The organism is Mycobacterium sp. ZZG, assembly GCF_054786995.1.
Genome location: NZ_JBTBFV010000015.1, coordinates 1 through 55636, shown reverse-complemented (window position 1 = coordinate 55636; position 55636 = coordinate 1). Strand labels below are relative to the sequence as shown.

At 69.1% G+C, this 55636-nt stretch carries 60 protein-coding genes (1 of these 60 cut by a window edge); 20 read left to right on the top strand and 40 right to left on the bottom strand.

The annotated features are described in order from the left end of the window. The 9 genes in view from ACXMYJ_RS11400 to thiO are tightly spaced (at most 34 nt apart) and all read right to left on the bottom strand, a layout consistent with a single transcriptional unit that may run on beyond the window. Window positions 1-343: the 5' end (the start) of a M20/M25/M40 family metallo-hydrolase gene (locus ACXMYJ_RS11400; protein ID WP_460356193.1), read on the bottom strand. The gene continues 1115 nt to the left of window position 1, outside the view; only the first 343 of its 1458 coding nucleotides appear in the window; the start codon lies at window positions 341-343; the stop codon falls past the left edge of the window. Further along, window positions 340-1815, bottom strand: a complete 1476-nt coding sequence (locus ACXMYJ_RS11395) for a M28 family metallopeptidase (protein WP_460356263.1) — start codon at window positions 1813-1815, stop codon at window positions 340-342. The genes ACXMYJ_RS11400 and ACXMYJ_RS11395 overlap by 4 nt, the downstream gene beginning before the upstream one ends. 34 nt (window positions 1816-1849) lie before the next feature. Next, window positions 1850-2761, bottom strand: a complete 912-nt coding sequence (locus tag ACXMYJ_RS11390) for an alpha/beta fold hydrolase (protein WP_460356191.1) — start codon at window positions 2759-2761, stop codon at window positions 1850-1852. A 10-nt stretch (window positions 2762-2771) separates the two neighbouring features. Next, entirely contained in the window at window positions 2772-3527 is a 756-nt protein-coding gene (locus ACXMYJ_RS11385) for an ABC transporter permease (RefSeq protein WP_460356188.1), read from the bottom strand. Beyond that, window positions 3524-4429 (bottom strand): ATP-binding cassette domain-containing protein, encoded by a 906-nt coding sequence (locus ACXMYJ_RS11380; protein ID WP_460356186.1) that lies wholly within the window; start codon window positions 4427-4429, stop codon window positions 3524-3526. The genes ACXMYJ_RS11385 and ACXMYJ_RS11380 overlap by 4 nt, the downstream gene beginning before the upstream one ends. Then, a complete protein-coding gene (locus tag ACXMYJ_RS11375; RefSeq protein WP_460356184.1) occupies window positions 4426-5190 on the bottom strand; it encodes an SGNH/GDSL hydrolase family protein in 765 nt (254 codons plus the stop codon). Before ACXMYJ_RS11375 ends, ACXMYJ_RS11380 begins: the two co-directional genes overlap by 4 nt. Then, entirely contained in the window at window positions 5187-5957 is a 771-nt protein-coding gene (gene thiG / locus ACXMYJ_RS11370) for a thiazole synthase (protein ID WP_443188590.1), read from the bottom strand. Before thiG ends, ACXMYJ_RS11375 begins: the two co-directional genes overlap by 4 nt. A gap of 1 nt (window position 5958) precedes the next feature. After that, complete coding sequence (gene thiS, locus ACXMYJ_RS11365) at window positions 5959-6156, bottom strand: sulfur carrier protein ThiS (RefSeq protein ID WP_260756722.1); 198 nt, start codon at window positions 6154-6156, stop codon at window positions 5959-5961. Further along, the gene (gene thiO / locus ACXMYJ_RS11360; protein ID WP_460356180.1) at window positions 6153-7169 is read right to left on the bottom strand and encodes a glycine oxidase ThiO; all 1017 of its coding nucleotides are present in this window, start codon (window positions 7167-7169) and stop codon (window positions 6153-6155) included. The genes thiS and thiO overlap by 4 nt, the downstream gene beginning before the upstream one ends. Window positions 7170-7305: 136 nt before the next feature. Between thiO and thiE the strand changes: the two genes are divergently transcribed. Further along, window positions 7306-7968 carry a thiamine phosphate synthase gene (gene thiE / locus ACXMYJ_RS11355; RefSeq protein ID WP_460356177.1) on the top strand — a complete coding sequence of 221 codons (663 nt, stop codon included), beginning with the start codon at window positions 7306-7308 and terminating at the stop codon, window positions 7966-7968. On the opposite strand, the gene ACXMYJ_RS11350 is transcribed toward thiE, so the two are convergent. Continuing rightward, window positions 7952-8443, bottom strand: coding sequence for an NUDIX hydrolase (locus ACXMYJ_RS11350; protein ID WP_260756719.1), 492 nt, complete (start codon window positions 8441-8443; stop codon window positions 7952-7954). The two genes, thiE and ACXMYJ_RS11350, sit on opposite strands and share 17 nt — an antisense overlap. 157 nt (window positions 8444-8600) lie before the next feature. Between ACXMYJ_RS11350 and glnX the strand changes: the two genes are divergently transcribed. From glnX to ACXMYJ_RS11330, 4 genes are all read left to right on the top strand, one after another. Then, window positions 8601-9920: a protein kinase G-activating protein GlnX gene (gene glnX / locus ACXMYJ_RS11345; protein ID WP_260756718.1), complete on the top strand. Its 1320-nt coding sequence runs from the start codon at window positions 8601-8603 to the stop codon at window positions 9918-9920. Between the two features lie 32 nt (window positions 9921-9952). Continuing rightward, window positions 9953-10951, top strand: coding sequence for a glutamate ABC transporter substrate-binding protein (locus tag ACXMYJ_RS11340; protein WP_443188592.1), 999 nt, complete (start codon window positions 9953-9955; stop codon window positions 10949-10951). Then, a complete protein-coding gene (locus tag ACXMYJ_RS11335; protein ID WP_460356172.1) occupies window positions 10951-13239 on the top strand; it encodes a serine/threonine-protein kinase PknG in 2289 nt (762 codons plus the stop codon). Before ACXMYJ_RS11340 ends, ACXMYJ_RS11335 begins: the two co-directional genes overlap by 1 nt. Window positions 13240-13504: 265 nt before the next feature. After that, window positions 13505-13963 (top strand): STAS domain-containing protein, encoded by a 459-nt coding sequence (locus ACXMYJ_RS11330; protein WP_260756715.1) that lies wholly within the window; start codon window positions 13505-13507, stop codon window positions 13961-13963. Here the strand turns inward: ACXMYJ_RS11330 and ACXMYJ_RS11325 are convergent. The 4 genes from ACXMYJ_RS11325 to fgd are packed head-to-tail and all read right to left on the bottom strand — an operon-like array spanning window position 13883 to window position 19125. After that, complete coding sequence (locus ACXMYJ_RS11325; RefSeq protein ID WP_260756714.1) at window positions 13883-15025, bottom strand: acetate kinase; 1143 nt, start codon at window positions 15023-15025, stop codon at window positions 13883-13885. The genes ACXMYJ_RS11330 and ACXMYJ_RS11325 overlap by 81 nt on opposite strands. A gap of 6 nt (window positions 15026-15031) precedes the next feature. Further along, window positions 15032-17110, bottom strand: coding sequence for a phosphate acetyltransferase (gene pta, locus ACXMYJ_RS11320; RefSeq protein ID WP_260756713.1), 2079 nt, complete (start codon window positions 17108-17110; stop codon window positions 15032-15034). Window positions 17111-17127: 17 nt separating this feature from the next. Further along, window positions 17128-18099 (bottom strand): endonuclease/exonuclease/phosphatase family protein, encoded by a 972-nt coding sequence (locus ACXMYJ_RS11315; RefSeq protein ID WP_260756712.1) that lies wholly within the window; start codon window positions 18097-18099, stop codon window positions 17128-17130. Between the two features lie 15 nt (window positions 18100-18114). Beyond that, window positions 18115-19125 (bottom strand): glucose-6-phosphate dehydrogenase (coenzyme-F420), encoded by a 1011-nt coding sequence (fgd, locus tag ACXMYJ_RS11310; protein ID WP_260756711.1) that lies wholly within the window; start codon window positions 19123-19125, stop codon window positions 18115-18117. Window positions 19126-19148: 23 nt separating this feature from the next. On the opposite strand from fgd, the gene ACXMYJ_RS11305 reads away from it, so the two are divergent. Then, window positions 19149-19901 carry an MBL fold metallo-hydrolase gene (locus ACXMYJ_RS11305; protein WP_460356166.1) on the top strand — a complete coding sequence of 251 codons (753 nt, stop codon included), beginning with the start codon at window positions 19149-19151 and terminating at the stop codon, window positions 19899-19901. 61 nt (window positions 19902-19962) lie between these two features. On the opposite strand, the gene ACXMYJ_RS11300 is transcribed toward ACXMYJ_RS11305, so the two are convergent. The 5 genes from ACXMYJ_RS11300 to ACXMYJ_RS11280 form a co-directional block, all read right to left on the bottom strand. Continuing rightward, a complete protein-coding gene (locus tag ACXMYJ_RS11300) occupies window positions 19963-21567 on the bottom strand; it encodes an alpha/beta hydrolase fold domain-containing protein (RefSeq protein ID WP_260756708.1) in 1605 nt (534 codons plus the stop codon). A gap of 124 nt (window positions 21568-21691) precedes the next feature. Continuing rightward, the gene (locus ACXMYJ_RS11295) at window positions 21692-21955 is read right to left on the bottom strand and encodes a hypothetical protein (protein ID WP_260757910.1); all 264 of its coding nucleotides are present in this window, start codon (window positions 21953-21955) and stop codon (window positions 21692-21694) included. Window positions 21956-21992: 37 nt separating this feature from the next. Continuing rightward, window positions 21993-22484, bottom strand: coding sequence for a GNAT family N-acetyltransferase (locus ACXMYJ_RS11290; protein ID WP_460356164.1), 492 nt, complete (start codon window positions 22482-22484; stop codon window positions 21993-21995). Beyond that, entirely contained in the window at window positions 22477-22914 is a 438-nt protein-coding gene (locus ACXMYJ_RS11285; protein ID WP_460356162.1) for an SRPBCC family protein, read from the bottom strand. Before ACXMYJ_RS11285 ends, ACXMYJ_RS11290 begins: the two co-directional genes overlap by 8 nt. Further along, window positions 22911-23243, bottom strand: coding sequence for an ArsR/SmtB family transcription factor (locus tag ACXMYJ_RS11280; RefSeq protein WP_260756704.1), 333 nt, complete (start codon window positions 23241-23243; stop codon window positions 22911-22913). Before ACXMYJ_RS11280 ends, ACXMYJ_RS11285 begins: the two co-directional genes overlap by 4 nt. An 87-nt stretch (window positions 23244-23330) precedes the next feature. Here ACXMYJ_RS11280 and ACXMYJ_RS11275 point away from each other — a divergent pair, with 87 nt between their 5' ends. Both ACXMYJ_RS11275 and ACXMYJ_RS11270 read left to right on the top strand, forming a co-directional pair. Further along, window positions 23331-24059 (top strand): DUF899 domain-containing protein, encoded by a 729-nt coding sequence (locus tag ACXMYJ_RS11275; RefSeq protein WP_460356158.1) that lies wholly within the window; start codon window positions 23331-23333, stop codon window positions 24057-24059. A gap of 20 nt (window positions 24060-24079) precedes the next feature. Next, window positions 24080-24928, top strand: coding sequence for an SDR family oxidoreductase (locus ACXMYJ_RS11270; protein ID WP_460356155.1), 849 nt, complete (start codon window positions 24080-24082; stop codon window positions 24926-24928). 49 nt (window positions 24929-24977) lie between these two features. Here the strand turns inward: ACXMYJ_RS11270 and ACXMYJ_RS11265 are convergent, their stop codons facing one another. From ACXMYJ_RS11265 to ACXMYJ_RS11240, 6 genes are read right to left on the bottom strand one after another with little or no spacing between them, the layout of a single operon-like run. Next, complete coding sequence (locus ACXMYJ_RS11265) at window positions 24978-25382, bottom strand: hypothetical protein (protein ID WP_260756701.1); 405 nt, start codon at window positions 25380-25382, stop codon at window positions 24978-24980. After that, window positions 25383-26594: an O-succinylhomoserine sulfhydrylase gene (locus tag ACXMYJ_RS11260; RefSeq protein ID WP_443188027.1), complete on the bottom strand. Its 1212-nt coding sequence runs from the start codon at window positions 26592-26594 to the stop codon at window positions 25383-25385. Beyond that, entirely contained in the window at window positions 26591-27004 is a 414-nt protein-coding gene (locus ACXMYJ_RS11255) for a rhodanese-like domain-containing protein (RefSeq protein WP_443188028.1), read from the bottom strand. The genes ACXMYJ_RS11260 and ACXMYJ_RS11255 overlap by 4 nt, the downstream gene beginning before the upstream one ends. Window positions 27005-27023: 19 nt before the next feature. Further along, window positions 27024-27479: an Rv0361 family membrane protein gene (locus ACXMYJ_RS11250; RefSeq protein WP_443188029.1), complete on the bottom strand. Its 456-nt coding sequence runs from the start codon at window positions 27477-27479 to the stop codon at window positions 27024-27026. After that, entirely contained in the window at window positions 27476-28603 is a 1128-nt protein-coding gene (gene purT, locus ACXMYJ_RS11245; RefSeq protein WP_260756696.1) for a formate-dependent phosphoribosylglycinamide formyltransferase, read from the bottom strand. The genes ACXMYJ_RS11250 and purT overlap by 4 nt, the downstream gene beginning before the upstream one ends. Next, complete coding sequence (locus tag ACXMYJ_RS11240) at window positions 28600-29115, bottom strand: MarR family winged helix-turn-helix transcriptional regulator (protein WP_260756695.1); 516 nt, start codon at window positions 29113-29115, stop codon at window positions 28600-28602. The genes purT and ACXMYJ_RS11240 overlap by 4 nt, the downstream gene beginning before the upstream one ends. A gap of 62 nt (window positions 29116-29177) precedes the next feature. On the opposite strand from ACXMYJ_RS11240, the gene ACXMYJ_RS11235 reads away from it, so the two are divergent. The 3 genes from ACXMYJ_RS11235 to ACXMYJ_RS11225 are packed head-to-tail and all read left to right on the top strand — an operon-like array spanning window position 29178 to window position 32676. Next, window positions 29178-31214, top strand: a complete 2037-nt coding sequence (locus ACXMYJ_RS11235) for an MMPL family transporter (RefSeq protein ID WP_260756694.1) — start codon at window positions 29178-29180, stop codon at window positions 31212-31214. Between the two features lie 9 nt (window positions 31215-31223). Beyond that, window positions 31224-32465 carry a cytochrome P450 gene (locus ACXMYJ_RS11230; RefSeq protein WP_460356150.1) on the top strand — a complete coding sequence of 414 codons (1242 nt, stop codon included), beginning with the start codon at window positions 31224-31226 and terminating at the stop codon, window positions 32463-32465. Window positions 32466-32472: 7 nt separating this feature from the next. Further along, a complete protein-coding gene (locus ACXMYJ_RS11225; protein ID WP_460356147.1) occupies window positions 32473-32676 on the top strand; it encodes a ferredoxin in 204 nt (67 codons plus the stop codon). On the opposite strand, the gene ACXMYJ_RS11220 is transcribed toward ACXMYJ_RS11225, so the two are convergent. Genes ACXMYJ_RS11220 through ACXMYJ_RS11200 form a run of 5 tightly spaced genes read right to left on the bottom strand, consistent with a single transcriptional unit; the run spans window position 32633 to window position 36351 of the window. Next, window positions 32633-33286, bottom strand: coding sequence for a hypothetical protein (locus tag ACXMYJ_RS11220; RefSeq protein WP_460356144.1), 654 nt, complete (start codon window positions 33284-33286; stop codon window positions 32633-32635). The two genes, ACXMYJ_RS11225 and ACXMYJ_RS11220, sit on opposite strands and share 44 nt — an antisense overlap. Before the next feature lie 4 nt (window positions 33287-33290). Continuing rightward, window positions 33291-34139, bottom strand: a complete 849-nt coding sequence (locus ACXMYJ_RS11215) for a GGDEF domain-containing protein (protein ID WP_460356142.1) — start codon at window positions 34137-34139, stop codon at window positions 33291-33293. Then, complete coding sequence (locus ACXMYJ_RS11210) at window positions 34061-34381, bottom strand: hypothetical protein (RefSeq protein WP_460356140.1); 321 nt, start codon at window positions 34379-34381, stop codon at window positions 34061-34063. Before ACXMYJ_RS11210 ends, ACXMYJ_RS11215 begins: the two co-directional genes overlap by 79 nt. A 27-nt stretch (window positions 34382-34408) precedes the next feature. After that, a complete protein-coding gene (locus ACXMYJ_RS11205) occupies window positions 34409-35056 on the bottom strand; it encodes a PaaI family thioesterase (protein WP_460356137.1) in 648 nt (215 codons plus the stop codon). Then, complete coding sequence (locus tag ACXMYJ_RS11200; protein WP_260756688.1) at window positions 35056-36351, bottom strand: adenylosuccinate synthase; 1296 nt, start codon at window positions 36349-36351, stop codon at window positions 35056-35058. Before ACXMYJ_RS11200 ends, ACXMYJ_RS11205 begins: the two co-directional genes overlap by 1 nt. Before the next feature lie 92 nt (window positions 36352-36443). Here ACXMYJ_RS11200 and ACXMYJ_RS11195 point away from each other — a divergent pair, with 92 nt between their 5' ends. From ACXMYJ_RS11195 to ACXMYJ_RS11185, 3 genes are read left to right on the top strand one after another with little or no spacing between them, the layout of a single operon-like run. After that, the gene (locus ACXMYJ_RS11195; RefSeq protein WP_460356134.1) at window positions 36444-37043 is read left to right on the top strand and encodes a peptidase M50; all 600 of its coding nucleotides are present in this window, start codon (window positions 36444-36446) and stop codon (window positions 37041-37043) included. Window positions 37044-37053: 10 nt separating this feature from the next. Further along, on the top strand, window positions 37054-37806 hold the full coding sequence (locus ACXMYJ_RS11190) for a site-2 protease family protein (protein ID WP_460356132.1): 753 nt from the start codon (window positions 37054-37056) through the stop codon (window positions 37804-37806). A gap of 40 nt (window positions 37807-37846) precedes the next feature. Then, window positions 37847-38746, top strand: a complete 900-nt coding sequence (locus tag ACXMYJ_RS11185; protein ID WP_260756683.1) for a cation diffusion facilitator family transporter — start codon at window positions 37847-37849, stop codon at window positions 38744-38746. Here the strand turns inward: ACXMYJ_RS11185 and ACXMYJ_RS11180 are convergent. Next, entirely contained in the window at window positions 38743-39159 is a 417-nt protein-coding gene (locus ACXMYJ_RS11180; RefSeq protein WP_260756682.1) for a DUF3151 domain-containing protein, read from the bottom strand. The two genes, ACXMYJ_RS11185 and ACXMYJ_RS11180, sit on opposite strands and share 4 nt — an antisense overlap. A gap of 61 nt (window positions 39160-39220) precedes the next feature. On the opposite strand from ACXMYJ_RS11180, the gene ACXMYJ_RS11175 reads away from it, so the two are divergent. Next, entirely contained in the window at window positions 39221-39931 is a 711-nt protein-coding gene (locus tag ACXMYJ_RS11175) for an Rv0361 family membrane protein (protein WP_260756681.1), read from the top strand. A 15-nt stretch (window positions 39932-39946) separates the two neighbouring features. On the opposite strand, the gene fbaA is transcribed toward ACXMYJ_RS11175, so the two are convergent. Continuing rightward, window positions 39947-40984, bottom strand: coding sequence for a class II fructose-bisphosphate aldolase (gene fbaA / locus ACXMYJ_RS11170; protein ID WP_460356129.1), 1038 nt, complete (start codon window positions 40982-40984; stop codon window positions 39947-39949). A gap of 74 nt (window positions 40985-41058) precedes the next feature. Then, the gene (locus tag ACXMYJ_RS11165) at window positions 41059-42072 is read right to left on the bottom strand and encodes an alcohol dehydrogenase catalytic domain-containing protein (protein WP_460356126.1); all 1014 of its coding nucleotides are present in this window, start codon (window positions 42070-42072) and stop codon (window positions 41059-41061) included. A gap of 88 nt (window positions 42073-42160) precedes the next feature. On the opposite strand from ACXMYJ_RS11165, the gene ACXMYJ_RS11160 reads away from it, so the two are divergent. Then, window positions 42161-42811 carry a VTT domain-containing protein gene (locus ACXMYJ_RS11160; RefSeq protein WP_260757909.1) on the top strand — a complete coding sequence of 217 codons (651 nt, stop codon included), beginning with the start codon at window positions 42161-42163 and terminating at the stop codon, window positions 42809-42811. Here ACXMYJ_RS11160 and nhaA read toward each other — a convergent pair. Both nhaA and ACXMYJ_RS11150 read right to left on the bottom strand, forming a co-directional pair. Continuing rightward, window positions 42808-44670 (bottom strand): Na+/H+ antiporter NhaA, encoded by a 1863-nt coding sequence (gene nhaA, locus ACXMYJ_RS11155; protein WP_460356124.1) that lies wholly within the window; start codon window positions 44668-44670, stop codon window positions 42808-42810. The genes ACXMYJ_RS11160 and nhaA overlap by 4 nt on opposite strands. Then, window positions 44657-45790 carry a glycoside hydrolase family 76 protein gene (locus ACXMYJ_RS11150; protein WP_460356122.1) on the bottom strand — a complete coding sequence of 378 codons (1134 nt, stop codon included), beginning with the start codon at window positions 45788-45790 and terminating at the stop codon, window positions 44657-44659. The genes nhaA and ACXMYJ_RS11150 overlap by 14 nt, the downstream gene beginning before the upstream one ends. Window positions 45791-45863: 73 nt before the next feature. Here ACXMYJ_RS11150 and ACXMYJ_RS11145 point away from each other — a divergent pair, with 73 nt between their 5' ends. Both ACXMYJ_RS11145 and ACXMYJ_RS11140 read left to right on the top strand, forming a co-directional pair. Further along, window positions 45864-46403: a TetR/AcrR family transcriptional regulator gene (locus tag ACXMYJ_RS11145; protein ID WP_460356119.1), complete on the top strand. Its 540-nt coding sequence runs from the start codon at window positions 45864-45866 to the stop codon at window positions 46401-46403. Continuing rightward, on the top strand, window positions 46400-48010 hold the full coding sequence (locus ACXMYJ_RS11140; RefSeq protein ID WP_460356117.1) for an MFS transporter: 1611 nt from the start codon (window positions 46400-46402) through the stop codon (window positions 48008-48010). The genes ACXMYJ_RS11145 and ACXMYJ_RS11140 overlap by 4 nt, the downstream gene beginning before the upstream one ends. Here ACXMYJ_RS11140 and ACXMYJ_RS11135 read toward each other — a convergent pair. The 5 genes from ACXMYJ_RS11135 to clpB form a co-directional block, all read right to left on the bottom strand. Continuing rightward, window positions 47903-48547: a TrmH family RNA methyltransferase gene (locus ACXMYJ_RS11135; RefSeq protein WP_460356114.1), complete on the bottom strand. Its 645-nt coding sequence runs from the start codon at window positions 48545-48547 to the stop codon at window positions 47903-47905. The two genes, ACXMYJ_RS11140 and ACXMYJ_RS11135, sit on opposite strands and share 108 nt — an antisense overlap. Beyond that, window positions 48540-49433: a hypothetical protein gene (locus tag ACXMYJ_RS11130; RefSeq protein ID WP_460356112.1), complete on the bottom strand. Its 894-nt coding sequence runs from the start codon at window positions 49431-49433 to the stop codon at window positions 48540-48542. The genes ACXMYJ_RS11135 and ACXMYJ_RS11130 overlap by 8 nt, the downstream gene beginning before the upstream one ends. Window positions 49434-49439: 6 nt before the next feature. Continuing rightward, window positions 49440-50216: an SDR family NAD(P)-dependent oxidoreductase gene (locus ACXMYJ_RS11125; protein ID WP_460356109.1), complete on the bottom strand. Its 777-nt coding sequence runs from the start codon at window positions 50214-50216 to the stop codon at window positions 49440-49442. Between the two features lie 14 nt (window positions 50217-50230). Then, the gene (gene ttfA, locus ACXMYJ_RS11120; RefSeq protein ID WP_260756668.1) at window positions 50231-51013 is read right to left on the bottom strand and encodes a trehalose monomycolate transport factor TtfA; all 783 of its coding nucleotides are present in this window, start codon (window positions 51011-51013) and stop codon (window positions 50231-50233) included. Between the two features lie 136 nt (window positions 51014-51149). Next, window positions 51150-53696: an ATP-dependent chaperone ClpB gene (clpB, locus tag ACXMYJ_RS11115; protein ID WP_460356106.1), complete on the bottom strand. Its 2547-nt coding sequence runs from the start codon at window positions 53694-53696 to the stop codon at window positions 51150-51152. Between the two features lie 184 nt (window positions 53697-53880). Here clpB and ACXMYJ_RS11110 point away from each other — a divergent pair, with 184 nt between their 5' ends. Beyond that, on the top strand, window positions 53881-54504 hold the full coding sequence (locus tag ACXMYJ_RS11110; RefSeq protein WP_260756665.1) for a CYTH domain-containing protein: 624 nt from the start codon (window positions 53881-53883) through the stop codon (window positions 54502-54504). Between the two features lie 214 nt (window positions 54505-54718). Then, the coding region (locus ACXMYJ_RS11105) for a sodium:solute symporter family transporter (protein WP_460356102.1) at window positions 54719-55636 on the top strand (918 nt) is incomplete at its 3' end.

The following is a 55636-nucleotide window of genomic DNA, read 5'->3' as shown; positions in this document are numbered from 1 at the left end:
CCTGGTCCACTCGGAAGTCGCGGCCGGCCACCGTCAGGGCGGGACTCCCGCCCTTCGAGCCGGACAGCCGCTCGAACTCCGGGGTCTGCACGTCGAAGCCGTTGTCGCGCAGGAGTTGGGCGACGTAGTCGACACTGGCCTGATAGCCGGGTGTGCCGTCGGCCCGGTTGCCGTCGTGTGCGTCTGCGATGTTCTGAAACTCGACCAGGTGCCGGTAGACCCCGTCGATCGTGACCTTGTCGGCGAGTTCGGGTCCCAGCTGCGGCGCGGGCGGCGGGCTGCCCGGCGCGCACGCCGCGACCAGCGCGCCCACCACGACCACGGCCGCCCACCGGCCGGTCATGGTGTGGTCAGCTTGTGCCGGACGCGGTCCTCGCGCACCGGAATCCCGTTGCGCCCGCGCTGGTCCTGGGCATACAGCCCGACCGCGAAGGCCACGCCGCCGCCGTGGATCTGCAACGCGGTCCTGTCGATGTTTCCGATCGTGTCGGTGGCCTTGTGGTAGTTCGGGTCGAACGGCTGGTCGGCCTCACCGCCCCACAGCTCGGCCTGTTCGGCGGACTTCTTGTCTTCGGCCCCCGAGAACAGGCCTCCCACAGGCACTCCCGCTCTGGTGAAGCCGTCGTAATCGGATCGGCCGTCGAAGGAGGTGTCCTGTCCCGGTTTACCGGCCCGGTCCAGGTAGGCGGTCAGCGTGCGCTCGATGCCGGCCGACCCCTCGGGCACCCGGGGCACGCCCTCACCCGGTCCGGGCCTGGTGGACTGGTTGCCGTCCAGGGTGAAGTAACCCGGGTTCGGGGAACCGATCATATCGAAGTTGAGGTACAGCGCGATGTCCTTGAGCGCCTCGTCGTCCAGCGACGCCACATAGTCGGTGGAGCCCAGCAGACCTTGCTCCTCGGCGCCCCAGAACCCGAACCGCACCGCGTTGGCCACATCCGGCGAAGTGCCCAGCTGCAGCGCGGTTTCCAGTACCGCGGCCACCCCGGAACCGTTGTCGTTGATCCCGGGCCCCTCCTCGACGCTGTCGAGGTGGGCACCGACCATCACGACGTCGGCGGTCGAGCCGGTCGTGGTCTGGGCGATCACGTTGCGGGTCCGCTCCTGGCGAACCCCGGCGTTCAGGTTGATCACCGTGGTCGCCCCCTGCTGCCCGCGCAGCTGCTCACCGACCTCCTTGCTGACTGAGATGACCGGGATCTTGACGTCGGTGGTTTCGCCGAGGGTGCCGGCACCCAGGTCGGGACCGCTCTCGTTGTTGGCGACGATCAGCGCCACCGCACCGCGCTCGGCGGCCACGGCCTGTTTCCCGCCGAACGGGCAGGCGCCGCGGTCGACGAGCACGACCGCGCCCCGGACCGGCAGCCCGTCGTAGTCCTCGGCGGTGCAGCCCGGGGTGTCCTCGGCACGCGCCGCGACCAGCGGACCGGAGACCCCTTCGGGCCCGGTGCCGATCGTGAACTGCAGCGGCCGCGCCTCGGCCTTGCTGCCCGCCACCGTCAGCGACGGCTCCTCGGCCCACGGTATCCGCACCTCGAACTCCGGCGTTTCAACCTGGAAGCCTTTGTCCCGCAGAGCTTTCGCGATGAAGTCGACGCTCGCGTCGTATCCGGGTCTGCCCAGGGCGCGGTTGCCGCCGTGTTCGTCGGCGATCTCCTGCAGCCTGTCAAGGTGCGCCATCAGCGCGTCGGCGGTGATCTTGCGCGACAGCGCGTCGGCGAACTCGGTGGCCGCGCCGGTGTCCCGGACCGGCTGGGGCGCCGGGGCGGCGTCGCGTCCGCAGCCCGCGAGGGCCAGCACGGGGACGGCCGCCATGGCCACGAGTTTCGTCCGGATCACGACCCCCACGTTAGCGCGGACCGGTGCGGTCACCGAGAAAGCCCAGAACCGCCGACGCGGTGTCCTCGGGTCGCTCGATCTGGACGAAGTGCCCGGCCCCGGGGATCATGACGACCCTGCTGCCCGGGGGCAGCGCCGCACCGATCGGTTCGACGTACTCGGCCCGCATCGCGCCGTCCTGCTCGCCATGGACGTGCAGGACCGGCACCCGCGGCATCCCAAAGCAGTGGTGGTGCAGCTCGGCATACTTCTGCCCCGGCCGCGACGGCCGCACCAGCGCGCGGTAGTAGCCCACCGCCGCGCGGCGGTGGACCGGGCTGGGCAGCGCGGCCAGCGCGTCGTCCAACTCGGAGCCGGTGTCATGGCCGGCGGGTCCCCAGTCCTGCCACAGCCTCGGAATGACGCGCGACAGAACGCGTTCGGGCAGCTGCGGAAGTTGGAAGAACAGGATGTACCAGCTGTTACGCAGCTGACGCGGCATCATCCGCAGTTGCCGGCCGAGCGAACCGCGCATGCGGCTGACCGCGCCGATCGGCGGGACGGCGATCGTAATGTGCTCGGCGAACGGCGATTCCGGGTACGCCGCGAGGGCGCCTGCGGTGAACCCACCCCAGTCGTGGCCGATCAGCACCGCGTCCTCGGGCGCACCGAGCCCGCGGTGCACCGCCAGCGCGTCGTACATCAGCGCACCGATGTGATAGTCGCCGTCGGGCGCGGGTCCGGTCGGTGCGTACCCGCGCGAGAACGGCGCGACCACCCGCATACCGCGTTCGGCCAGCAGCGGAGCCAGCTTTCGCCACCCCCACGCGCTGTCGGGGAACCCGTGCAGACACAAGGCGAGCCGACCGTCTGGCGGACCCCAGGCCAGCGCGGTCACCTTCAGGTGCGGCAGATCGAGTTCGAGCGTCTGCGGTGCGGTCACCTGCGCCATGCTAGGCGTCGCGCCGATTGACGGTGATGACCGCCGCGACGAACACGGCGCCGGCCAGGACCGCAAAGTACACCAGCGAGCCCGCCGGGCCCCACCGCATCACGAACCCCGGGTACAGCCACTGCACGTCGAGGAATCGCAGCGCGTTGCCGAACGGCAGGTAGGGGCCGAGCTGCCAGCCGCGGCCGGGCAGGTTGGCCAGCAGCGGTTCCACCAGCAGAGGCCACAGCAGCAGCACGGTCACCGCACCGGCGGTGTGCCGGAGCAACACCGCGACCCCGACTCCGAGCACGGCTGCCGACGCCGCGTACAACGCCACCTTCGCGGCGAAGCCAAGCGTGGCCGGCACCGTCAGCGCGGCCGCGACGCCGGGATCGGCGGTCAGCCGCGCGGCCGACACCGCGCCCAGCACCATGACCGCCGCCCAGGCCGCTGAGAAGACGGCGCTGACAACAGCTTTGGCGCATATCACCAGTGTGCGGCCAGGCGTGGCCAGGAAGGTGAGCGCGATCAGCCCGCTGCGGTACTCCCCCGTCACCGTCATCGCCGCGACGATCATCAACACCGGAATGCCGAACACCGCGACTCCGAGCGCCGCCTCGGGCACGGTCAGCCGGGCGTAGCCGGAGGCGACCGAGGTCTGCAGCGCGGCGAGCCCAACGCTCAGCGCGGTGGCCGCCAGGGCCGCCCACAGCGGTGAGCGCAGCGTGGTCAGCTTGATCCGTTCGGCGTCGAGGACGGCGGCGGCGCGCCTCATCGGGACCCTGCCCGGAACTCGGTGGCGTCGTCGGTGGAAGCCAGGTAGGCCTGCTCGAGCGAGACGTGGTGTGCGCTCAGTTCGTGCAGCGCGATCGACTGCGCCGCGGCGACCTCACCGACGGCGTCGGTGGTGGCGTCCCGCACGGTCAGGGCGTCTGGTTCGGCCGCAACGGCGAACCCGGCCGCGGTGAGCGCGGCGTGCAGCTCCGGCAGCCGCGGACTGCGCACGCGTACCGTCGCGGCACCGGAGCGCCCGACGAACTCCGACACCGTGGTCGACGCGATCAGCCGGCCCTTGCCGATCACCACCAGCCGGTCGGCGGTGTTGGCCATCTCCGAGAGCAGGTGGCTGGACACCAGCACAGTGCGGCCTTCTGCGGCCAGCGTGCGCATCAGGGTGCGGACCCAGTGGATGCCCTCGGGATCGAGGCCGTTGACCGGTTCGTCGAACAGCAGCACCGGCGGATCGCCCAGCAGCGCCGTGGCGATGCCCAGGCGCTGACTCATCCCGAGCGAGAGCGTGCCGGCACGGGAGCCGGCCACCGAGGACAGCCCCACCGTCTCGAGCACCTCGTCGGGACGGCGTCTGCCGAGCCCGTTGCTGGCGGCGATCCAGCGCAGATGGTTGCGCACCGTGCGGTTCGGATGGATCTGCCGGGCGTCGAGCAGCGCACCAACGGTGCGCAGCGGGTCACGCAGCCGGCGGTAGGCGCGGCCGTCGATGGTGGCGGTGCCCGAGGTCGGGTGGTCGAGGCCGAGGATGATCCGCATCGTGGTGGTCTTGCCCGCGCCGTTGGGGCCGAGGAACCCGGTCACGACGCCGGGTTCGATCGTGCACGTCAGCCCGTCGACGGCCCGCGTCGAGCCGTATGTCTTGCTCAGCGCGGTCAGTTCGATCACGCGGCGGCCACCACAAGGTCGGCGACCGCGCGCATGCCCGCGGCGTTGGGATGCAGCGGCGCCGGCCGGCCCGGCACGGGCAGCCCGAATCTGGCAGGCAGGGTGGTCCAGGGCTGCGCTGACCAGGCGTGGTGGTCGCGGCTCGCTTCGGCCGCGCGCACCAGGCCGCACCCGGTGGCCCGGGCGGCGTCGGCCGTGAGCTGTTCCAGCGTGTCCGCGATGTGCCTGCCCAGCGTCAGCTCCGCGGCGCGCAGCGGCGGCGCGTCGCCCGTGGCCGGCAGCAGCGTCAGATAGTCCACGAACAGCACGGTGGCCCGCGGCGCCCGCCGCCGGATCTCGTGTCCGACCTCGATCAGGGCACTGCCGGCTTCCCGGAGCGCCAGGTAGCGCGCCGCCGGGTCCAGCAGGTCGCGCAACCGGCTGCCGAGCAGCGGCACCGACCGCAGTGCCCGCGGCAGCCCAGCCGCGAAAAGCATCGGGACGTAACCGGCGTCGTTGCCGCCGATCGTCACCGTCACCAGCGACTCGGTGCCGTCGAGCGCGCGGATCTGCGGTGGTGCGCCGTGCTGGGTCTCGCGCAGCACGTGCGCCGTCGTCGCCCCGGAGAAGGTGACGTCGGTCAGGTCCAGACCCAGCGCGTCGGCGACCAGGTGCGGATAGTTGCGCGCCGATCGGCCCGCCGCGCGCGGGGAGCCCGGCGCCCGCGGCCCGATGCCCGGCCCGGCGGCCATCGAACTGCCCAGGGCCACATATCTGTTCACAGGGCCGGGCTGCTCGCCTGCGCCCAGAACCTCTTCGGGATGCGGCCGGCCCGGCGGGCCAGATACCCGGCCCGCACGGCGGCGGCCATCGCCGCGGCCATCGCGGGCGGATCGGCGGCGCGGGTGACGGCGCTGGCCAGCAGCACCGCGTCACAGCCCAATTCCATCGCCAGCGCCGCGTCGCTGGCCGTGCCGATGCCGGCGTCGAGGATCACCGGGACCTCGGCCTGGTCGACGATCATCTCGATGTGGTGCGGGTTCGCGATGCCCAGGCCGGTGCCGATCGGGGAACCGAGCGGCATCACCGCCGCGCAGCCGGTGTCCTCCAGCCGTTTTGCCAGTACCGGGTCGTCGTTGGTGTAGGGCAGCACCACGAACCCATCGTCGACCAGTTGCTCTGCGGCCCTGACCAATTCGAGCGCGTCGGGCAGCAGGGTGCGTTCGTCGGCGATCACCTCGAGTTTGACCCAGTTGGTGTGCAGCGCCTCGCGGGCCAGTTGCGCCGTCATCACCGCCTCGGCGGCTCCGCGGCAACCGGCGGTGTTGGGCAGCGGTGTGATGCCCAACCGGGTCAGCAGATCCAGCACGCCGGTGCCGCCGTCGGCGTCGACGCGGCGCATCGCCACCGTGGTCAGCTCGGTCTCCGAGGCCACCAGCGCCGACTCGAGCACCGCGAGGTTCGCGGCGCCGCCGGTGCCGAGGATCAGCCGGGAGCCGAACTCGCGGCCGGCGATGCTCAGCTTGCCCGCCGAGAAAGAGGTGCACACGTCAGCCACCCTGCACCGCCGTCACCACCTCGACCTTGGCGCCGTCGGAAAGCGCGGTGTCCCACTGCGAGCGCGGGATCACCGACCAGTCCACCGCGACCGCGATCCCCTTCTCGGGGAAGCCGAGGCCGTCCAGCAACGAGGCGATCGTCGTGCTCTCGTCGACTTCCACCGTTTCGTCGTTGACCGTGACCTTCATCGAACCAGTGCTCCTTCCAGCTCGGCGGCGATCGTCTGCGCCGTCCACGGCGCCAACAGGAAACCCGACCGACCGTGCCCCGCGGCGACAAGTGTGCGCTCGTCGAGCCTGCCGACAAGCGGCAGGTTGTCGGGTGTCATAGGCCGCAGACCGGCGCCGACCTCGGCGAGCTCGTACTCGCCGAGAGCGGGCATCACCGCGCAGGCGTCGTCGAGCAGATCCCGCACGCCGCTCACCGTGGGCGCGGTGTCGCGGCCGTGTTCGTACTGCGTCGCGCCGACCACGACGCCGTCTGCACGCGGCACCACGTAGACCTGACGGCCGTGCACCCGGGCGCGCACCACCTGTTTCGGCACCGGCAGACACCCGCGACGCCAGCGCAACCGCAGCACCTCCCCCTTGACGGGGCGCACCGGCAGCCCGGGCCACAGCGTCGGGGCGTCGATGCCGTTGGCGATCACGACGCTGTCGGCGGCACCGGTCTCGGCCAGCGAAGGCACCGGCGGGGCCCACTGCACGCCGAGCCGTTCGCACTCGGCGGCGAGGCCGGCGACGACGGCGCGGTTGTCGACGGCGAGTTCGGTGTCGGCCACAAAGCCGTGCCGGATACCTTGGGCGAGAAGGGGTTCGATATCGCGCGCCGACGTGGTCGGCGTCACCGGGTGACCCTGTTCGGACAACCACCCCGCAACGGTCCTGAGGTCGGCGGCGTCCGCGCGGTCGACGGCGACGACCAGCGACCGGCGGGCGGTGACGACCTCAGGCGGCAGCCCGTCGAGGAAGCCGTCATGCCACAGCTGAAGGGATTCCAGGCCGATCCGCAGCAGTTGTTCCTCGCCGGGCCAGCCCTCGCTGTGCGGGGCGAGCATGCCGCCGGCGACCCAGGACGCGCCGGCCTGCTCGGCACGGTGCACGCGGACCGCCCAGCCGTCCTGCAGCGCCCGCCGTGCCACGGCGAGCCCGATGACACCGCCCCCGACGACGGCAAGCGTCCCGCGGGTCTGGGTGGGCATTCACTGGCTCCCTTCGCCGGCATGACCCGGATCAGGTGTGACGGTAAGAGTCGGCGGACTCACTCTCAGTCCCCGTACCCGGGACTCCCGTGTGGTCGGCTACCAGCCTACGTCGCGCCGGCGCTAGCGTTCGAGTGTGCGTGAACCCCGACTAGCGAGCGCTTCGCTGTACCTGTGCACCGACGCCCGCCGTGATCGCGGCGACCTCGCCGAGTTCGCCGACGCGGCGCTGGCCGGCGGCGTGGACATCATCCAGCTCCGCGACAAGGGGTCGCCGGGCGAGCAGCGGTTCGGGCCGCTGGAGCCGCGCCAGGAGCTCGACGCGCTGCAGGTGCTCGCCGACGCGGCCCGCAGGCACGGGGCGTTGCTCGCGGTCAACGACCGCGCCGACATCGCGCGCGCGGCCGGCGCCGACGTGTTGCACCTCGGTCAGGACGACCTGCCGCTCAGTGTGGCGCGGGAGATCATCGGCGACCGCGTGGTCGGGCGCTCGACGCACGACCTGGACCAGGTGCGGGCCGCGGCGGCCGAAGACGTCGACTACTTCTGCGTCGGGCCGTGCTGGCCGACGCCGACGAAACCGGGCCGACCCGCCCCGGGGCTGGACCTGGTGCGGGCGACCGCCGCGCTGGGCACCGACAAACCGTGGTTCGCGATCGGGGGCATCGACGCCGACCGGCTGCCGGAAGTGCTGGCGGCCGGGGCGCGGCGGGTGGTGGTGGTGCGGGCGATCACCGCGGCCGACGACCCGAAGGCGGCGGCCGAAACGCTGGCCGGACTGCTCAGCGCTGCGGGTTGACCAGCAGCGGGATCGCGGCCGTGACCTCGCGCAGACGCTGCCAGCTCGCGGCGAAGCCGGGATGCAGGGGAAGGTCGGCGACCTCGTCCTCGGCGACCCAGCGCAGCTCCGCGCTCTCCCGGTTGGGGATGGTGTCGAGTTCTTCGGAGGTGTCGGCGATCACCGTGGTGTAGGTCCATCCGGACACCTCGGCGGTGACCACCGTGGTCCGCACGGTCAGTTGCTCCGGAGGCAGCCCGGCCTCTTCGTGCGCCTCCCGCACCGCCGCCTGTTCCGGGGTCTCGTGACTGTCACGGGCACCGCCCGGCAACCCCCACGTGCCGCCCTGGTGGCTCCACGGCGCGCGGTGCTGGAGCAGTACGGCGGCCGACCCGTCCGGGCGGGGCGCCCGCAGGAGCAGCCCGGCGGCGCCGTGCCGGCCCCAGTAGGCATTGCCGGTCGCCGACACCACCCAGCCGTCCCCGTCTCCACGCACGCGTTCAGGATAGGGAACGCGTCCGGATTCTTGACACGTGAATCCCCGCACGCCGACCGATGAGCTCTTAGAATTCCCTCATAGAATTCGCGGTAGCTAGAGTTTGTGGCCGAACGACCACCGGAGAGATCGAGACCAGGATGAGGTCCGCGCAGACGTGACTGTGGAGTTGGCGCACCCCTCGACCGAGCCTCTTGCGTCGCGGTCGCCGACAGCTGCGTCTCATCCGCGGTGGTGGTTCCTGTGGACCACGCCCGGACGCATCCTGACCATCGGGCTGGTGCTCGCCGCGCTGGTCGTCGCGAGCGCGTTCGCGACCTCGACCACGATCAACGACCGCCAGCAGGCCCTGACGACGGTGCTCAACCACACCGAGCCGCTGTCGTTCGCGGCCGGACAGCTCTACACCACGCTGTCGGTCGCCGACGCCGCGGCGGCCACCGCGTTCATCGCCGGCGCCGAGCCGCGGGCGGTGCGGCAACGCTACGAGCAGGCCATCACCGACGCGTCGGTCGCGGTGACACGGGCGTCCAGCGGCCTCACCGAGGAGTCCCTGGTCCAGTTGCTGGGCCGGATCAACGCACGGCTGGCCGTGTACACCGGGCTGGTCGAGACGGCCAGGACCAACAACCGTGCCGGAAATCCCGTCGGCTCGTCCTACCTGTCGGAGGCGTCGGCGCTGATGCAGGAGAAGATCCTGCCCGACGCGCAGCGGCTCTACGAGGAGACCTCGGCGCGGGTGGACGCCGAGACCACCGCGTCGACCCGCATCCCGACGCCGGTGATTCTGGTGGTGGTCGCGACGCTGCTGTTCGGGGTGTTCGCCAACCGGTGGCTGGCCAAGCGGACCCGCCGCCGCGTCAACATCGGTTTCGTCGCCGGCGGGCTGGCGGTGCTGATCATGTTGATGTGGGTCGGCACGGCGCTGGTGATCTCGACCGCCGACAGCCGCAGCGCCAAGGAGACCGCGGCCGAATCGCTGAAGACGGTCACCACGCTCGCGATCACCGCGCAGCAGGCGCGAGCGGACGAGACCCTGTCGCTGATCCGCCGCGGTGACGAGGACCTGCGCAAGCAGTCCTACTACCAGCGCATCGAGGACATGAAGGAGCAGCTGGCGAGGTATCTGGCACGCGACGACTCGATCGACAAGACCGACCTCGCCGATGCCGCCACACTGCTGGACCGGTGGCGTGCGGCCGACGACCGGATCTCGGCCTACATCGCGGTCGGCAACTACCAGGCCGCGACGCAGGTGGCGCTGGGCACCGGCGAGGACGACTCCACGCCGGCGTTCAACAAGCTCGACGAGGCGCTGAGCAAGGGCATCGAGCAGAGCCGCACCCAGCTGCGCAACGAGATCGTCAACGCCCGTCGGGTGCTGTCCGGCGCGACCGTGGGCGCCGCCGCGCTGTCGGTCGTGGCGGCCGTGGCGGTGGCGCTGGGGATCTGGCCGAGATTGAGCGAGTACCGGTGATGAGCGCTTGCGCGAAGAACAGACAGCAGGTGATGAGCGCTTGCGCGAAGAACAGACAGCAGGTGATGAGCGCGAAAGTCCTGGGCGCGGCGCTGGCGGCGGTGCTGCTGCTGGCCGGGTGCGCGCAGACGTCGCCGGTGGTGCCCACGCCGACCGTGATCCTCGCGCCGCCCACCCCGGCCGGTTTCGAGGAGATGCCGCCGGAGCCGGCGAAGCCGCCGGCCCGGGCCGACGACGACTGCGATCCGAGGGAGAGCCTGCGCCCGTTCGACAACGAGAAGGACGCCGAGAAGGCGGTCGCGAACATCAAGGCGCGCGGACGCCTGATCGTCGGTCTGGACATCGGCAGCAACCTGTTCAGCTTCCGCGACCCGATCACCGGTGAGATCACCGGCTTCGACGTCGACATCGCCGGCGAGATCGCCCGCGACATCTTCGGCACGCCGTCGCAGGTGGAGTACCGCATCCTGGCCTCGGCCGACCGCATCGCCGCGCTGCAGAACAACGAGGTGGACGTCGTGGTCAAAACCATGACGATCACGTGCGAGCGCAAGAAGCTGGTGAACTTCTCCACCGGGTACCTGACCGCCAACCAGCGCATTTTGGCGCCGCGGGATTCGAACATCCGCCAGTCGTCGGACCTGTCCGGCAAGCGGGTCTGCGTGGCCAAGGGCACCACGTCGCTGGAACGGATTCAGCAGATCACGCCGCCGCCGATCATCGTCGGGGTGGTGACCTGGGCCGACTGCCTGGTGGCGCTGCAGCAGCGGCAGGTCGACGCGGTCAGCACCGACGATTCGATCCTGGCCGGGCTGGTGTCCCAGGATCCGTACCTGCACATCGTGGGGCCGTCGCTGAACGAGGAGGTCTACGGCATCGGGATCAATCTGGAGAACACCGCACTGGTGCGTTACGTCAACGGCACGCTGCAGCGCATCCGGAGCGACGGCACCTGGAACACGTTGTACCGCAAGTGGTTGACCGTGCTGGGACCCGCTCCCGGGCCCCCTGTCGCGAGGTACACGGACTGATGGCCGAACACGACGACACCACCTTCGACGGCGATCCGGGTACCCAGCCCGCGAACTTCTCGGACCTGGCCGACGACACGATGTCGACGGCGCGGCCGATGGCCACCCAGGCGGTGTTCCGGCCCAACTTCTTCGACGACGACGATGACGACGACGACGCGCAGTTCCACACCGGAGACACCGAGCCGCAGCTGAACACCACGACGGTGACCCGCTACATGTCGCCGACCCGCAGACTGGGCGGCGGGCTGGTCGAGATCCCGCGGGTCCGGGCCCGGGATCCGTTGGCCGCGTTGATGACCGATCCCGTGGTGGCCGAGTCGAAACGTTTCTGCTGGAACTGCGGCCGGCCCGTGGGCCGGTCAACCAAGGATGGCAAGGCCCCTTCCGAAGGCTGGTGCCCGCACTGCGGCAGCGCTTATTCCTTTCTGCCGCAGCTGAATGTCGGCGACATCGTCGCCGACCAGTACGAGATCAAGGGCTGCATCGCCCACGGCGGGCTGGGCTGGGTGTATCTGGCCTTCGACAAGAACGTCAACGACCGCCCGGTGGTGCTCAAGGGACTCGTGCACTCCGGTGACGCCGAGGCGCAGGCGATCGCGATGGCCGAGCGGCAGTTCCTGGCCGAGGTGACCCATCCCGGGATCGTGAAGATCTACAACTTCGTCGAGCACGACGACAAGCACGGCAACCCGGTCGGCTACATCGTTATGGAGTACGTGGGCGGGACGTCGCTCAAACAGGCCACCCACCACCGCAAGACCGAACGGACGCTGCTGCCCGTCGCCGAGGCGATCGGCTTCATGCTCGAAATCCTGCCCGCCCTGGGCTATCTGCACTCGCTGGGCCTGGTGTACAACGACCTCAAACCCGAGAACATCATGGTGACCGAGGACCAGCTCAAGCTGATCGACCTCGGCGCGGTGTCTCGGATCAACTCCTTCGGATACCTGTACGGCACACCGGGTTACCAGGCGCCGGAGATCGTCCGGACCGGCCCGACGGTGGCCACGGACATCTACACGGTGGGTCGCACGCTGGCTGCGCTGACACTGAAGCTGCGCACCCGCAAAGGCCGTTACGTCGACGGACTGCCCGAGGACGATCCGGTGCTGCGCGAGTACGACTCGTTCGGCCGGCTGCTGCGGCGCGCGATCGACCCCGATCCGCGGCGGCGGTTCCAGAGCGCCGAGGAGATGTCCAGCCAGCTGATGGGTGTGCTGCGCGAGGTGGTGGCCAAGGACACCGGGGTGCCCCGGCCCGGTCTGTCGACCACCTTCAGCCCGTCACGCTCGACGTTCGGGGTCGATCTGCTGGTCGCCCACACCGATGTGTACCTCGACGGTCAGGTGCACTCGGAGAAGCTGACCGCCCAGGAGATCGTCCGGGCTCTCCAGGTGCCGCTGGTCGACCCCACCGATGTCGGGGCCACCGTGCTGTCGGCGACGCTGCTGAGCCAACCGGTGCAGACGCTGGACTCGTTGCGCGCCGCCCGACACGGCGCGCTGGACTCCGACGGCATCGACCTGAGCGAGTCGGTGGAGTTGCCGCTCATGGAGGTCCGCGCGCTGTTGGATCTCGGTGACGTCGCCAAGGCCACCCGCAAGCTCGACGAACTCGCCGAGCGGATCGGATGGCGCTGGCGGCTGGTCTGGTTCCGGGCCGTGTCGGAGCTGCTGACCGCCGATTATGACTCCGCCACAAAGCACTTCACCGAAGTGCTGGACACCCTGCCCGGCGAGCTGGCCCCGAAGCTGGCGCTGGCCGCCACCGCCGAACTGGCCGGCACCGCGGACGAGCGCAAGTTCTATGACACCGTGTGGTCCACCGACCACGGGGTGATCTCCGCCGGTTTCGGATTGGCCCGTGCGCAGTCGGCTGCTGGAGACCGGGACGCCGCGGTCCGCACACTCGACGAAGTACCGGCCACCTCAAGACATTTCACCACCGCCCGGTTGACCAGCGCGGTCACGCTGCTGTCCGGTCGGTCCAGCGGTGAGATCACCGAACAGCACATCCGTGACGCCGCGCGCCGGGTGGAGGCGCTGCCCGACACCGAACCCAGGGTGCTGCAGATCCGCGCGCTGGTGCTGGGCACGGCGATGGACTGGCTGGCGGACAACACCGCCAGCACCAACCACATTCTGGGCTTCCCGTTCACCGAGCACGGGTTGCAGCTCGGGGTCGAGGCCTCGTTGCGGAGCCTGGCCCGCGTGGCGCCCACCCAGGCCCACCGGTACGCGTTGGTCGACCTGGCCAACAGCGTGCGCCCGATGTCGACGTTCTGATCCGGCACCGCCCGGCACCGCTCCGGCAACTACGGAATCCGTTGCTGGAGGTCCAGATATTGACGCCTTCGCCGGTTGCCGCGACTCGCCAGGACTGACATATGGCCAAACGTGCTGGTTAACGCACATACATGTGATTCACAACGGCATATGGTCAGCCCACTGATTCCGTAGTATCGTGGCGCCACTACCAGGTGACTTCATCGGCGCAGCTTTGAGACCCAGGGCCTGCCACCTGACTTCGACTTCGTCCAGGGGAGTCCACATGTCCGCACCAGATCCACTGCCGGCCCCCAGCACACAGCGGTTCTTCCGGCCGGATCCCACCTCGTTCGAACTGCGCGAGGAACACCACCGGGCCACGTTCTCCGCCTGCGAACTGCCACCGTCGAGCGTCCTGGTGACGATCCACGGGGAGATCGACGCCGTCAACAGCATGGCGCTCGCGTGCTACGTGGAGAAGCGTCTGGCGGGGGCCCGCAAGCTGATCCTGGACCTGCAGACCGTCGAGTTCTTCGCGGCCTCCGGCTTCGCCGCACTGTCGAACATCAACGTGGTCTGTGCCCGAAGCGGCGTTCGCTGGAGACTGCTCGCGGGAACTCACGTCCGCCGCCTGCTCCGGATCTGCGATCCGCAACGTGAGCTACCCGTCGCCGAGCCCAGCGCCAAGTACTCCCGCACACGCCCGAGCAATCGCCAACTCCTCGTTGGTGGGTATAACTAGCACCGCCGTCGGCGCCCCCTCCGGGCAAATTCGCCTGGCCGTCCGGGCCGGGCTCTCGTTGAGGTGCTCGTCGAGTTCGATGCCGAACGCCGTCAGACCGGAGAGCGCGTCGCGCCGGACCGCCGCGTCGTTCTCGCCGACGCCGGCGGTGAACGTGATGACATCGGCTGAACCCAGTACCGCCAGGTAGGCGCCGATGTACTTGCGCAGCCGGTGGATGTACACCTCGTAGGCCAGTTGCGCTGCGGGGTCACCGGACTCGATCTTGCGGTGCAGTTCCCTGAAGTCGACCTCACCGCCGAGACCGCGCACCCCGGAATGCCTGTTCAGCATCGTCTCGATGTCCTCGACCTTCATCCCGGCCGTGCGCCACAGGTAGAAGATCACGCCGGGATCCACGTCACCGGAGCGGGTTCCCATCACCAGTCCCTCCATCGGGGTCAGCCCCATGGAGGTCTCGACCGGCCTTCCCCCGACGATCGCCGACGCCGATGCGCCGTTGCCGAGGTGCAGCACGATCTGGCTCAGCGAGTCCAGCGGCTCACCGAGGAACTCGGCGGCCCGTTCGCTGACGTACTGGTGCGACGTGCCGTGGAACCCGTAGCGGCGGATGCGCCAGGACTCGGCGACGTCCGCGTCGATCGCGTAGGTGGCCGCCGCAGGCGGCAGGTCGTGAAAGAACGCGGTATCGAACACCGCGACGTGGGGCAGGTCCGGCAGCGCCTTGCGGGCCACCTCGATTCCCAGGATGGCCGGCGGATTGTGCAGCGGCGCAAGGGCGGACAGTTCCTGTAGGCGGGTGATGGTTTGGTCGTCGATGACGGTGGGCTGATAGAGGTCGGGACCGCCGTGCACGACGCGGTGCCCGACCGCGACCAGCCCGAGGTCATCGAGGTGGTGGCCGTCAGAGGCCAGCGACTCGAACACCACCTGCATCGCCGCGGCATGGTCGGTGACCCGCTCGACGATGCCGTCCGCGACGAGCGCACCTGAATCCGGGTCCACCACCGCGTATTTCACCGACGACGAACCGGTGTTGAGCACCAGCACCGAGCGTGTCATCGCCAATCACCCCTGCGCCTGGATCGCGGTGATGGCCACCGTGTTGACGATGTCCTCGACCAGCGCGCCACGGGACAGGTCGTTGACCGGCTTGTTCAAACCCTGCAGCACAGGTCCGATCGCGATGGCGCCCGCGCTGCGCTGCACCGCCTTGTAGGTGTTGTTCCCGGTGTTGAGGTCGGGAAAGATCAACACGGTGGCGTGGCCGGCCACCTTCGAGTCGGGCATCTTGGTCTCGGCCACCGACGGTTCCACCGCGGCGTCGTACTGGATCGGCCCCTCCACCAGTAGCTCGGGCGCCCGCGATCGCACGAGTTCGGTTGCCTTACGTACCTTTTCGACTTCTTCGCCGGCACCTGAGGTGCCGGTCGAGTACGACAGCATCGCCACCTTCGGCTCGATGCCGAACTGTGCGGCGGTACGCGCCGACGAGATCGCGATGTCGGCGAGCTGCTCGGCGGTGGGATCGGGCACGATGGCGCAGTCACCGTAGGCGAGCACCTCGTCGGCCAGGCACATGAGGAAGATGCTCGACACCGTGGAGACATCGGGCCGGGTCTTGATGATCTCGAAGGCCGGGCGCACCGTGTGCGCCGTGGTGTGCCGCGCACCGGACACCATGCCGTCGACGATGTCGTTGTGCACCAGCATCGTGCCGAAATACGACACGTCGTGCATGATCTCGCGGGCCTGCTCCACCGTCACGCCCTTGTGCGCACGGAGCTTCGCATACTGCTCGGCGAACCGGTCACACAGGTCGCTCGTCCGCGGGTCGAGCACGGCCGCGTCCGACAGATCCACGCCGAGTTCGGCTGCCCGGGACCGGATCTGGGCTTCGTCGCCGAGGATGGTGAGGTCGGCGACACTGCGGTCCAGCAGTCTGCCGGCAGCCTTGAGGATGCGGTCGTCGTCGCCCTCGGGCAGCACGATGCGCTTGCGGTCCGCCCGTGCCTGGTCGAGCAACTGATAGGTGAACATCTGCGGGGTGACCACCGACGGGATCGGAAGGGCCAGCTGCGCCAACAGCTCGGCGGTGTCGACGTGGGTCTCCATCAAGGTCAGCGCGGTGTCGATCTTGCGGTGCGACTTCGAAGTGACCCGGCCGCGGGTGGCCGCCACCCGGCTCGCGGTCTCGAAGGTGCCGAATCCGGTCTCGATGATCGGCACCCGCAAGCCCAGTCCCGACACCAGCGATCCGATCGCCGGGTGCAGAGTCAGCCCGCCGTTGAGTATCACCGTCGACAGCGACGGAAAGCCTTCTGCGGCATGCGCGCTGAGCACGGCCAGCACCACGTCGGAGCGGTCCCCCGGCGTGATCACCGCGATGCCCTCGGTGAGTCGTTCCAGCACATGCTCGGCCGTCATACCCGCGACGAGCACGTCGAGCACCTCGCGGTCGAGCAGCGCCGAATCCCCCTGCACCTGGGTGCCATCGACCGCGTCCCGCAGCTCGGCCACCGAAGGGGCCACCAGCAGCGGCTCCTCGGGCAGCACGTAACTGCGCGGCTCGACCGCGGTGAGCGCCTCGGCCACCGCGGTCATCTGCGTCGGCTCACAGCGGTTGGCCACCACCGCGGCGGTGTGGGCGTGTTGCGCGGCGATCTCGTCGATGCAGACCTCGGCCACCTGGACGACCTGCTCGGGGGTGCGGTCCTTGGCCTTGATCGCGAGCACCACCGGCGCACCGAGATTGGCCGCGATGCGCGCATTGGTGGACAGCTCGCTCGGCGCGGCCACGTCGGTGTAGTCGCTGCCGACGATCAGCACCGCGTCGCTGCGGTCCGCGACACGGTGGAACCGGTCCACGATGTCGGCCAGCGCGGCCTCGGGGTCGTCGTGCAGCTGCTGATAGCCCACACCCACGCAGTCCTCGTACGGCAGCTCCGCGGTCGTGTGATCGAGCAGCAACTCCAGGATGTAGTCCCGGTCCTCACCGGTCCTGGTGATCGGCCGGAACACCGCGACCCTCGGCACCGTGGCGGCGAGCCTGTGCAGTATGCCCAGCGCGATGGTCGATTTTCCGGTGTCGCCCTCCGGCGACGCGAGGTAGATCGAGGAGGTTGCTCCCGTCGAGGCGTCAGGCACGGGTCAAAGCCTGCCTGTCAACTGGCTGTCATGTCCACCGGCACCTGCAGGGTGGCCACCAGACCGCGGTGGTCGGCGCCCGGCACGGTCACCGTGGTGGCGCCGACGGTGGAGCAGTTCTTGGTCAGGACGTGATCGATGCCGAGCAGCGGCGGGCGCATTCCGCGGCCGGGATAGGTGCGGACCAGGCCGGCTCCCGCGTCGGCACCGGCGTCGCCGTAGCCCTCGTCCAGAAGGCGGCGGAACGGCGCCATGTCGGAGGTGGCGTTGAAGTCCCCGGCGACGATCACCGCGCCCGCGCCCGCCGTGCGGCCGACATCGCGCAGGGTCTCGGGCAGGCGGGCGATGTCGTCGCGCCACCCGTCGATGGGCGCCGGCCAGGGACCGGGCAGGTGTATCGACAGCACGGTGGCGTCGACACGCACGCCAGGGATCCGGATCCGCGACCCGACCATCGGCATCGTGTAGCCGTCGATGCGGCCGGAGTGCACGATCGGATACCGGCTCCAGATCCCGATGCCGGAGGCGTTGCGGGCCGGCAGGATCACCCGGTACGGAAAGACCCCGTCCATGCCCGCCGCCGACAACCCGTCCGCGGATTGCTGCGTCAACTCCTGCACCGCGACGATGTCGGCGACGTTCCGGGCCAGCGTGGCGAATGCAGCCGGATCGGCTTGCCCGAGATAGAGATTCGCGGTCAGCACGCGCACGTCGACCGCCGCGGTTTCGGGAGCCGCCGAACTCAGGTACCGCGGCACGTACATCCACATCAACGCGACGGTCAGCGCGACCGAGACCAGGGTGAGCAGCCAGCGCCTGCCGACGGCAAGCAACAGCATCGCCGCCGGCGCCGCGAGCGCCAGGTAGGGCGCCGCGGCGGCGACGATCAGCATGGGGTGCCCGGTGATGGGCAGGTAGCGGGCGGCGAGGCCTACCACCGCGGCGGCCAGGGCGCCCACGCCCAGCACCGTCGCAGGAATGCGGATCATGCGCGGTGTCGCTGCTCAGCCGAGCTTGCGCAGCCTCGGTTCCAGGTCGCGCTGGAACAGTTCCAGGAACCGCCTCTGGTCATGCCCGGGCGCATGGAACACCAGATGGTTGAGGCCCCAGTCGACGTAGTCCTTGACCTTGGCGACGGCCTCGTCCGGGTCGGACGCGACGATCCACCGCTTGGCGACCTGCTCGATCGGCAGTGCGTCGGCGGCCTTCTCCATCTCGATCGGATCGTCGATCGAGTGCTTCTGCTCGGCGGTCAACGACAGCGGGGCCCAGAACCGGGTGTTCTCCAGCGCCAGTTCGGGATCGGTGTCATAGGAGATCTTGATCTCGATCATCCGGTCGATGTCGTCGGGGTTCTTGCCGGCCGCCTCGGCGCCTTCCCGCATCGCCGGGATCAGCTTCTCCTTGTAGAGCTCCTCGCCCTTGCCGGAGGTGCAGATGAAGCCGTCGCCGGCGCGGCCGGCGTACTTGGCGACCTGCGGCCCGCCCGCGGCGATGTAGATCGGGATACCGCCCTCGGGCACGTCGTAGATCGAGGCGCCCTTGGTCTTGTAGTACTGGCCCTCGAAATCGACCCGGTCGCCGAGCCACAGTTCGCGCATCAGCTGCACCGCTTCGCGCAGCCGCGCGAAGCGCTCCTTGAAATCCGGCCACTGGCCCTCGTAGCCGGTGGCGATCTCGTTGAGTGCCTCGCCGGTGCCCACTCCGAGGAAGATCCGGTTCGGGTACAGGCACCCCATCGTCGCGAAGGCCTGGGCGATGACCGCCGGGTTGTACCGGAAGGTGGGGGTGAGCACCGACGTGCCCAGCACCAGCCGCTGGGTGCGCTCCCCCACCGCGGTCATCCACGCCAGCGAGAACGGGGCGTGCCCGCCCTTGTGCCGCCACGGCTGGAAGTGATCGCTGACCGTCGCGCTGTCCATGCCGTACTCCTCGGCCGCGACACCGAGTTCGACCAGTTCCCGCGGGGCGAACTGCTCCGCCGACGCCTTGTAGCCCAGTTTCAGTTCAGCCATAACTATGTTTCTACACTCGCCTGATGGCACCGGTACTGACGGCCGTCACCGACCGCGTCCACTTCGCCCAGACCGACCTGGTGAACTGGACCCTGGTCACCGTAGGTTCGGGCTCCCGGGAGGGCGTGGTGCTGATCGACGCCGGATTTCCGGGCAGCCGTCAGGATGTGCTGGATTCACTGGGACAGCTGGGGTTCGGGCCGGCCGACGTCCGCGCGATTCTGTTGACCCACGCGCACATCGACCATCTCGGGTCGGCGATCTGGTTCGCCCGGGAGCACGGCACCCCGGTGTACTGCCACGCCGACGAGGTCGGCCACTCCAAACGCGAGTATCTCGAGCAGGCCTCACCGCTGGCTGTCGCCGCGCAGGCGTGGCGGCCCAGGTGGCTGGCCTGGTCGGTGGCGATCATCCGCAAGGGCGGACTCGACCACTCCGGCATCCCCACCACCGCCACGCTGACCGAGGACGTCGCGGCGGGGCTGCCCGGCGCCCCCCGGTGCGTCCCGACTCCCGGGCACACCGGCGGGCACTGCTCCTACCTGGTCGACGGCGTGCTGATCAGCGGGGACGCCCTGGTGACCGGTCACCCGGTGTCCACGCGGCAGGGCCCGCAGCTGCTGCCGTTGGTGTTCAACCACGACGAGGACGCGTGCCGGCGCAGCCTCGAGGCGCTCGGCATGCTCGACACCGAGGTGCTGCTGCCCGGGCACGGGCCGGTGTGGCGGGGACGGGTCAGGGATGCGGTGAAGCAGGCGGCCACGGCGCAGCCGTGAATTCAGGAGCACGGCGAGCCGTGAATTGAGGACCACGGCGAGCCGTGAATTGAGGCAAGCGTCAGAGCAGTCCGAGCTGCCGATAGATGTCCGGGAGTAGGGCCTGCGCTTCGGGAAGCCAGAAGATTCCGGCCCAGGCGTGGAGTTGATCCTTCCGCAAGACGAACGTGACATCCGATCCCTTCGTCGCGATCGCCTTGTCCTGCAGGACCAGGACGTCCGGGGCGAGCAGATCGAGACTTCCGGAGTAGATCGCGGTCGGCGGCAGGCCCGCCAGCGATCCGTACAACGGGCTCACCAACGGGTCTGTCAGCTCCAGGTCCCCGGCCCACTGCTGGGCTCTGCGCACGGTGGTCGACGTCAGAATCGGATCGTCGACGAACTGGATCGCCGGGTTGCTCACCGTCAGATCCAGTGCGGGCGAGGACAGCACCATGTGCGACGGGACCTGATCGCCGCGACGCACCAGTTCCTGTACTGCGGTCAGAGCGATGCCGCCTCCCGCGGATGTACCTGTGACGCTGACGTTTCGGGCGCCGTGTTGCTCGATCTCGTTCGAGATGAGGTCGGCGATGACGGGGACGACTGTGCGCGCGGTGCCGCCCGGCGCCAACGGGTAGAGGGGCATCAGGACTGTCGCGCCGGTGTCGCGGGCCCACGAGGCGTACTGGAGCCATTCGAAGACAGTGGGTTTGACGACGTAGGCGCCGCCGTGCACGGCGACCACATACTTGCCGGACGGTCGTGGCGGACCCAGGGCGACTACCGGCATCCCGTCGAACTCGCTGCGCCGAACCTTCACGCCGATCGTGGTGAACCACGGTGGCGACTCGCTGGCGATCAGCGGCCCGATGTCGGTGACGAACTCCAGTCCCAGAACGCCGGTGACCGCACGGATCGCCCGGAACACGGCCGTGGTGACCTTCGATGCCGCCGAGGGTTCCCCTGTGAACGACGCCGGTACAGCAGGGGCGGTCTTTCCATCCGCATCCTGCTCGATCTCGGTGGTCGTCCGGCTGAACTGCAGGTGCTGCCTGCTTGACATCTGCTCGGTGTCGCGGCCGACCGAGGTCACCAGTGTCAGCAGCGCCGGATGGGTGCCGGCCGGGTTGGGCGTGTCGTCTGTCGCACGATTGACCGGTGTCCGGTCGGCCGGCACTGCGGTCGGCATCGAGACGACCCGCCGTGAGGTCGGCGGGCCCGACCGATTTTCGTGGTCGTCACTCGATCCGGTGGTGGCATGGCGGATGCTCCGGATCACTTCCGGTGGCGGCTCTGTCGGATGGTCCGCTCTCGGTGAGCGCGGCGGCGGGCCGTCGCCGTCTTCGTCGACCTCGTCGGCGTCTTCCTCGCCGTCACCGCCGGGGTCCGCGCCCCGTTCGGTCCCGGCGTCCCCGAGGCCGGCATCCTGGCCCACGGTTTCGTCGTGGCCCACGGTTTCATCGTCGGCTCGGTCGACGCGGGCGGGCCCGGCGTCTTTCCGTTCGACGTCCTCTCGTGTGAGCGACGAGTCCGAGGACGATGGACACGACGCGTCGTCGCTCTCCGCCCAGGCAATCCCGCAGCCCAGACCGGTCGTCACTCCGGCACCGATGCCGAGGGCGACCACCCACCCGCCGATCCGGCCGAGCTGATCGGTGCGGCCTGGATGATGTCTGCTCGCCATCACGCACCTCTTCCGGCTTGCGCACATTGACGAGTGGAATCCTCGTGCCTCTGCGCTCGAACGGACTCGGTAGTCGGCTACTGAAACTGCGCACCGACCGCTGTTCGACCTCCCTACGACTGCATCAGGCCAGGCTGTCGTAGCCGAGCAGGAACAGCGCGGTCAGGGCCAGGCCGCACGCGACGACGATCGCCGGCATCAGGATCATCGTGTCGAGTTCGTCGTCGTCGAGGACGTCGGACTCGAAGCGCCCGAACAGCACCCGGGCGATCCCGGTCCTGCGGAAAATCTTCACCAGCAGTCGCACCGGCTTGCTGTCACGCCGGCGGCCGACGAGCAGGCGAGATACCCCGCCGATCGCGAACGTCAGTGCGGCAGCGGCCAACATCAGCCAGCCCACGGTCGCCTGCGACACACCGGCCAGCCTATAGCGCAAGCACCTTCAAGAACGCGATCGGATAGACCTCGCCCTCGGCCGGCAACGGTTCGGACAGCCGCCGGTACCCCATCGACACGTACAACGCCTCCGCCTCGGGCTGCCGGTCTCCGGTCGTCAGATAGATGCGCGAATAGCCTCGCGCGGCGATGTCGTCCTCGAGTCGCGAGACCAGCGCGCGGCCGTACCCGCGGCGCCGGTGGGCGCTGTCGGTCCAGATGCGCTTGAGTTCGGCGGTGGCTTCGTCGAAGCGGCGGAACGCCCCGCCGGTGACCGGTCGCCCGTCGAGCACGCCTATCAGCAGACCACCGTCAGGGCCGACGAACTCGTCGGCGGGGTAGCCGCGCAGCCAGGCGTGGACCCGGTCGCGTTCGCCGCCGTAGCGGTCGGCGTATTCGACAGCGAGCTCGTCGATCAGCGGTGCGGCGAGCGGATCGTCCTGGCCCACCGCCACGAACCGCAGTGCGGCCCCTTCACCCACGCGCCAGCACCGCCGCGAGTTGCTCGACGGTCAGCGCCCACCCGGCGTCGTGGTCGGAGAACGCCTCCGGCGGCAGCAGCGAATGCTCGACGGACATCAGTGTCGCGCCGTCGCCGTGCGGCTCGAACGCGACATCGACGATGCTCGTCGCCGTCGGATCCGCCCAGCCGGAGTGAGGCCACGTGAAGCGCAGCCGGTTCGGCCGGTCGATCTCGAGGAACTGCCCGGTGATCAGCACCGACCGTCCGGAGTCGTCGACGTCGAACCGCACCCGGCCACCGACGTGCGGTTCGACGGTCACGGCCACGCACCGGGACGGGCGCGGGCACATCCAGTCCACAAGGGCCACCGGATCCAGCCACTCGTCGAAGACGACCTCGGGCTCCGCGGGCATGACGCGGCGCACCCGGACTACCGGAGCTTCGGTCACCGGCGGTCCTGCTTTCTGCGCAGGCGTTCTGACAGCGCCTCGGCGCGGGCCGACCAGAATTCGGTCTGTTCGTCCATCCACCGCTGGGCCGCCGACAGTCCGTCGGGCTTCAATGAGAGCCAGTGCTCGCGGCCGCGCACCTCGCGCCGCACCAGACCGGCGGCCTCGAGCACCCCGACGTGGCGCGACACCCCGGCGAACGTCATCGGCAGCGGCGCAGCCAGGTCGCTGATCCGCGCGTCGCCGTCGCGTAGCGCTTCCAGCAGCCGTCGGCGCGTGGGATCGGCGAGGGCCGCGTAGGTCCGGTCCAGCACCGGATCTTCAACCATTCTGTTGACTATAGCCGGGGCGCGTGGTCTGCTGGATGTCCGGATCGTTCAACCAATCTGTTGAATGTTGGTCGGAAGGAGGGCGTCATGGGACTCCCGCGGATCGTGTCGGCGCAGGACTGGGATTCGGCGCTGGCCGAGATGCTGGTCAAGGAGAAGGAGATGACGCGGGCGCGGGACGCGCTCGCCGCGCTGCGGCGCCGGATGCCGTGGACCCCGGTGGACAATGAGTACCGCTTCGAAGGACCGGACGGCACCGTCACCCTGCCGGACCTGTTTGCCGGCCGTAGACAGCTGATCGTCTACCGGGCCTTCATGGATCCCGGCCCCGACGACTGGCCCGAACACGGTTGCGTCGGCTGCTCATTGATGGCCGATCACATCGGCAACCTCGCCCACCTCAACGCGCGGGACACCACCCTGGTGTACGTCTCCCGGGGCCCGCAATCGGACATCACCCGGATGAAGGCCCGGATGGGATGGGACATCCCTTGGTACACAATGCTTCCCGATGACACACGTGCGTTCGACGTCGACTTCGGTGTCGACCAGTGGCACGGCACCAACGCGTTCATCCGCTGGCCCGACGACGCCGGCGACCGGGTGTACCGCACCTACTTCGTCAACGGCCGCGGCGACGAGGCCTTCGTCAACACCTGGAACTTCCGCGACATCACCGCCCTCGGGCGGCAGGAGAACTGGGAGGATTCGCCGCCCGGACACCCGCAGTCGGCGCCCTATCGGTGGTGGCGTTGGCACGACGCGTACGGCCCCGGGCCCAGCGACCTGCCGAGGGCTCTTCCCAGAGAAAGTTGACACATGTAAAGTTCGCGCGCATGGACAACATCCGGGGTAAGACCATCGCGATCACCGGAGCGGCCCGCGGTATCGGATACGCGACCGCCGAAACCCTCCTCAAGCGGGGTGCGCGCGTCGTCATCGGCGACCGCGACGTCGCTCTACAGGAGTCGTCGGTGGCCAGGCTGGGCAACCTCGGGCCGGTGTCGGGCTATCCGCTCGACGTCACCGACCGGGAGTCGTTCTCGACCTTCCTCGACAAGGCCCGCACCGACGGCGGTGGCCACCTCGACGTGCTCATCAACAACGCCGGCGTGATGCCGATCGGCCCCTTCCTGGAGCAGTCCGAGCAGGCCGTGCGTTCGTCCATCGAGGTCAACCTGTACGGGGTGATCACCGGCTGCCAGCTCGCGCTGCCGGACATGATCGCCCGTGGGCGGGGCCACATCATCAACATCGCGTCGCTGTCCGGGCTGATCCCGGTCCCCGGGCAGGTGGTCTACGTAGGCGCGAAGTTCGGCGTCGTCGGGTTGTCCGCCGCCCTGGCCGACGAGGTGGCACCGCACGGGGTGCATGTGTCGGTGGTGATGCCGCCGTTCACCAAGACCGAATTGATTTCGGGCACAAAGGAAACCGCTGCCGTCAAGCCGGTGGAGCCGGCAGAAATCGCCGCGGCCGTGGCCAAGACGCTCGACAAGCCCAAGACCCATGTGTCGGTGCCGCCGTTCCTGCGCTTCACCGCACAGGCGGCGCAGATGCTCGGGCCGCGGGGACGCCGCTGGATGAACAACAAGCTGGGCCTGGACAGCGTGTTCCTGGAGTTCGACACCGCCGAGCGACAGGGCTATGAGCAGCGGGCACGGTCCGCGCAAGGTCTAGCCGAATGACGATCAAGCGGCGAGGCACGAGCCGCGATGAGGAATTCGGCAATCAGATCTAGCCGAAGACCGGTAGGGGTGCGCCCATCCTGTAGGCCTCGATCGTGTCGAGGTGCTCGAACAGCTCGTCGAGGTTGAACTGGTAATCCTCGGCCGTCCCGACAAACACCACGTGCGCGATCTGGCCGCCGTCGTCGGGGGTGAGCAGCACCACCGTCACGTTGACGGCCTCGTTCTCGTCTGGGACCTCGGCTTCGGAGGCCGGCCAGTACCAGGCGGCGCCGGTGTCATCCTCGACGTCGAGCGAGAACTCCCAGCCGCGCTCGGTCAGCTTGGCATCGAATTCCTCAAGGTCCGAGGCGATCTCGAGTTCGTCGGCGACCCGCGCCGGAAGCCAGGTCTGGTCCCGGACGGCCTGACGTTTCCTGCGTCGGGCCTTCTTCGCATCCGACCGTCTGGACAATTACCCGAGCGCCCGGTCCAGGTCGGCGATGAGGTCCTCGGTGCCTTCCAGCCCGACCGAGATCCGCACCACGCCGTCGCCGAGGCCGATCGCCGCCCGCCCCTCCGGCCCCATGGCCCGGTGCGTCGTCGTGGCTGGGTGGGTGATCAACGACTTGGCGTCGCCGAGGTTGTTGGAGATGTCGATGATGTGTAGCTTGTCGAGCACCTCGAAGGCCCGCTCCTTGCTGCCGCCCACCAGCTCGAAGGTAATCACCGTTCCGCCGCCGGACATCTGACGCTTGGCCAGGTCGTACTGCGGGTGCGATTCCAGGAACGGGTACTTCACCCAGCTGACCGCCGCATGCTGCTCGAGGAACTCGGCGATGCGGTGGGCCGACGCATTCTGGTGCTGCACCCGCAGGGACAGCGTCTCCAGCCCCTTGAGCAGGGTCCAGGCGTTGAACGGGCTCAGCGCCGGGCCCGTGTGACGCATCAGCTTCTGCACCGGCCCGTCGATGTACTCGGCGTCGCCGAGGATCGCCCCGCCCAGCACACGGCCCTGGCCGTCGATGTGCTTGGTGCCCGAGTACACGACGACATCGGCACCCAACGGCATGCCCCGTTGCAGCACCGGGGTGGCGAAGACGTTGTCCAACACCACCTTCGCGCCTGCAGCGTGCGCAAGATCGCACACCGCGGCGATGTCGACCAGCGACTGCATCGGGTTTGACGGCGTCTCGAAGAACACCGCCTGGGTCGGGACGGACAACGCCCGTTCCCACTGCTCGAGGTCATCGCCGTCGACGAACACCGTCTCGACGCCCCACCGCGGCAGGATCTCGTTGCACACCACGAAACACGAACCGAACAGGCTGCGTGCGGCCACCAGCCGGTCGCCGGCGCCCAGCAGCGCCCCCAGCGCGGTGAACACCGCCGACATACCGGTCGCCGTCGCGAAGCACGCCGGGGCACCCTCGAGCAGCCGCAGCCGCTCCTCGAACATCGCGATCGTCGGATTGCCGTAGCGCGAGTACACGAAGCGGTCGATCTCGCCGGTGAACGCCTTCTCCGCGGCGGCGGCCGACTCGTAGACGTAGCCCGAAGTCAGGTACAGCGCCTCGGCGGTCTCCTCGAAGCCCGACCGCAGCAGCCCGCCGCGCACCCCGATGGTGTCCAGGCTGACCCCCTCGGGAAGCGGAGCGGGGATCCGGACGGATTCGCCGTCGCTCATGACTGGGCCCACGGCAGCCCGACAGCCTTCCAGCCGGTGGCGCCGCGGTGCTTGTGCTCGTCGAGGTTGCCCTCGAAACCGTCCAGGATGTTGTAGGACGGGCCGATGCCGGCCTCGGTGGCAGCTTCTGCGGCCCCGATGGAGCGGTTGCCGGAGCGGCACAGGAACAGCACGGGACGCTGGCCCGGGGTGAGGCCCGCCGAGACCAGGTCGTCGACGAAACCGTCGTTGCGGGTGCCGTCCGTGCGATTCCACTCGATGTAGATCACGTCGCGCTGCAGCGAAGACAGATCGGGCACCCCGACGAATCGCCACTCGGCGTCGGTGCGGACGTCGACCAGCACCGCATCGGGGTTCTCGCTCAGCAGCGACCATGCCTGTTCAGGCGTGATGTCTCCGGCATAGCTCACGGTCGTGAGTGTCCCACAGCTAGCTGGGACCGGTCGAACAGACCTTCCAGCTTCCGCCCTCGCGCACGAAGGTCATCTCGACCGTCTCCTTGGCGTCCTTGTCCTTGTCGAAGTAGTAGGTGATATCGGCGGTGGCACGGTCGCCGTCCACTGCGACGCCGGCCACCCGGTCGACGAACCGCTCACCCCGCCGTAGGACTGAGGAACGTTGTGTATCAAGAACTTTGGACTCGACGGCGTGCTGCTCGGCGCAGGTGAACACCTTGAAGTCGGCGTAGTCGCCGCGTTGCAGCGCGTCATTCTGGCCGGACGCGGCCCGCGCGATCTGCTGGTCGTCGGACATTCCGTCGCCGGAGAACACGTTGAACAACCAGATTCCGATCACGACGGCCGTAATGATCGCCAGCGCCCCGAGGAACGGTGCGACTGCCGAGCCGCTGGACTCGGTGCCGTCGGTCTCGTCGCGGCCGCTCACCGGAGCCTGCGCACGGCGGTCGCGACGCGGCGGGCGCGATCGCGCGCCACGATCGGGTCCTGGGCGGTCGCCGTGGACCAGCTGCGCCAGGGCGCCTCGCCGCCGAACACCCGGACATCGCTTTCGGCGACCGCGAGCGCATCGGCCAGCACTGCGCGCATCTCGGCGCTGGACACGTCCCTGTCCTCTCCGTCGGAGTAGCCCACCTCGACCGCGCCCGGCGAGATCATGATGGTGTCGACCGGAAGCCCGAGGATGGCGCGCGCGTGCAGTTCGAACTGCGACAGCCGTTGCGAGCGCAGCGTCACCAGGCCGCTGTCCTGCAGCCGCGGCCTGACGTCGGAGAAATACACCTCGTCGCCACGCACCAGCAGTTCGACCGCGAACACCCCTCGGCCCCCGAGGGAGTTGACGATGCGTGCGGCGATCGACTTCGCCGAGTCCAGTGCGACAGGCGAGAGTTGCTGTGGCTGCCAGGATTCCAGCGCATCGCCGTCGCTCTGGTGATGTCCGATCGGCTCGCAGAAATGCACTGTGGGCCCGGCCGGCCCCGTCGTGCGCACCGTCAGCAGGGTGACCTCGAAGTCGACTTCGACAACCGTCTCAGCCAGGACGCGCTGCGTGCTCGGTGCGCCGCCGCCCACCGCCCGCTTCCAGGCCGGCTCCACGTCGGCGGGTCGCAGCAGCACCGACTCGCCCTCGCCCGGTGCTGCGGCAACCGGTTTGACCACCATCGGGAATCCGGCGTGCGCCGCGATCGCGGTGAGTTCCTCGACCGATCCCGCGAACCAGAACGGCGCGGTGGGCAGCCCCAGTTCGTCGGCGGCGAGCTTGCGCAGACCCTCGCCGTCCTGGGACAGACGGGCGGCCCGAGGCGTGGGGAACACCTCGACGTCGTCGCGTTCGGCGATCGACAGCAGCGCGTCCGTCCCCACGGTCGCCGTGTCGAGCACCACGTGGCCGGGCCGGTGCTCGTCGATCAGCGCCGTCAGCGCGTCCGCGTCTGGTTGGTCCGTGGCGGTGACCACCTCGGCGCCGAGCCGCCGGAACGCCAGCGCGAGCTCACTGCTGCGCGCGCCCACGCCGAGCAGCAGCACCGTCTCGCCGTACCTCGTGTCAGTCATCGAGTTTCCAGCCTGCCAGACGCGTCGCCGGAATCAGAACATGACGTGAGCGCCGCGCGGAACGTGCCCATCGCGTCGGTCAGGGCGGCGAACACCCTGTGCGCGGCCGCCAGGTCGCTGTCCGGCAGGTCGGACAGTGCCCGGTGGGTGTGCTCGGCCAGCGGAGTGAAGAACTCGCGGGCGACCTCCATGCCGGGCTGGGCGACGCGCAGCATCACCTTGCGCCGGTCGGCAGGGTCGGAATCCCGCAGCAGATGGCCCGACGCGATCATCCGCTCCACCAGGTAGGTGATGGCCGCCCCCGAGGTGCCCATCCGCTCCCGGAGCTCGCCGGCCGTCAGCGGCGTGCCGGCGTTCTCGGCGACCGTGACGTAGAGCAGTGCCCGGAAATCGTTGGCGGTCAACGCGTGCAGACCTGCGAAGCGGTGTCCTATCCGGTCAGATTCCGCCGTCATGGCCCGCACATCGGCGGCGATCGACGCCTCGAGCGCGACCCGGTCGACATCCTGCACGGCCCCCACCCTACCCGGAAAATTCAGTTGATTAATTGTTAATATTCTGAAATGTTAATCTGATGAACCGTCGATACTCGTGGGTGGTCGCGCTCCTGATCGTCCTTGCCTCCGGCGCCCTGACGGGGCTGCTCGGCAGCGGAGACTCCGGGTCGCAATCGCCGGTCGCGGTACCCGCCGACGCGGAGTCCGCACGCGCCGACGCCGTCAGGGAAACGTTCCCGGGCGGAGATCAGGTACCCGCAATCCTGGTAGTGACACGCACCGATTCCGCGCCGCTGGATCCGGCCGACCTGGACGCCGTGAACGCCGCGCGCGACCGCATGCTCGCGGCTACCGGCGGCGACGCCGTCGGCCCGCCGCCGCAGGTCTCCGACGACGGCCAGGCCGCGGTCGCGACGGTGCCGCTGTCGGGCGATCTGTCCGGCTTCGCGCTCACCGACAAGGTCAAGGAGCTGCGGTCCGCGGCGGCCGACGGACTGCCGGGCGACCTGCAGGCCGAGGTGACGGGCGGACCCGCGTTCGGCGCCGACATCGCCGCTTCGTTCTCCGGCGCGAACTTCACGCTGCTGGCGGTCACCGCGACCGTGGTGGCCCTGCTGCTGATCATCACCTACCGCTCGCCGGTGCTGTGGCTGGTACCGCTGCTGGTCATCGGTTTCGCTGACCGGGTCGCCGCGGTCGTCGGGGCGTCGGTGGCCGACGCACTGGGGATGAGCCCGGACGGTTCCACCTCGGGCATCACCAGCGTGCTGGTGTTCGGCGCGGGCACCAACTACGCGCTGCTGCTGATCTCCCGTTATCGGGAAGAGCTCGGCCGCAACGAGTCTCATCACACCGCGCTGCGCACCGCGGTCCGCCGCGCCGGGCCGGCGATCATCGCCAGCAACGCCACCGTGGTGCTCGCGCTACTGACCCTGCTGCTGGCGTCGTCGCCGAGCACCCGCAGTCTCGGCGTCCAGGCCGCCTCCGGCCTGGTGATCGCCGCGGTCTTCGTGATGCTGGTGCTGCCCCCTGCTCTAGGGGTGTTCGGCCGAAAACTGTTCTGGCCGTTCATCCCTGAAGTCGGAGCCCAGCCACTGACCGACAGCGGTGTCTGGCACCGGATCGCCGATGCGGTCGCACGCCGGCCCGCCCGGGTCGCGGTGGTGTCGATCGGCGCCCTGGCCCTGCTGTGCACCGGGCTGTTCGGCACCCCCGTCGGCCTGTCGCAGACCGAACAGTTCCGGGTGCAGGCCGAATCGGTCAGCGGGTTCGAGACCCTGGCCGACCACTTCCCCAGCGGCCTGACCGACCCCGCCCGGGTGATCGCGTCGACCGATCGCGCCGCCGAGGTGCAGCGTGCGATCACCGACACCCCCGGCGTCGTCTCGGTCGTGCCCGCGGGCAGCTCCCCGGACGGACTCAGTCAGTGGTCGGTGGTCCTGGAGGCCGCCCCGGCCACCGACGAGGCGTTCGACGCCGTTGACGCACTGCGCGATTCGGTCCACGCGGTGGACCCCGACGGTCTGGTCGGCGGTTCGGACGCCACCGCCCGGGACGCGGCCGCAGCGGCCGCCCACGACCGCGCGGTGGTGATTCCGGCGATCCTGCTGGTGGTGCTGATCGTGCTGTACGTACTGCTGCGGGCGGCGCTGGCGCCGCTGGTGCTGATCGCGGCCACGGTGCTCAGCTCGGTGGCGGCGCTGGGCCTGGGCAGCTGGGCCAGCGTGCATGTGTTCGGCTTCCCCGGGCTGGACAACACCGCCCCGCTGTTCGCATTCCTGTTCCTGGTGGCGCTCGGCGTGGACTACACGATCTTCCTGGTCACCCGGGCCCGGGAAGAGACTCCCGAGCACGGCACCCGCGACGGCATCGTGCGGGCCGTCTCGGCGACCGGGGCGGTGATCACCAGCGCGGGCATCGTGCTCGCCGCGGTGTTCTGCGTGCTGGGTGTGCTGCCGCTGATCGTGCTCACCCAGGTCGGCATCATCGTCGGACTCGGCATCCTGCTCGACACCTTCGTCGTGCGCACGGTGATCATCCCCGCGCTGTTCACGTTGATAGGGCCGAGGATCTGGTGGCCGGCGCTGCGCGGGGAGGCCACCACCGGCGGGTAGCGTCGAAACATGAGTCAGGCCACCGAACCCGTGCTGCCTCCGGTGCACATGCGCCGCGACGGGTTCGATCCCACGCCGCAGCTGCGCGAGATCCGTGAGACCGAGGGCGTGCGGACGGTGACCAACGCGTTCGGGATGACGGTGTACCTGGTCACCCGGTACGCGGACATCAAAACGGTGCTATCGGATCACGTCCGGTTCGCCAACGGCCGCCCGCCCGGGTTCGTATTGCCCGGTGCACCCCCGATCGACGAGGATGAACAGGCCCGCAGCCGGGCCGGGAACCTCCTCGGCCTCGACCCGCCCGAGCACCAACGGTTGCGCCGGATGCTCACCGGCGAGTTCACCCACCGCCGGATGACGCGGTTGCGGCCGCGCATCGTGGAGATCGTCGACGCGCAGCTGGACGCGCTGGGCGCGGCCGGCGAGTCGCACCGGACGCCGGGAGGAAGACGAGCAGTCGACCTGGTCGAGCATTTCGCCCTGCCGATCCCGTCCCTGGTGATCTGCGAGCTGCTCGGGGTGCCCTACGCCGACCGCGACGCCTTCCAGCGCCGCAGCGCCCGCCAGCTCGATCTGTCGATCCCGATCCCTGAGCGCCTGGAACTGGCGCGCGAAGCACGTGCCTACATGGACAGTCTCGTCGCTGGCGCGCGGGCGCGGCCCGGTGACGACATTCTCGGGATGCTGGTGCGCCAACACGGCGGCGAACTGACCGACGACGAGTTGATCGGCATCGCCGGTCTGCTGCTGCTGGCCGGCCACGAGACCACGTCGAACATGCTGGCGCTGGGGACACTTGCGTTGCTGCGCCATCCCGACCAGCTCGCCGCGGTGCGCGACGACCCGGCCGCGGTGGCGCTCGCGGTGGAGGAACTGCTGCGCTGGCTGTCGATCGTGCACACCTCGATCCCGCGCATCACGACCACCGACGTCGTCGTCGCGGATGTGGAGATCCCGGCCGGGCAATTGGTCTTCGCGTCTCTGCCCTCGGGTAACCGGGACAGCGAGTTCATCGACGCGCCAGATCATCTCGACATCAGCCGGGGAGCGATGGGGCATCTGGCATTCGGGCACGGCGTGCATCACTGCCTCGGCGCCCCGCTGGCCCGGATGGAGATGCAGATCGCCTTCCCGGCCCTGCTACGCCGCTTCCCGACGCTGGAGCCGGCCGAGGACTTCGCCGATGTGCAGTTCCGGTCGTTCCACTTCATCTACGGTCTGAAATCGTTGCAGGTCGCCTGGAAGTGAGGATCACATGACGGTGAGCAAGGTTCACGCCGACCGTGAGCTCTGCATTCAGGCGGGCAACTGCGTGATGGTCGCCGGCGACATCTTCGATCAGGACGACGACGGGATCGTGGTCATCCTCACCGACGAGGTCAGCGGCGACGCGGCCGAGCGCGCCAGGGAAGCGGTCAAACTCTGTTCGGCGAGCGCGCTGCGTCTGGATGATCGATGACGCCGGCACGGACCAGCAGCAGCACACTGACGATCAGCACCCAGACCGGGAAACTCACCGTCATCCACTTGGTGACGTCGCTGCCGATCAGGACACACAGCGCCACAACGTAAGTCACGACAACCAGCCAGGTCGGCATCAGCCGGGTGCGCAGCCAGATGGTGGCCAGCGAGATCATGAACACCGCGGCCATCCGCAGCGCGTAGGTGTCGGACAGCGCGAGCAGAAGCGCCTGACCGAAAGCGTTGACCTCGGTGCGCGAACCCGGCACGGCGGACTCCCTCGTCGCGATCAGCCCCGCACCTACGGCTGTCGACGCGAAGATCATCGCCAGGAACAGCAGACCGCTGCCGAGGAACACCGTCGAGAAGAACTTGTCCTCCAGCGCACCGAGGCCGTCGCGGACCACGCCGAGGAACCACAGAAAGGCGATGCCGGCGAACGGCATCAACACGATGGCGATCCGCAGCCGGTGCACCGAGCCGTCCGGCAGCTCGGTGCGGATCAGCACCAGGGCCGCTCCGAACATCAGCGCGAACAGGACACCGGCGAACGCGGCAGCGCGTGGGGTGGTGAGCCGGCGCAGGTGCCGGTCTGCCGGATGGGTCATCGCATCATGCTGCCACGGCGGCCATCACGGTACGGTTCCCTCCGGCGTGTTTGGCGCGGTACATCGCGGCGTCGGCCCGCTCGATCAGCGTGCGGACCACGCCGCCGAGGTCGCCGTCGATCTGGGCGGTGGCCGCCCCGATGCTGACGGTCGGCACCAGCGCGGCATCGCAGCGCGCCACCGTGTCGTGCAGCAGCGCGGCCACGGCGGCGACGGTCTGCGGTCCGCCGTCGACGACGATGACGAACTCCTCACCGCCGGTGCGCGCGGTGACCAACCGCACGCCGAGGGCGGCCACCGCGGCGCGCGCCGCGTCGGCCACCGCCACCAGCACCCGGTCTCCGGTGTCGTGGCCGTACCGGTCGTTGATCGCCTTGAACTTGTCGATGTCCACCGCCAGCACGCCGACCCGGGTACCGCCCGGGGCCACCACCTCGGCCACGTGAGTGTCCAGGCCGCGCCGGTTGAACAACCGGGTCAGCGGATCGTGGAGCGAGTCCACCGCGTCCATCCGCAGGGCCAGCAGGTAGGACTGGACGATGACCGGCAGCGCGATCACCGTCGGCATCAGCACCAGCAGGCGCACTGTGATCACCGAGACCGGCGCCGTGGCCTGGGCGATCGCGAGCCCGTAGGTGACCGCGAACACCACCGCGGTGAACCCCAGGTGCAGCAGCAACGCCCGGGGGCCGTGCACGACGACGATGTAGATGCCGTTGGCCGCCAGCAGCGCCAGACCGGGCATCGCGGTGAATGCGTCGTGATAGCAGGCCATCACCGCGACCACCGCGATGTCGGCGTACACCGCGAACGCGGCCGACTGCCGTTCGGTGGCCAGGGCCCGAAGATCCACAGCACACCGAGCACGCACGAACTGGCGGCGATGGCAAGCACCAGGACGCGGCCCGCCACGGAGCCACCGTCGAAATAGGCCCACACCACCGACAGCACTGCGGTCAAGCCGTACAGCAACGAGAAGCAGCCGACGAAGACCTGATGCACCCGCAGCACCCCGCGGGCACGGAAATGTCTTGCCGTCCAGTCGAACTCGTGAGGTTGCCGCCACCAGGTGAGGAGAAACTCCCGCACCCCCATCGCTGTCCTCCCCCCAGAGGCGTCTGCTTAAGGCTGACCGGGCAAGAGCCTGATCATCAGCCCGTTCGACTCGGCGAGCACATTACCGTCAGCGTCGAGCAGCTCGGCGTTGACGAACGCTTTGCGCCCCTCGGCTTCCCGCAGCCAGCCCCGCGCGGTCAGCACGGTGTCGATCGGGGTGACCCTGCGGTAGTCCACGTGCAGAAACGCGGTGCGGCTGATCGGGCGGCCGGTCGCGTGGATCACCATGCCGAACATCGAATCGAACAGCAGCGGCAACACTCCGCCGTGCACGGCGGAGTTGCCGCCCACGTGGTAGCGGCTGAAGGTGACCTCCAACTCGACGCCGTCGGCCTCGAACTTGGTCACCGTCCACGGCGGCATCAGCAGGCTGCCCGCGCCCGGCAGGGCCGGCACCCGGTTGGCCGGGCCGACGCCTTCACCGGCACGGTGGGGCTCAAGCAGTTTCACCAGTTCCTCGACCCGGTCCGCGGCATCGTCCCAGGTGTCCGGGTCCGGGTTCGTCGACACGGCCAGGTCCTGGGCGCGCCGCATCGCGGCGAGGAAACGCCCGAAGCCGGGGCCGGGCCGGGCGGCTTCGAACACCGGGAAGCCGCCGTGCTTGTTGTACTCCGGATCGGTGCGGCGCGGATCCAACCCGTAGTCGGCTGACATCAACGCGGCGCCAAGACGTCGCGCCGCACGATCGTCTGGTCGCGTCCCGGACCGACACCGATGCACGAAACATAGGCTCCGGCAAGCTCTTCGAGCCGCAACACGTAGTCACGCGCCTTGGCGGGCAGATCCTCGAACTCGCGCGCGCCGGAGATGTCCTCCCACCAGCCGGGCAGCTCTTCGTAGATCGGCTCGGCGCGGGCGAAGTCGCTCTGGGTCATCGGCATCTCGTCGGTGCGCTTGCCGTTCACGGTGTAGCCGACGCAGATCGGCACCGTCTCCAGGCTGGACAACACGTCGAGCTTGGTGAGGAAGTAGTCGGTGATGCCGTTGACTCGGGTCGCGTACCGCGCGATCACCGCATCGAACCAGCCGCAGCGGCGGGCCCGGCCGGTGGTCACACCGACCTCACCGCCGGTCTTGGCCAGGTAGGCGCCGTGCTCGTCGAACAGTTCGGTGGGGAACGGACCCGAACCGACGCGCGTGGTGTAGGCCTTCAGGATTCCCAGCACCGTGGTGATCTGGGTAGGCCCGATACCGGATCCGACGGATGCGCCGCCGGCAGTCGGATTCGACGACGTGACATAGGGATACGTGCCGTGGTCGACGTCGAGCAGCGTGCCCTGCGAACCTTCCAGCAGCACGATCTCGTCGCGTTCGAGCGCCTGGTTGAGCAGCAGCCGGGCGTCGGCGATGCGGTGCTTGAAACCCTCGGCCTGCTCCAGCAGGTTCTCCACGACCTCGGCCGGCTCCAACGCCTTGCGGTTGTAGATCTTGACCAGCACTTGGTTCTTGAATTCGAGTGCGCCCTCGATCTTTTCGGCCAACAGCGTGGGGTCGAGCACGTCGGCGACGCGGATGCCGATGCGTGCGATCTTGTCCTGGTAGCACGGGCCGATTCCCCGGCCGGTGGTGCCGATCTTCTTGTTGCCGGCGTAGCGCTCCACGACCTTGTCGATCGCGACGTGGTACGGCATCAGCAGGTTCGCGTCGGCCGAGATCAGCAGCCGCTCGGTGTCGACGCCGCGATCCTCCAGGCCCTTGAGCTCGGTGAGCAGCACCCCCGGGTCGACGACCACTCCGTTGCCGATCACGTTCGTCACGCCCCGCGTCAGAATCCCCGACGGGATCAGGTGTAGGGCGAAGTTCTCGCCAGTCGGCAGCACCACGGTGTGACCGGCGTTGTTGCCGCCCTGGTAGCGCACCACCCACTGGACCCGTCCACCCAGGAGGTCGGTGGCTTTACCTTTGCCCTCGTCGCCCCACTGGGCGCCGATGAGGACGATTGCCGGCATCGCAGTCCTTCGCGTCTTCCGCTGGTTTTTCACGCTCGAGCTGCGCTCGATACAGTGTGCAGCCGGTGACCCACCCTATCTCAAGGAATGCGTTGGACCTGTCATTAGTCGCAGTCGTGCGCTCGGACAGGCACCGTCTTCCCAGGTCGCTCCGCCATCTCGCGGTCATCGAGCCCGACTTCGAGGACGTGACGGGCTACCGGCGCCTGATCGTGGTCGGATCCCACCGGGAGCTGTCCGCCGTCCTGACCCGGCTGCTTCGCGCCGACCGGCTCGACGTCGAGGTCGCCCACGTGCGGCGCCGGTGGCAGGCCCGGCGCGCCCGGACCGCGACCGCTCACCGGGTGCCGCTGATCCGCGACGAGACGGGCACCGTGATCACCGGGGCAGCGCTGTGGCTACCCCCGGACGGGCAGGCCACCCTGCGCGGTGAGGCGGTCGTGGATGACGCACGGCTCTTCGACGGGGAGGTGCCCGCTGTACGCGTCGAGCCGACCGCGGCGATGCCGGGTCTGCGCGCCCGCGTGGTGCCGGGACGGCTGCGCCGTGCGCGCTGGATCAGCGGGCGCGCTGCGCAGCTCGGGACCACGGGCGCGGTGGTGATCCGCGACGGCGAGGCCGCACAGCGGCCGGTCCGCCGGTCGACGTTCTACCGCCATACCGAGGGCTGGCTGCGGGTCGGGCGCGCCTAGGCTCGACCGGGTGCGCCCGAGCCCGGTTTTCCTCGCACTGGTCGCGGTCACCGCTGCCGGCGGGGCGCTGGCATGGACCACCGAGGGGCAGATCCGGCCGCTGTCCTACGTCGCGGTGTTCGTGTTCGTGATCTCCGGCTGGCTCGTGACGCTGTGCCTGCACGAGTTCGGCCACGCCTACTCCGCCTACCGGTTCGGCGACCGCGACGTCGCCACGCGCGGCTACCTCACGCTGAACCCGTTGAAGTATTCCCACCCGCTGTTGTCGCTCGGTCTGCCGGTGCTGTTCATCGCCCTCGGGGGCATCGGACTGCCCGGCGGCGCGGTGTACGTGCAGACCGGGCACATGACCGACCGGCAGAAGACCGTGGTGAGCCTGGCCGGGCCGGCGGTCAACCTGATCTTCGCGGTGCTGCTGCTCGGACTGACCCGGCTGCTGTACGACTCCGGGCACTCGGTGTTCTGGGCCGGGGTCGCGTTCCTCGGATTTCTGCAGGTCACCGCGCTGCTGCTGAACATGCTGCCGATCCCGGGGCTCGACGGCTACGGCGCGTTGGAAGCGCATCTGAGCCCGGACACCCGGCGCGCGCTGCTGCCGGCCAAGCAGTGGGGGTTCTTCCTGCTGCTGATCCTGCTGATCGCGCCGCCGCTCAACCAGTGGTTCTTCGGGGCGGTGTACTGGCTGTTCGACCTGTCCGGGGTACCGCCCACGCTGTCGGCCATCGGCGGTCAGCTGACCCGGTTCTGGTCGGCCTGGGTCTGACCCTTGTCACATATGCGGCTTTGCGCATATATTTCAGCTTATGGGCGCCGGACACGATCACAGCCACGCCGGTGACACCAAGGTGTCGCGAATGGTCCTCGGGGCCGCGATCCTGTCGGTGTTTTTCTTCGTGGAGCTGGGCACGGCGCTGGCCATCAACTCGATCGCGCTGCTGGCCGACGCCGGGCACATGCTCACCGACCTCGTCGCGATGTTCATGGGACTGACCGCCGTACTGCTCGCCAGGCGCGGCAGCACGTCACCGTCGCGGACCTACGGCTGGCACCGCGCCGAGGTGTTCACCGCGGTCGCGAATGCGGCGCTGCTGCTCGGGGTGGCCGGGTTCATCCTGTACGAGGCCTTCGAGCGGCTCGGCGACGCGCCCGACGTCCCCGGCGTCCCGATGATCGTGGTCGCGTTGGCCGGGCTGATGGCCAACGCGGTCGTGATGCTGCTGCTGCGCTCGCACTCCAAGGAGAGCCTCGCGGTCAAGGGCGCCTACATGGAGGTCGTCGCCGACACCCTCGGCAGCATCGGGGTGCTGATCGCCGGCATCGTCGTCGTCACCACCGGGTGGCCCTACGCCGACGTCGTGGTCGCGGTGCTCGTGGCGCTCTGGGTGCTGCCCCGGGCCATCTCCCTGGCCAGGTCGGCGCTGCGCATCCTGTCGGAGTCCTCCCCCAGCCACATCGACGTCGACGAGCTACGTGAGGCACTGTGCGCCGTGGACGGGGTCACCGAGGTGCACGACCTGCACGTGTGGACGCTGGTGCCGGGTAAGGACATGGTGACCGCGCATCTGACCAGCGTCCGAGACTCGGCGCGGATCCTCGACGACGCGCGTGCCGTGCTGGCCGCGCGCGGGCTCGAACACTCCACCGTGCAGATCGAGCCGCCGGACACCGCCGCGGACTGCGAGTGCGAGAGCCAGAACTGCTAGCTCAGCCCGAGTTCGGCGCGGGCCGCCGGATCGCAGTCGTCGAGCAGATCCAGGCAGCGCTGATACTCGGGCAGCTCCCCGATCGCCTGGGCGGCGCGGGCCAGCGCCGCCACGCAGCGCAGGAAGCCCTGATTGGGCTCGTGGGCGAACGGCACCGGTCCGAAGCCCTTCCAGCCGTTGCGGCGCAGCGCGTCCAGGCCGCGGTGGTAACCGGTGCGGGCGTAGGCGTACGCGGCGACGGCCTGCTCGTCGGCGAGCGCCTGCTCGGCGAGCACCGCCCACGCGATCGACGCCGCCGGATGCGCCGCGGCGACGATGGCGGGGTTCTCCGCCGCGTCGAGTTCGGCTTCGGCGGCGGGGTCGCCGGGCAACAGCACAGGATCCGGTCCGAGGAGGTCACCCATCCGAGTCATGGGCCCATTGTGCCGTGCGGGCGCGCGCGGGCGTCACCGCGGATGGCTAAGCTTCCGCAATATGTCGAACGCAGGACGGCCTGACAATTCGGACCCGGATCTCACGTCCGCTGACGCCGAGACCGAGGTGTTCGCCCCCGCTGATCCGCGCAGCGAAGACCCCGACCAGTCCGGCGAGCGGCGGTTCACCGCTCCCTCGGGATTCGACGCCGGTTCCACCACGATCATCAACCGGCCCAACGAACCGGTCACCGAACAGTTCGCGGCACCCAAACCTGCTGCGCCACAGATGATTCCACCACGCGGCGACGCGCCGAAGCCGCCGCAGAAGAAGCGCAGGTGGGGCTGGGTGATCGCCATCGTGCTGGTGATCGCGGCGCTGGCCGCCGTCGCGATCCTGGGCACCCTGCTGCTCACGCGCGGTTCGGAGCCGGGGGTGTCGCAGGAGGACAGAGTCCGCTCGGCCATCCAGAGCTATGACGCCGCGATCGAGAAAGGTGATCTTGCGACGCTGCGCAGCATCACCTGCGGCAGCACCGCCGAGGCCTACAACAACCTGGACGACAAGAAGTGGGCCGACACGCACCGGCGGGTGGCCGACGCCGGCCGCTACCCCGTCGTCGCCAGCATCGACCAGATCGTCATCAACGGCGACCACGCCGAGGCCAATGTGACCACGTTCATGGCCTACGCACCGCAGACCCGCTCCACTCGCAGCTTCGACCTGCAGTTCCGCGACGACGAGTGGAAGATCTGCCAGGCCCCCACCTGAGCCGCCGGCCGGGCGCTAACCCGCCGACACGCTCCGGCCCGCGCTGTGTAGGTCGTTGCACGCCTCCACCACGCGCTCGCTCATCGATGCCTCGGCCTTCTTGAGGTAGCTGCGCGGGTCGTAAACCTTCTTGTTGCCCACCTCGCCGTCGATTTTCAGTACCCCGTCGTAGTTGGTGAACATGTGTCCGGCGATCGGGCGGGTGAACGCGTACTGGGTGTCGGTGTCGACGTTCATCTTGACCACGCCATAGCGCAGCGAGTCCTCGATCTCGGACTTCAATGAGCCGGAACCGCCGTGGAACACGAAGTCGAACGGTTTGGAACCCTCCGGCAGACCAAGCTTGGCCGATGCCACCCGCTGCCCCTCGGCGAGCACCTCGGGCTTGAGCACCACGTTGCCCGGCTTGTACACGCCGTGCACGTTGCCGAACGTCGCGGCGAGCAGATACCTGCCGTGCTCCCCGGCGCCGAGCGCCTCGACGGTCTTCTCGAAGTCCTCGGGCGTGGTGTACAGCTTTTCGTTGATCTCGGCTTCGACCCCGTCCTCCTCGCCGCCGACGACCCCGATCTCGATCTCGAGCACGATCTTCGCCGCGGCGGCCTGCTTGAGCAGTTCCTGGGCGATCGCCAGGTTCTCGTCGATCGGCACCGCCGAGCCGTCCCACATGTGCGACTGGAACAGCGGGTTCTCCCCCCTGCTCACCCGTTCGGCCGAGATCGCCAGCAGCGGCCGGACGTACGTGTCCAGCTTGTCCTTCGGACAGTGATCGGTGTGCAGCGCGACGGTGATCGGGTACTTCTCGGCGATCACGTGCGCGAACTCCGCCAGCGCCACCGCCCCGGTGACCATGTCTTTGACACCCAGACCGGACGCGAATTCCGCACCGCCGGTGGAGAACTGGATGATGCCGTCCGAACCGGCGTCGGCGAATCCCTTGATCGCTGCGTTGATGCTCTCCGAGCCGACACAGTTGATGGCCGGGAAGGCGAACGAGTGTTCCTTGGCGCGGTCCAGCATCTCGGCGTAGACCTCGGGCGTGGCGATGGGCATGGCGTTCCTTTCGACCGGGGCCGGCGATGGGGCTGGAGCCGGGGTTCCTGCAGTATCTCAAGAAACGGCAGCGCTCACACGGTCAGAACCATCCGGTATCGGGCGCGGCCCGAGTCCATCGCCTCATAAGCCTCCGCCGCCCTGTCCAGCGGCACCTCCTCCACCTTCGCGCGCACCCCGGACAGCAGCGCGAAGTCCAGCGTCTCCTCGACGTCACGCGACGTGCCCGACGGGTGCCCGGTCACCGAACGCCCGTCGTTGATCAGATCCAGGGGGCTGATCGGCAGGTTCTCGGCGGTGACGCCGACGACCACGAGTTCGCCGGCCGGCCCCAGACCGCCGACGGTCGCGGCCATCGCGTCGGCGTTGTTCGCGGTGGCCAAAACCACGGCCGCTCGGCCCAGCCGGGTCAGTTCGGCGGCGACGTCCTGGGCGGTGGAGTCGATGTAGTGGTGGGCGCCGAGTCGGGTGGCCTCCTCGGCCTTCCCGGCGCCGCGGGCGATCGCGACGGTCTCGAAACCCATCGCCCGCGACCACTGCACCCCGAGATGTCCCAGGCCTCCGACCCCGAGGACGGCCACCAGGTCACCGGCCTTGGCGCGGGTGTGTCGCAGACCGTTGAAGGTCGTCACGCCGGCGCAGCCCATCGGAGCGGCCTCGACGAAGGACAACCCGTCCGGGATCCGGGCGAGCGCGGTTGCCGGCGCCGTCATCGACTCCGCGTAGCCGCCCGGGTAGTGCCAGCTCGGCACTTGCAAGCGCTCGCACTGCATGAACAAGCCCTTGCGGCACGGCACGCAGCGGTTGCAGTTGCCGCCGAACCAGCCGACGGCGACCCGGTCGCCGGCGGCGAAGTCCTGCACCCCGTCGCCCACCTCGGCCACGGTGCCCGCGACCTCGTGCCCCAGCGTGACCGGCCACTGCAGTCCCGGGAAGTGGCCGGCGCGGAACTCCCGGTCGGTGCCGCACACCCCGCACGCCGCCACCGAGATGCGGACGTGCCCCGGCGGCGGAGGCTGAGTCTCGACCTCGACGACGGCGAACGCTTCATTGACGGACGGGACCTGAACCGCCTTGTGAGTGGGCATAACCGACATTAAGTCGAACGCGGTGATTCGGGGGCGCGATCACACGCCGGTAACCTAGGGAGCCGTGGTCGTCGACACTCTCGCCCTGATGCCGGGTTTCCTGGAGCCGGTCAACCTGCTCAACTCGTTCGGAACCTGGACACTGGCCGGACTGCTGCTCGTCGTCTTCGTCGAGTCGGGCCTGCTCTTCCCGCTGCTGCCGGGTGACTCGCTGCTCTTCACCGCCGGACTGGTGGCGGCGGGCGGCTCGGAGGAGATTCCGCCGTTCGCGCCACTGTGGGTGCTGTTGGTCACCATCCCGATCGCGGCGATCCTCGGGGACCAGGTGGGCTTCAACATCGGCAAGCAGGGCGGCACGCGCCTGTTCAAGGAAGACGCGCGGGTCTTCAAACAGCGCTATCTCGACGAGGCCCACGAGTTCTTCGAGAAGTACGGGCCGGTGACGATCTTCCTGGCTCGCTTCGTGCCGATCGTGCGCACCTACGCCCCCCTGGTGGCCGGCGCCGCCGACATGCGTTACCGCACATTCCTGATGTGGAACGTGACCGGCGGCATCGTGTGGGGCTCGGGGCTGACCCTGCTGGGCTACCTGCTGGGCCAGATCACGTTCATCCGCGACAACGTCGACTTCATCGTCATCGCCATCGTGGTGCTCTCGATCGTCCCGATCGTGCTCGAGGTGACGCGCAGGCGGTCCCGCAACAGGAACGGCGACCCCACCTCCGAGCCCACGCCCTAGGAGCGTGCGACGCGCGACTGTTCGAGTGCCCGGATCAGGCTCGCCGCGTCCCACGGCCCCTTGTGCCGTAACCCGTTGACGAAAAACGTCGGGGTGGCGCTCAGATCCATCTCGTCGGCGTCCTCGGCGTCGTCCTCCACCCGGTGCAGCACCTTCGACGAGTGCACCCGGACATCCTGGTCGAACTGTTCGATGTCGCAGCCGGCCGCGACCGCGTAGCGATACATGTCCGACCATTCCAGGTCGTCCTGATGGGCGAACAGTTCCCGGGCCATCTCCCAGAACCTGCCCTGCAGCGCGGCCGCCTCACTGGCCCGGGCGGCGTCGAACGCACGCGGATGCGCGCGCTCGAGCGGGAAGTGCCGCCACACGTACAGCAGGTCGTCGCCGAAGTGGGCGCGCACCTCGTCGATCATGCCGGTGGCCCGGCTGCAGAACGGGCACTCGAAGTCGCCGTATTCGACCAGCGTCAGCGGCGCGTCGGGCCGACCCCGGACGTGGTCGCGCTCGGGATCGACCGGGCGCAGCAGTTTCAGCCCGACCGGCTCCGGTGGGCTCAGCGCGTCGGTGATCCGGAAGATGGCCCACCCGAACACGAACGCGATGACCGAGGCCGCCAGCACCCCGATCCGGGCCTGATCCTGGCGTCCGGGATCGGCGATCGCGATGTCCACGATGAACAGCGAGATCGTGAAGCCGATCCCCGACAGCGCTGCACCGCCGGCGATCCGGCGCAAGGTCAGCCCCGGCGCGAGCACGCCGAGACCGGTACGCCGGACCAGCCAGGTGGCGCCGGTGATCCCGACGAACTTGCCCAGCACCAGGCCGGCGACGATGCCCCAGGTCAGTGGCGAGCGCAGCGCGGTGGTCAGGCTCTCCCTATTAAGCACCACACCGGCGTTGACGAGCGCGAACAGCGGCAGGATCACGAACGACACCGCCGGGCCGACCGCGGTCTGCATCCGCTCGTTGATCGAGATGGAGTCGCGCAAGGAGCGGCTGGCCGCGCGCGCGTACTGGGAGTTCGGTGACTGCCGGAACGCCCGGATCTGCTCGACGGCCCGCTCGACGGGGCGGCGTTCGGGAGTGAATACCGGGATCAGCACCGCGACGGCGACACCGGCCAGGGTGGGATGGATGCCGGCCAGGAACAACGCGACCCACAGCGCCACGCCGAGGACGGCGTATGCCGGACCCCGCGCGGCCGGAAGGTAGCGCACCGCGGCGAGCGCGACGAGCAGCCCCAGCGCCACCAGCAGCGGTCGAACCTGGATGCTGTCGGAGTAGAACACCGCGATCACGATCAGCGCGCCGACGTCGTCGACGACGGCGAGGGTGAGTAGGAACAGCCGGACCCGGGCCGGGAACATCGGTTTGATGATCGCCAGCGCACCGACCAGGAACGCCGTGTCGGTGGAGATCACCACACCCCAGGCGTGGGCGTTCTCCCCGGACGGGTTGAATGCCAGAAACACCACGGCGGGCAGGATCAGCCCGGCCGCGGCGGCGATCACCGGCACCGCGGCGCGGGACCGGTCGGTGAGCTCGCCGATGGTGAATTCCCGCGTCACCTCCAGCCCGACGATGAAGAAGAAGAACGTCATCAACGCGTCGTTGACGATGTGCTTGACCGACATCTCGACGTGGTGATCACCGAAACCGAGACCGATCTCGGTGTCCAGCAGCGCCCGGTAGCTGTCGGCCCACGGCGAATTCGCCCACAGGATCGCCAGGACGGTGAATGTCAGCATCAGGGCTGCGGCGGTGTTGTCGGTGGTCCTGGTGGCCCGGCTGCCACGGTTGAGCCGCGAGGGCAGCAGCGGGAACCCGCGCTGTGCGGCCGGTTCAGTCACTGTCACCTGCGGTCACAACATGCGCGGCTTCCAGAACCATCCATCCCGACAGTTGCACGGACAGATCCCGCTCGGGGATCTCCGACGAATTGACCGCCCCCTCCACGAACTGCGCGTCCCCGCCGCCCGCGGTGGGCAGCTCCGCCGGGCGATCCCAGAACGCCCCGAACAACGGGAGGTTCTCGGTGGCCTTGCCGGTCTGCCGGTTGTCCCACACCGCCCGCGCCGACGTGACCACGATGTCGCCCGCCGTCTTACGGGCCTCGACGTCTGCGTCGGAGTCGCCGGGCAGCTCGGTCGCCACCAAGGCCAGGTATCGCGCGAGGATGCCGTCGAACAGTCCGCCGTCCCCACCCCCGGCGCCCTTGATCACCCCGCCCGGCGCCATGTGCTCGGCCACCGCGGCCACCAGCCGGCGCACCCGTTCGGCGTGCCGCGGGTCGCTGGTGCGCACCGCCAGTTCGGTCTCGGCGCCCAGCACCACGCCCTGGCAGTAGGTGTACTGGGCGCGCACCAGCGAACCCGCCTTGATGCCGTCGAACACCAGGTGGGTGTCCGGGTCGATCAGGGTCTCGTCCATCCAGTCGGCCATCTGCTGGGCACGACGCAGAGGTTCGCCCAGAGAGGAGAGGTGCCGGGCGAGGAAGATCGCCGCCGGCCCGTTGGCGGGCGCGTTGAAGAACTGGTCCTGCTTACGCCACGGGATGCCGCCGCCGTCCTCAGGCACCCACGCGGTCAGGAACTGATCGGCGAGCTTGTCCAGCGCCTTCGGCCGGCCCACCCCGGTCAGCCTCCCGGCCCGTTCGAGGGCCAGCGCCAGCCAGGCCATGTCGTCGTAGTAATCATTGGTCCACCGGCCCAGGTTGCGCAGCCGGTGCCCGCGGATCTGACGGTTGATCGCGGTCAGCCGTTCCGGTTTGGGGTCGCGGACCTGCGCGTCGACCAGGTTGTCCAGCAGGTGCGCCTGCCACCAGTAGTGCCAGGTGCCGAACCGGCGGTGCTGTGCCGCGGCGGGCCAGGCGACCACCCCGAGCTGGGTGCCCGGCAGCCCCCACAGGCGTCTGAGGTGGCGCGTCGTGATCGCGGCTTCGGCACTGGCAGCGCGGTTGGCCCACAACTGATCCATGCCGTCGATCCTGCCTCACCGAAGCCGCGCAAGCTATGAGACAAATCTGTCTCACATGAGCTAGTGTTGTCGCATGCCTGCCACCCGGGACGAGTTGCTCCGCGCCGCCGCCGACTTCCTCGGCCGCCGGCCGAACGCGACCCAGGACGAGATCGCCACCGCCGTCGGCGTGAGCCGCGCGACGCTGCACCGACACTTCGCCGGCCGGCTCGCGTTGATGACCGCGCTGGAGGAGCTCGCGATCGCCGAAATGCGCGCGGCACTCGACACGGCCCGGCTGCATGAGGGCACCGCCGCCGACGCACTGCGGCGGCTGGTGGCGGCATGCGAACCGGTCTCGCCGTATCTGGCGCTGCTCTACAGCCAGAGTCAGGAACTCGACGTCGACACCACCCTGGACATCTGGCACGACGTCGACAGCGAGATCACCACACTGTTCGAGCGCGGGCAGCGCGCCGGGGAGTTCCGGCCGGAACTCACTGCGGCGTGGCTCACCGAGGCGTTCTACGGCCTCATCGGCAGCACCGCGTGGTCGATCCGTGCCGGCCGCGCCGCGGCCCGGGATTTCGACCGGTTCGTCATCGGCTTGCTTCTGCACGGGGTGAGCGCATGACCCGCCGCTGGGCGGCTCTCGGTGTCCTGACACTGGCCGTACTGCTGATCGGCATCGACGGCACGGTGCTCGCACTGGCGACCCCGTTCATCAGCTCCGACCTCGGCGCCACCGGCACCCAGATCCTGTGGATCGGTGACATCTACTCGTTCGTGCTCGCCGCGCTGCTCATCAGCATGGGCAGCCTCGGCGACCGGATCGGGCACCGGAAGTTGCTGCTCTGCGGCGCAACGGCTTTCGCGGTCATCTCGGCCGTCACGGCGTACTCTTCGTCGCCGCAGATGCTGATCGCCACCCGAGCGCTGCTCGGGATGGCCGGCGCGACCCTGACACCGGCCACATTGGCGTTGATCCGTGGCCTGTTCCCCGATCAGCGCGAGCGCAGCATCGCCGTCGGCGTGTGGGCGTCGGCATTCTCGGCCGGCGCCGCGCTCGGACCGGTGGTGGGCGGCGTTCTGCTGGAGCACTTCTGGTGGGGATCGGTATTTCTGATCAACATCCCGGTCATGGCGGTCCTGCTCGTCGGCGGCGTGCTGCTGCTGCTGCCCGAACACCGCAACCCCGACCCCGGTCCGTGGGATCTGCCCAGCGTCGCGCTGTCGATGGCCGGGATGCTCGGCGTGGTGTACGCGCTGAAGGAGGGCTTCACCGGGCTGGTGCACGGCATCGGAGCCGACGTGGTGATCGCCGGCCTGGCCGGCGTCGCGGCGCTCATACTGTTCGTCCGTCGTCAGTTGCGGCTTCCGGCGCCGCTGATCGACGTGCGCCTGTTCGGCAACCCACGGTTTTCCGGCGTGGTGGCCGCGAACCTGCTGTCGGTGCTCGGGCTGTCCGGCCTGGTGTTCTTCCTGTCCCAGTATTTCCAACTCGTGCACGGGTACGGCCCGTTGAAGGCGGGCCTGGCCGAACTCCCGGCCGCGGTGACGGCCACGGTGTTCGGGGTGCTCGCCGGCGTGGCCGTGCGCCACTTCTCCCACCGCGCCGTGCTGACCACCGGACTCGCCCTCGTCGGCGTGGCGATGGCCGCGCTGATGGGCACGCTGCTCATCCTCACCCCGATCGCGCCGTACCCGCCGCTGGGTGTCGCGTTGTTCGTGGTCGGCGTCGGCCTCGGATTGGCGTTCACCGTCGCCAGCGACGTGATCCTGGCCAGCGTCCCCAAGGAGCGGGCCGGCGCGGCGGCCGCGGTCTCGGAGACGGCCTACGAACTCGGCATGGCGCTGGGCATCGCGATGCTCGGCTCGATCGTCACCGCCGTGTACCGCACCGTCGCGTTCGCGCCACAGCTTGCGCCCGGGCTCGCCGAGCAGGCCCGCGACTCACTACCCAGCGCGATCCACGCCGCCCAGGCGCTGCCCGCCGATCAGCAGGCGGTGATGCTCGACGCCGCGAAAGCATCGTTCACCCAGGGCCTTTCGGTGGCTTCCGGGGTCGGGGCCGTTCTTCTGCTCACCTCCGCGGCCGCGGTGTGGTGGCTGCTACGTCCCCGGCCGGGGGACTCACCACGCCTGGTTGAGGTCGGCGTGCTGGCGGATCCAGGCGTGCATCGCGATCCCGGCGGCGACCCCCGCGTTGATACTGCGCGTGGATCCGAACTGGGCGATTGAAACCGTCAGCGGGGCACCGTCTTTCGCGTCCTCGGTGATGCCCGGTCCTTCCTGCCCGAAGATGAGCAGGCAGTCCCGGGGCAGTGTCACGTCCTCGATGCGGGCCGCACCCGGGACGTTGTCGACGGCGACCACGGCCAGCCCGGCCGCGGCCGCGAAGTCGAGGAGGTCGGCGGTGGTCTCGTGATGGCGCAGTCGCTGGTACCGGTCGGTCACCATGGCGCCGCGCCGATTCCAGCGACGGCGGCCGACGATGTGCACGGTGTCCACCGCGAACGCGTTCGCGGTCCGCACCACCGAGCCGATGTTCGCGTCGTTGCCGAAGTTCTCGATCGCGATGTGCAGCGGGTGCCGGCGCCGATCGATATCGGCGATGATCGCTTCCCGGGTCCAATAGCGGTATGCGTCAACGACATTGCGGGTGTCACCGGTGCGCAGCAGTTCAGGGTCGAAGCGCGGGTCGTCCGGGAGTGGCCCCTGCCAAGGTCCCACCCCGGGACCCTGGCCCCACTCGGTCGGACCGGGCTGGTCAGTCATCGGTGGTCCACAGCGCCGCGCTCGTGCCGATCAGCGACACAGTGGCGTACAGCAGCGCCGCGTTGATCTCCCCCTGCGTGCACAGCGACACACCCACCTGCACGCTGTCGCGCGATGCGTCGGGCAGCACCAGCACCGACGACCCGTACACTCCGCAGGCGTGACTCAGCCCCTTGCCGGGCAGCGTCGGTGCGGTGACCACCATCATCGGACCGCCCCGCTCGGCGGAGTCGTCGCGATAGCGTGCTGCCAGACCGCTGATCTGCAGGCCGAGCAGCATGTAGCCGTCACCCTGGAACGCCGCCGGATCCCCCAACGCCGACGGAGCCAGCATGGCGCCGTCGGCGCGGAACGCGTCGACGCTGGTGGTCTTCAACGACAGGCCGGTGTCGCTTCCGGTGGTCGGCGGCAGCCCGACCGGGAACGCGGCGGGGTAGGCGACGGTGGTGCCGGGCATGCGGTCGCGCGGCGAATACACGTATACGCCGCGCACCTGGGACTGGTCGCGCAGCGGGCCGAGGCAGACCGTCCCGGTCAGCCGGTCCGGGGTCGGCGCCGTCAGCGGTCGGATGTCGAGGCTGGTCACGTCGTCACAGCCGCCGATCGCGTTCGCCTCCAGGGGGTGGGCCAGCGCGCCATAGAGACCGAACCGGAGGTCCTCGGGCGCGGCGTGCGGTTCACCTTCCCGCGCCGGGGAGGCGTCGACGTCGACGAGCACGTTCTCGGCGTCGAAGCGCAGGTTGGCCACCGACATGTTCCATCCCAGGAGGGCCAGCGATTCGCCGATCGTCGCGGTGGCCGCGGAGAAGACGTCGTCACGGGCCTGCGGCGCGGAGCATGACGTGACGGCAAGCAGAATCGCCGCCAGGACCGCGATTACCCGCACCGGTTCTCAGGTCCGCCCACGGCCCTTGCCCACCACTTTCGTCAACGCGCGCACCAGGTTTCGCGGAATGACCCGACTGCCGGCCGTCAGCGCCTTGTACTGGAGGCCCGGGATGATCACCACCTTGCCCTTGGCGACGTCGGCCATCGTCTCGCGCACCACGTCGTCGACCTCCAGCCACAGCAACGACGAGGTGCCCGCCATGTCGATACCGGCGCGCTGATGGAACTCGGTGTGCACGAATCCCGGGCACAACGCGTGCACGCCCACCCCGGTGCCGCCGAGACCGTTGGCCAGCCCCTCGGAGAATGACACCACCCACGCCTTGGACGCTGAATAGGTCGAACCGCGGCCGGGCAGCAGACCGGCCACGGACGCCACGTTGAGCACGGTGCCCGAGCCGGCCGCCAGCATCGACGGCAGCGCGGCATGGGTGAGCTGCATGACGGCGGTGACATTGACGTCGAGCTGGGCCTGCAGCATTTGGTAGTCGGCGGTCCAAAATTCCCCGGAGGTGCCGAAGCCGGCGTTGTTGACCAGGACGTCGACCCCGGCCCGCAGGCGGTCGGCGACGGCGGCGCGGTCGGCGGCGTCGGCCAGATCGGCGCGCAGCACCTCGACGTGCGCGCCTGCCTCGTCGCGCAGCTCGGCGCCGAGGCGTTCCAGCCGCTCGGCGTCGCGGGCGACGAGCACGAGGTCATAGCCGTCGGCGGCGTAGCGGCGCGCGAAACCCTCACCGAGCCCGGACGTCGGTCCGGTGATCAGAGCGACGGGGCGTGGCATGCCCCAGAGGATACTTATCGCTGATAGTTCGGCGACTGCCGCCCATTACGCGGCGGTGGCGGTGGCGGTGTGCGGCGCTGCGGATCGGGCCGACCGGCCTCGGGCCGCGGCGGCCCCGCCGGGGCGGGGGTGAGCGGGCGGCTCGGGGAGCCGGTGCGGCGCGCGACAGGCTGACCGGTGGCCGCGGACGGGACCGGCGGCAGGACCCGCAGCAGATCGTTGAACTGCCGGACCGTGCGCAGCCCCTCGTCCCACTGGGCGCGGGTACTGGTGACCGGCATGCTGATCAGCGTCCAGTTCTGCTCGTTCCACATGATCTCCGCGCAATCCGGCGCGGTGTGGGCGAACGTCACCATGCGGCGGTCACAGGCGCGGCGGGCCGCGTCGAGGTTCGTGGAGTAGACCATGCGCGGACCGATGGCCCCCAGCAGCCAGATGTCGCTCTCGCGCGGCTCCTTGACGCCCTTGAGACGCATGTCTACGACGACGTTGGTGCCGACCTTGCGGTGCAGAGCGATCACGGTAGCGACGTCGTCGAGGTCGAAGATGAACACCGCCTCGCCGCGGATCTGCCCGAGCACCACGTTGCGGGCCGTCACGTCGCCGACGGTGGACATGACCCCACGCTTCCAGCGCTTGAGGATGTCGGTCGACTCGTGTTCGTAGTCGAAACCGTGCGACTTCGCCCACGACTTACGCCGACGACCGAGCCCGCGGCGTCGGTCCTGGTCGACGTACAGCAGAACTGCCGCACCCACGAAACAGAGTGCGGACAGCGTGAACCAAAGCGGAACCATTGCGTCAAGAGTATCCGCTCGACACGGCGCTCTCCGAATCCGAATGGGTCACAACCCGGTCACCCTTCCCCGCGAAATCGCATTCCACGCGCGTCAAGTAGCGAATTCAGCGCGTGGAACGCGATTTCGGCGAGGGTCAGCCCAGCACCAGCTTGTCGCCGTCCGGGCTCACATTGACAGGCACCACGTCGCCGTCGTGCACGTCGCCCGCGAGCAGCATCTTCGCCAGCTGGTCACCGATCGCCTGCTGGATCAGCCTGCGCAGCGGGCGTGCACCGTACAGCGGGTCGAACCCACGCTGGGCGAGCCACTGCTTGGCCGGCAGGGACACCTCGAGGGTCAGCCTGCGCTGCGCCAACCGCTTGGCGAGCTGCTGCAGCTGGATGTCGACGATCGATATCAGCTCGCCGGGCTCCAGGCCGTCGAAGACGATCACGTCGTCGAGCCGGTTGATGAACTCCGGCTTGAACGCCGAGCGCACCGCCGCCATCACCTGTTCCTTGGAGCCCCCGGCGCCCAGGTTGGACGTCAGGATCAGGATGGTGTTGCGGAAGTCCACCGTGCGGCCCTGGCCGTCGGTCAGCCTGCCCTCGTCGAGCACCTGCAACAGCACGTCGAACACGTCCGGGTGGGCCTTCTCGATCTCGTCGAACAGGATCACCGTGTACGGACGCCGCCGCACCGCCTCGGTCAGCTGACCGCCCTGGTCATAGCCGACGTAGCCGGGAGGTGCGCCGACCAGGCGGGCCACCGAGTGCTTCTCGCCGTACTCGCTCATGTCGATGCGGACCATCGCGCGCTCATCGTCGAACAGGAACTCCGCCAGCGCCTTGGCCAGCTCGGTCTTGCCGACACCGGTCGGGCCGAGGAACATGAACGAGCCCGTCGGCCGGTTCGGGTCGGCGACACCGGCTCGGCTGCGCCGCACCGCGTCCGACACCGCCTGCACCGCGGCTTTCTGGCCGACGACGCGCTTACCCAGCTCGTCCTCCATGCGCAGCAGCTTGGCCGTTTCGCCTTCGAGCATCCGGCCGGCCGGGATGCCGGTCCAGGCCGACACCACATCGGCAATGTCGTCGGGGCCGACCTCCTCCTTGAGCATCACGTTCTCGCGCGCCTCGGCTTGCGGAACGGCGGCGTCGAGTTTCTTCTCGACCTCGGGGATGCGGCCGTACCGCAGCTCGGCGGCCTTGGCCAGATCGCCGTCGCGTTCGGCCCGGTCGGCCGCACCGCGCAGGTCCTCCAGCTGTTCCTTGAGCTCGCGGACGACATCGATGGCGTTCTTCTCGTTCTGCCACCTGCTGGTCAGCTCGGAGAGCTTCTCCTTCTGATCGGCCAGTTCGGAGCGCAGCTTCTCCAAACGGTCGCGCGACGCAGCATCTGATTCCTTCTCCAGCGCCATCTCCTCGATCTCGAGGCGACGGACCAGCCGCTCGACCTCGTCGATCTCGACGGGACGCGAGTCGATCTCCATGCGCAGCCGGGAGGCGGCCTCGTCGACCAGGTCGATGGCCTTGTCCGGAAGGAACCGGGCCGTGATGTAGCGGTCGCTCAGCGTGGCCGCGGAGACCAGTGCCGAGTCGGTGATCCGCACGCCGTGGTGCACCTCGTAGCGCTCCTTGAGGCCACGAAGGATGCCGACGGTGTCCTCGACCGACGGTTCGCCGACCAGCACCTGCTGGAATCGGCGTTCCAGCGCGGCGTCCTTCTCGATGTACTTGCGGTACTCATCGAGCGTGGTCGCGCCGACCAGCCGCAGCTCACCGCGGGCCAGCATCGGCTTGATCATGTTACCGGCGTCCATCGCCGATTCACCGGTCGCGCCGGCGCCGACGATGGTGTGCAACTCGTCGATGAACGTGATGATCTGACCCGCCGAGTTCTTGATGTCGTCCAGGACGGCCTTCAGCCGTTCCTCGAACTCACCGCGGTACTTGGCGCCGGCCACCATCGAGCCCAGGTCGAGCGACACGACGGTCTTGTCGCGCAGGCTTTCCGGCACGTCGCCGGCGACGATGCGCTGGGCCAGGCCCTCCACGATCGCGGTCTTGCCGACGCCGGGTTCGCCGATGAGCACCGGGTTGTTCTTGGTACGCCGGCTCAGCACCTGCACGACGCGCCGGATCTCGGTGTCGCGGCCGATGACCGGATCGAGCTTGCCTTCCCGCGCGCGGGCGGTCAGGTCGGTGGAGTACTTCTCCAGCGCCTGATAGGTGCCCTCGGGATCGGGGCTGGTGACGCGGGCACTGCCGCGCACCTTGACGAACGCCTCCCGCAACGCCTGCGGGGACGCGCCGTGGCCGGTCAGGAGTTTCGCAACATCGGTGTCGTTGCTGGCCAGACCGACGAGCAGGTGCTCGGTGGAGACGTACTCGTCGTCCATCTCGGTGGCGAGGTTGGTCGCGGCGGTGATCGCCGCGATCGACTGGGGCGCCAGCTGCGGCTGCGAGCTCGAACCGGTGACACTGGGCAACCGGTCGAGCAGCCGTTGCGTCTCGGCGCGGACGGTCGCGGGTTCGACGCCGACGGCCTCCAGAAGTGGTGCGGCGATTCCGTCATTCTGCGTCAGCAGAGCCATCAGCAGGTGCGCGGGCGTGATCTGCGGGTTCCCCGCGGCGGTGGCCGCCTGCAGCGCCGAGGTCAGGACCGCCTGGGTCTTGGTCGTCGGATTGAACGAGTCCACGACACCTCCCTTTCCTATATGTATTCAGGGCTGCACAGCAGGCCCCTGAAATGCTTGTCTTCCACTCCAACGTCGTCAAGGTTGAGTGTGTTCCGCTCAAGTCTGATTAGTTTTACCAGATTTTCGGCGGCGGACACGAGTGCCGTGCCCGGTGCCCGGCTCCGCAGCGGGTTAGCGTCGCCCTATGTCCGACTCCGGCTCCGGTGATTTCGAGTTCGAACGGAAGTTCTTCGTCCGCGACATGCCCGCTGTGGCCGCCTCCGATCCGACTCCCGTCCTGATCGCCCAGGCCTATCTGTTCGCTTCCGACGGCTACGCGGTGCGGGTGCGGCTGCAGGGACCAGCGCCCGCCGACCTGAGTGGAACTCCCGGGGACCTGGTGACGAGACTGGGCGACGACGCGATCGGCACCATGACGGCCAAAGGCCCTGCGGCCGGCGGCACCCGTTACGAGGCCGAGCGAGATCTCGATCCGTTGGTCGCCGGGCAGATCGTGTCCCGGGCCGAGCACGTCGTGCTCAAGGTCAGGTCGTCGGTCTGGCTCGGCGAGGACGGCTGGGTCCTCGACCGGTTCCTCGGCGGCAACGCTCCCCTGCTGCTCGCCGAGGTGGAGCGCAACGGCCCGGTGGTCGACCTGGCGATCCCGTCGTTCTGCACCACCGAGGTGTCCGAGGACGACCGGTTCCGCAACGAGTACCTGGCGCATCACCCGTTCGGCACGTGGGCGGCGGACTACCGCCGCGAGCTGAACCTGCTCGGCCCGCGGTTCGTCGACAATCTCGGGCAGAACGAATTCGAGGGCACCTGAAGCTCCCCGGCCTGCCACTGCCGCGTCAATTCCGCTCAGGCTGAGCCCAACTCTTTTCTCAAGCAAGCATCACGCGGATGCTGACGCAGCCACCACACCGTGGCGGGAGTTCGCCAGTCGCGGGCTCCGTCAACTCACCCACTGGCCGGGCCGGCAGCCCACGCGCTGCGCCCAGCCTTGCTGGGGTGATGTCACCGCGCCGAGGAGTGTCTCCGTGTTCCATCCGTCCGACCTGTCGCCAGGCATCGGCTTCGCCCTGATGCTGGGCCTGGGCGCCTTCATGTTCGTCGTCGCCTTCACCGTCCGCTCGATGGTGAGGAACACCCACGATTTCGTGATCGCCGACCGCCGTATCGGTTTCGGCTTCGGCGTCGGCTCGGTGATCGCGGTGTGGACCTGGTCGATGGCGGTGATGATGTCGTCGGCGCAGGCCTTCAGCTTCGGTACCTCCGGCCTGATCTGGTTCGTGGTGCCCAACGGCCTGGCGGTGATGGTGATGGTGCCGTTCGCGCTGCGGCTGCGGCGCCAGATGCCGGCCGGCTACACGATCGTGGAGTTCATCCGCGAACGCTTCCAGAACAAACCCGCCACGACGGTGATGCTGGTGGCGATGCTGCTCGGGCTGCTCGCCGAAATCTTCATCAACCTGTTCGGCGTGGTGTTGGTGATGGGCGTGATCTTCGGCCTCAACCCCACCGTGGTGCTCATCGTGACGCTGGCGACGGTCACTGTGTACTCCTATTTCGGCGGCCTGTGGACCTCGGCGATCACGGCGACGTTCAACACACTGCTCATCACCGTGCCCGCGGCGATCGTGGTGCTGTACGTGCTGCAGAAAGTCGGCGGGCCCGAGCTGGTGTTCCAAAAGGTCGACGAGGCAGGGGCCGACACGCTCAATGCTCTCGACGGCTCCGCCGCGGCCGCCTTCGGCATCTCGCTCGCGCTGGGCCTACTCGCGTCGACGATGGCCGACCAGACGTTCTGGCAGAAGGCGTGGGCGCTAAACCTCGATCCGTGGACTGAAGTGATTGATGTGTCTGCTGAGACTGTTCTTCGTGGTGCGGGGGTGTGGGCATGGGGTAATCGCTGGTCTGCCCAGCATTTCCTGTGTGCTCCGGTAGGGGCCTGCTCG

Coding starts and splice junctions, on each gene's coding strand:
- ACXMYJ_RS11395 (WP_460356263.1), bottom strand. CDS start 1,815: ATGGCGGCCGTCCCCGTGCTGGCCCTCGCGGGCTGCGGACGCGACGCC.
- ACXMYJ_RS11385 (WP_460356188.1), bottom strand. CDS start 3,527: ATGAGGCGCGCCGCCGCCGTCCTCGACGCCGAACGGATCAAGCTGACC.
- thiS (WP_260756722.1), bottom strand. CDS start 6,156: ATGAAGGTCACGGTCAACGACGAAACGGTGGAAGTCGACGAGAGCACG.
- thiO (WP_460356180.1), bottom strand. CDS start 7,169: ATGCCCACCCAGACCCGCGGGACGCTTGCCGTCGTCGGGGGCGGTGTC.
- ACXMYJ_RS11340 (WP_443188592.1), top strand. CDS start 9,953: ATGAGCGCTTGCGCGAAGAACAGACAGCAGGTGATGAGCGCGAAAGTC.
- ACXMYJ_RS11335 (WP_460356172.1), top strand. CDS start 10,951: ATGGCCGAACACGACGACACCACCTTCGACGGCGATCCGGGTACCCAG.
- ACXMYJ_RS11330 (WP_260756715.1), top strand. CDS start 13,505: ATGTCCGCACCAGATCCACTGCCGGCCCCCAGCACACAGCGGTTCTTC.
- ACXMYJ_RS11325 (WP_260756714.1), bottom strand. CDS start 15,025: ATGACACGCTCGGTGCTGGTGCTCAACACCGGTTCGTCGTCGGTGAAA.
- ACXMYJ_RS11315 (WP_260756712.1), bottom strand. CDS start 18,099: ATGATCCGCATTCCTGCGACGGTGCTGGGCGTGGGCGCCCTGGCCGCC.
- fgd (WP_260756711.1), bottom strand. CDS start 19,125: ATGGCTGAACTGAAACTGGGCTACAAGGCGTCGGCGGAGCAGTTCGCC.
- ACXMYJ_RS11305 (WP_460356166.1), top strand. CDS start 19,149: ATGGCACCGGTACTGACGGCCGTCACCGACCGCGTCCACTTCGCCCAG.
- ACXMYJ_RS11300 (WP_260756708.1), bottom strand. CDS start 21,567: ATGGCGAGCAGACATCATCCAGGCCGCACCGATCAGCTCGGCCGGATC.
- ACXMYJ_RS11295 (WP_260757910.1), bottom strand. CDS start 21,955: ATGTTGGCCGCTGCCGCACTGACGTTCGCGATCGGCGGGGTATCTCGC.
- ACXMYJ_RS11280 (WP_260756704.1), bottom strand. CDS start 23,243: ATGGTTGAAGATCCGGTGCTGGACCGGACCTACGCGGCCCTCGCCGAT.
- ACXMYJ_RS11275 (WP_460356158.1), top strand. CDS start 23,331: ATGGGACTCCCGCGGATCGTGTCGGCGCAGGACTGGGATTCGGCGCTG.
- ACXMYJ_RS11270 (WP_460356155.1), top strand. CDS start 24,080: ATGGACAACATCCGGGGTAAGACCATCGCGATCACCGGAGCGGCCCGC.
- ACXMYJ_RS11260 (WP_443188027.1), bottom strand. CDS start 26,594: ATGAGCGACGGCGAATCCGTCCGGATCCCCGCTCCGCTTCCCGAGGGG.
- purT (WP_260756696.1), bottom strand. CDS start 28,603: ATGACTGACACGAGGTACGGCGAGACGGTGCTGCTGCTCGGCGTGGGC.
- ACXMYJ_RS11235 (WP_260756694.1), top strand. CDS start 29,178: ATGAACCGTCGATACTCGTGGGTGGTCGCGCTCCTGATCGTCCTTGCC.
- ACXMYJ_RS11230 (WP_460356150.1), top strand. CDS start 31,224: ATGAGTCAGGCCACCGAACCCGTGCTGCCTCCGGTGCACATGCGCCGC.
- ACXMYJ_RS11225 (WP_460356147.1), top strand. CDS start 32,473: ATGACGGTGAGCAAGGTTCACGCCGACCGTGAGCTCTGCATTCAGGCG.
- ACXMYJ_RS11220 (WP_460356144.1), bottom strand. CDS start 33,286: ATGACCCATCCGGCAGACCGGCACCTGCGCCGGCTCACCACCCCACGC.
- ACXMYJ_RS11210 (WP_460356140.1), bottom strand. CDS start 34,381: ATGGGGGTGCGGGAGTTTCTCCTCACCTGGTGGCGGCAACCTCACGAG.
- ACXMYJ_RS11205 (WP_460356137.1), bottom strand. CDS start 35,056: ATGTCAGCCGACTACGGGTTGGATCCGCGCCGCACCGATCCGGAGTAC.
- ACXMYJ_RS11200 (WP_260756688.1), bottom strand. CDS start 36,351: ATGCCGGCAATCGTCCTCATCGGCGCCCAGTGGGGCGACGAGGGCAAA.
- ACXMYJ_RS11185 (WP_260756683.1), top strand. CDS start 37,847: ATGGGCGCCGGACACGATCACAGCCACGCCGGTGACACCAAGGTGTCG.
- ACXMYJ_RS11180 (WP_260756682.1), bottom strand. CDS start 39,159: ATGACTCGGATGGGTGACCTCCTCGGACCGGATCCTGTGCTGTTGCCC.
- ACXMYJ_RS11175 (WP_260756681.1), top strand. CDS start 39,221: ATGTCGAACGCAGGACGGCCTGACAATTCGGACCCGGATCTCACGTCC.
- fbaA (WP_460356129.1), bottom strand. CDS start 40,984: ATGCCCATCGCCACGCCCGAGGTCTACGCCGAGATGCTGGACCGCGCC.
- ACXMYJ_RS11165 (WP_460356126.1), bottom strand. CDS start 42,072: ATGCCCACTCACAAGGCGGTTCAGGTCCCGTCCGTCAATGAAGCGTTC.
- ACXMYJ_RS11160 (WP_260757909.1), top strand. CDS start 42,161: ATGCCGGGTTTCCTGGAGCCGGTCAACCTGCTCAACTCGTTCGGAACC.
- ACXMYJ_RS11150 (WP_460356122.1), bottom strand. CDS start 45,790: ATGGATCAGTTGTGGGCCAACCGCGCTGCCAGTGCCGAAGCCGCGATC.
- ACXMYJ_RS11145 (WP_460356119.1), top strand. CDS start 45,864: ATGCCTGCCACCCGGGACGAGTTGCTCCGCGCCGCCGCCGACTTCCTC.
- ACXMYJ_RS11140 (WP_460356117.1), top strand. CDS start 46,400: ATGACCCGCCGCTGGGCGGCTCTCGGTGTCCTGACACTGGCCGTACTG.
- ACXMYJ_RS11135 (WP_460356114.1), bottom strand. CDS start 48,547: ATGACTGACCAGCCCGGTCCGACCGAGTGGGGCCAGGGTCCCGGGGTG.
- ACXMYJ_RS11125 (WP_460356109.1), bottom strand. CDS start 50,216: ATGCCACGCCCCGTCGCTCTGATCACCGGACCGACGTCCGGGCTCGGT.
- ttfA (WP_260756668.1), bottom strand. CDS start 51,013: ATGGTTCCGCTTTGGTTCACGCTGTCCGCACTCTGTTTCGTGGGTGCG.
- ACXMYJ_RS11110 (WP_260756665.1), top strand. CDS start 53,881: ATGTCCGACTCCGGCTCCGGTGATTTCGAGTTCGAACGGAAGTTCTTC.